The 57,326-nt window shown below is 68.2% G+C and carries 50 protein-coding genes and 3 pseudogenes (1 of these 53 running past the window's edge); 29 read left to right on the forward strand and 24 right to left on the reverse strand.

Features of this window, described 5'->3' with window-relative positions; all coding sequences use genetic code 11:
* Positions 1-24: 24 nt before the first annotated feature.
* Genes AC5Y46_RS17960 through sdhC form a run of 4 tightly spaced genes read right to left on the reverse strand, consistent with a single transcriptional unit; the run spans position 25 to position 3,395 of the window.
* Positions 25-828, reverse strand: a complete 804-nt coding sequence (locus tag AC5Y46_RS17960) for a succinate dehydrogenase iron-sulfur subunit (RefSeq protein ID WP_499941658.1) — start codon at positions 826-828, stop codon at positions 25-27.
* The gene (sdhA, locus tag AC5Y46_RS17965) at positions 828-2,582 is read right to left on the reverse strand and encodes a succinate dehydrogenase flavoprotein subunit (RefSeq protein ID WP_499941659.1); all 1,755 of its coding nucleotides are present in this window, start codon (positions 2,580-2,582) and stop codon (positions 828-830) included. Before sdhA ends, AC5Y46_RS17960 begins: the two co-directional genes overlap by 1 nt.
* A gap of 10 nt (positions 2,583-2,592) precedes the next feature.
* Complete coding sequence (locus AC5Y46_RS17970) at positions 2,593-3,024, reverse strand: succinate dehydrogenase hydrophobic membrane anchor subunit (RefSeq protein ID WP_499941894.1); 432 nt, start codon at positions 3,022-3,024, stop codon at positions 2,593-2,595.
* 35 nt (positions 3,025-3,059) lie between these two features.
* Positions 3,060-3,395, reverse strand: a complete 336-nt coding sequence (gene sdhC, locus AC5Y46_RS17975; protein ID WP_499941896.1) for a succinate dehydrogenase, cytochrome b556 subunit — start codon at positions 3,393-3,395, stop codon at positions 3,060-3,062.
* 251 nt (positions 3,396-3,646) lie between these two features.
* Here sdhC and AC5Y46_RS17980 point away from each other — a divergent pair, with 251 nt between their 5' ends.
* From AC5Y46_RS17980 to AC5Y46_RS18005, 6 genes are all read left to right on the forward strand, one after another.
* Positions 3,647-4,048 carry a cytidine deaminase gene (locus tag AC5Y46_RS17980; RefSeq protein WP_499941661.1) on the forward strand — a complete coding sequence of 134 codons (402 nt, stop codon included), beginning with the start codon at positions 3,647-3,649 and terminating at the stop codon, positions 4,046-4,048.
* Positions 4,045-5,331: a thymidine phosphorylase gene (locus AC5Y46_RS17985; RefSeq protein ID WP_499941663.1), complete on the forward strand. Its 1,287-nt coding sequence runs from the start codon at positions 4,045-4,047 to the stop codon at positions 5,329-5,331. Before AC5Y46_RS17980 ends, AC5Y46_RS17985 begins: the two co-directional genes overlap by 4 nt.
* Entirely contained in the window at positions 5,328-6,407 is a 1,080-nt protein-coding gene (locus AC5Y46_RS17990; RefSeq protein WP_499941665.1) for an adenosine deaminase, read from the forward strand. The genes AC5Y46_RS17985 and AC5Y46_RS17990 overlap by 4 nt, the downstream gene beginning before the upstream one ends.
* 157 nt (positions 6,408-6,564) lie before the next feature.
* Positions 6,565-6,705: a hypothetical protein gene (locus AC5Y46_RS17995; RefSeq protein WP_499941667.1), complete on the forward strand. Its 141-nt coding sequence runs from the start codon at positions 6,565-6,567 to the stop codon at positions 6,703-6,705.
* Positions 6,706-6,853: 148 nt separating this feature from the next.
* Positions 6,854-7,405 (forward strand): PE family protein, encoded by a 552-nt coding sequence (locus AC5Y46_RS18000; protein WP_499941668.1) that lies wholly within the window; start codon positions 6,854-6,856, stop codon positions 7,403-7,405.
* A gap of 48 nt (positions 7,406-7,453) precedes the next feature.
* Positions 7,454-8,341, forward strand: coding sequence for an alpha/beta fold hydrolase (locus AC5Y46_RS18005; protein WP_499941898.1), 888 nt, complete (start codon positions 7,454-7,456; stop codon positions 8,339-8,341).
* Positions 8,342-8,408: 67 nt separating this feature from the next.
* Here AC5Y46_RS18005 and satS read toward each other — a convergent pair whose 3' ends face one another.
* Both satS and AC5Y46_RS18015 read right to left on the reverse strand, forming a co-directional pair.
* Positions 8,409-9,731: a protein export chaperone SatS gene (gene satS, locus AC5Y46_RS18010; RefSeq protein WP_499941670.1), complete on the reverse strand. Its 1,323-nt coding sequence runs from the start codon at positions 9,729-9,731 to the stop codon at positions 8,409-8,411.
* A gap of 33 nt (positions 9,732-9,764) precedes the next feature.
* Positions 9,765-10,634, reverse strand: a complete 870-nt coding sequence (locus AC5Y46_RS18015; protein ID WP_499941672.1) for an alkaline phosphatase family protein — start codon at positions 10,632-10,634, stop codon at positions 9,765-9,767.
* A gap of 82 nt (positions 10,635-10,716) precedes the next feature.
* Between AC5Y46_RS18015 and upp the strand changes: the two genes are divergently transcribed.
* On the forward strand, positions 10,717-11,340 hold the full coding sequence (upp, locus tag AC5Y46_RS18020; RefSeq protein ID WP_499941674.1) for a uracil phosphoribosyltransferase: 624 nt from the start codon (positions 10,717-10,719) through the stop codon (positions 11,338-11,340).
* Position 11,341: 1 nt separating this feature from the next.
* Here upp and AC5Y46_RS18025 read toward each other — a convergent pair whose 3' ends face one another.
* Positions 11,342-12,886: a phospho-sugar mutase gene (locus AC5Y46_RS18025; RefSeq protein ID WP_499941676.1), complete on the reverse strand. Its 1,545-nt coding sequence runs from the start codon at positions 12,884-12,886 to the stop codon at positions 11,342-11,344.
* Positions 12,887-12,893: 7 nt separating this feature from the next.
* Positions 12,894-13,691, reverse strand: coding sequence for a purine-nucleoside phosphorylase (locus AC5Y46_RS18030; protein ID WP_499941900.1), 798 nt, complete (start codon positions 13,689-13,691; stop codon positions 12,894-12,896).
* Positions 13,692-13,737: 46 nt separating this feature from the next.
* Between AC5Y46_RS18030 and AC5Y46_RS18035 the strand changes: the two genes are divergently transcribed.
* Positions 13,738-14,913, forward strand: a complete 1,176-nt coding sequence (locus tag AC5Y46_RS18035) for a M20 family metallopeptidase (protein WP_499941678.1) — start codon at positions 13,738-13,740, stop codon at positions 14,911-14,913.
* On the forward strand, positions 14,910-16,079 hold the full coding sequence (locus AC5Y46_RS18040; protein ID WP_499941679.1) for a M20 family metallopeptidase: 1,170 nt from the start codon (positions 14,910-14,912) through the stop codon (positions 16,077-16,079). Before AC5Y46_RS18035 ends, AC5Y46_RS18040 begins: the two co-directional genes overlap by 4 nt.
* A gap of 295 nt (positions 16,080-16,374) precedes the next feature.
* On the opposite strand, the gene AC5Y46_RS18045 is transcribed toward AC5Y46_RS18040, so the two are convergent.
* Positions 16,375-16,854, reverse strand: a complete 480-nt coding sequence (locus AC5Y46_RS18045; protein WP_499941681.1) for a gamma-glutamylcyclotransferase family protein — start codon at positions 16,852-16,854, stop codon at positions 16,375-16,377.
* Positions 16,855-16,885: 31 nt separating this feature from the next.
* Between AC5Y46_RS18045 and AC5Y46_RS18050 the strand changes: the two are divergent.
* From AC5Y46_RS18050 to AC5Y46_RS18060, 3 genes and pseudogenes are all read left to right on the forward strand, one after another.
* Positions 16,886-18,360 (forward strand): annotated as a pseudogene (locus AC5Y46_RS18050) (NAD(P)H-quinone dehydrogenase); the annotation flags it as partial.
* Between the two features lie 18 nt (positions 18,361-18,378).
* Positions 18,379-20,121, forward strand: coding sequence for a glycerol-3-phosphate dehydrogenase/oxidase (locus AC5Y46_RS18055; RefSeq protein WP_499941902.1), 1,743 nt, complete (start codon positions 18,379-18,381; stop codon positions 20,119-20,121).
* Complete coding sequence (locus AC5Y46_RS18060) at positions 20,118-20,990, forward strand: pseudouridine synthase (protein ID WP_499941683.1); 873 nt, start codon at positions 20,118-20,120, stop codon at positions 20,988-20,990. Before AC5Y46_RS18055 ends, AC5Y46_RS18060 begins: the two co-directional genes overlap by 4 nt.
* 18 nt (positions 20,991-21,008) lie before the next feature.
* Here the strand turns inward: AC5Y46_RS18060 and AC5Y46_RS18065 are convergent, their stop codons facing one another.
* Positions 21,009-21,332 carry a DUF732 domain-containing protein gene (locus tag AC5Y46_RS18065; protein WP_499941685.1) on the reverse strand — a complete coding sequence of 108 codons (324 nt, stop codon included), beginning with the start codon at positions 21,330-21,332 and terminating at the stop codon, positions 21,009-21,011.
* A 267-nt stretch (positions 21,333-21,599) separates the two neighbouring features.
* Here AC5Y46_RS18065 and pstS point away from each other — a divergent pair, with 267 nt between their 5' ends.
* The 3 genes from pstS (at position 21,600) to AC5Y46_RS18080 (ending at position 24,984) form a co-directional block, all read left to right on the forward strand.
* Positions 21,600-22,688 carry a phosphate ABC transporter substrate-binding protein PstS gene (gene pstS / locus AC5Y46_RS18070; protein ID WP_499941687.1) on the forward strand — a complete coding sequence of 363 codons (1,089 nt, stop codon included), beginning with the start codon at positions 21,600-21,602 and terminating at the stop codon, positions 22,686-22,688.
* A gap of 124 nt (positions 22,689-22,812) precedes the next feature.
* On the forward strand, positions 22,813-24,012 hold the full coding sequence (locus AC5Y46_RS18075; protein WP_499941689.1) for a PPE family protein: 1,200 nt from the start codon (positions 22,813-22,815) through the stop codon (positions 24,010-24,012).
* A gap of 54 nt (positions 24,013-24,066) precedes the next feature.
* On the forward strand, positions 24,067-24,984 hold the full coding sequence (locus tag AC5Y46_RS18080; protein WP_499941691.1) for a CE1 family esterase: 918 nt from the start codon (positions 24,067-24,069) through the stop codon (positions 24,982-24,984).
* A gap of 1 nt (position 24,985) precedes the next feature.
* On the opposite strand, the gene nei2 is transcribed toward AC5Y46_RS18080, so the two are convergent.
* The 3 genes from nei2 to AC5Y46_RS18095 are packed head-to-tail and all read right to left on the reverse strand — an operon-like array spanning position 24,986 to position 31,034.
* Positions 24,986-25,753 (reverse strand): endonuclease VIII Nei2, encoded by a 768-nt coding sequence (nei2, locus tag AC5Y46_RS18085; RefSeq protein WP_499941693.1) that lies wholly within the window; start codon positions 25,751-25,753, stop codon positions 24,986-24,988.
* A gap of 3 nt (positions 25,754-25,756) precedes the next feature.
* Complete coding sequence (locus tag AC5Y46_RS18090; protein ID WP_499941695.1) at positions 25,757-30,322, reverse strand: ATP-dependent helicase; 4,566 nt, start codon at positions 30,320-30,322, stop codon at positions 25,757-25,759.
* Between the two features lie 34 nt (positions 30,323-30,356).
* Positions 30,357-31,034: a TetR/AcrR family transcriptional regulator gene (locus AC5Y46_RS18095; protein ID WP_499941697.1), complete on the reverse strand. Its 678-nt coding sequence runs from the start codon at positions 31,032-31,034 to the stop codon at positions 30,357-30,359.
* A gap of 222 nt (positions 31,035-31,256) precedes the next feature.
* Between AC5Y46_RS18095 and AC5Y46_RS18100 the strand changes: the two are divergent.
* The 4 genes and pseudogenes from AC5Y46_RS18100 to AC5Y46_RS18115 all read left to right on the forward strand — a co-directional run.
* Positions 31,257-31,639: pseudogene (locus tag AC5Y46_RS18100) on the forward strand (hypothetical protein); the annotation flags it as partial.
* Positions 31,640-31,723: 84 nt separating this feature from the next.
* Positions 31,724-32,035, forward strand: a complete 312-nt coding sequence (gene usfY / locus AC5Y46_RS18105; protein ID WP_499941701.1) for a protein UsfY — start codon at positions 31,724-31,726, stop codon at positions 32,033-32,035.
* Between the two features lie 448 nt (positions 32,036-32,483).
* Positions 32,484-32,921 carry an anti-sigma factor gene (locus AC5Y46_RS18110; RefSeq protein ID WP_499941703.1) on the forward strand — a complete coding sequence of 146 codons (438 nt, stop codon included), beginning with the start codon at positions 32,484-32,486 and terminating at the stop codon, positions 32,919-32,921.
* A 7-nt stretch (positions 32,922-32,928) separates the two neighbouring features.
* Positions 32,929-33,717, forward strand: coding sequence for an RNA polymerase sigma factor SigF (locus AC5Y46_RS18115; protein ID WP_499941704.1), 789 nt, complete (start codon positions 32,929-32,931; stop codon positions 33,715-33,717).
* 95 nt (positions 33,718-33,812) lie between these two features.
* Here AC5Y46_RS18115 and AC5Y46_RS18120 read toward each other — a convergent pair whose 3' ends face one another.
* The 6 genes and pseudogenes from AC5Y46_RS18120 to AC5Y46_RS18145 form a co-directional block, all read right to left on the reverse strand.
* Entirely contained in the window at positions 33,813-35,606 is a 1,794-nt protein-coding gene (locus tag AC5Y46_RS18120) for an acetyl/propionyl/methylcrotonyl-CoA carboxylase subunit alpha (RefSeq protein WP_499941706.1), read from the reverse strand.
* A 107-nt stretch (positions 35,607-35,713) separates the two neighbouring features.
* Complete coding sequence (locus AC5Y46_RS18125) at positions 35,714-36,133, reverse strand: SufE family protein (RefSeq protein ID WP_499941708.1); 420 nt, start codon at positions 36,131-36,133, stop codon at positions 35,714-35,716.
* On the reverse strand, positions 36,130-37,023 hold the full coding sequence (locus tag AC5Y46_RS18130; RefSeq protein WP_499941710.1) for a sulfurtransferase: 894 nt from the start codon (positions 37,021-37,023) through the stop codon (positions 36,130-36,132). The genes AC5Y46_RS18125 and AC5Y46_RS18130 overlap by 4 nt, the downstream gene beginning before the upstream one ends.
* A gap of 420 nt (positions 37,024-37,443) precedes the next feature.
* Entirely contained in the window at positions 37,444-38,097 is a 654-nt protein-coding gene (locus AC5Y46_RS18135; protein ID WP_499941711.1) for a Maf family protein, read from the reverse strand.
* A pseudogene (locus AC5Y46_RS18140) lies at positions 38,094-38,459 on the reverse strand (acyl-CoA carboxylase subunit epsilon); the annotation flags it as partial. The gene AC5Y46_RS18135 and the pseudogene AC5Y46_RS18140, both read right to left, overlap by 4 nt.
* Positions 38,449-40,089: an acyl-CoA carboxylase subunit beta gene (locus AC5Y46_RS18145; RefSeq protein ID WP_499941713.1), complete on the reverse strand. Its 1,641-nt coding sequence runs from the start codon at positions 40,087-40,089 to the stop codon at positions 38,449-38,451. The pseudogene AC5Y46_RS18140 and the gene AC5Y46_RS18145, both read right to left, overlap by 11 nt.
* A 63-nt stretch (positions 40,090-40,152) precedes the next feature.
* Between AC5Y46_RS18145 and AC5Y46_RS18150 the strand changes: the two genes are divergently transcribed.
* The 3 genes from AC5Y46_RS18150 to AC5Y46_RS18160 all read left to right on the forward strand — a co-directional run bounded on the left by AC5Y46_RS18150 (position 40,153) and on the right by AC5Y46_RS18160 (position 43,186).
* On the forward strand, positions 40,153-41,709 hold the full coding sequence (locus AC5Y46_RS18150) for an FAD-binding protein (protein WP_499941715.1): 1,557 nt from the start codon (positions 40,153-40,155) through the stop codon (positions 41,707-41,709).
* 145 nt (positions 41,710-41,854) lie between these two features.
* Entirely contained in the window at positions 41,855-42,658 is an 804-nt protein-coding gene (locus AC5Y46_RS18155) for a biotin--[acetyl-CoA-carboxylase] ligase (RefSeq protein WP_499941717.1), read from the forward strand.
* Positions 42,659-42,667: 9 nt separating this feature from the next.
* Positions 42,668-43,186, forward strand: coding sequence for a PH domain-containing protein (locus AC5Y46_RS18160; RefSeq protein ID WP_499941718.1), 519 nt, complete (start codon positions 42,668-42,670; stop codon positions 43,184-43,186).
* Here AC5Y46_RS18160 and AC5Y46_RS18165 read toward each other — a convergent pair.
* Positions 43,141-43,797 carry a GtrA family protein gene (locus AC5Y46_RS18165; RefSeq protein ID WP_499941720.1) on the reverse strand — a complete coding sequence of 219 codons (657 nt, stop codon included), beginning with the start codon at positions 43,795-43,797 and terminating at the stop codon, positions 43,141-43,143. The genes AC5Y46_RS18160 and AC5Y46_RS18165 overlap by 46 nt on opposite strands.
* A 110-nt stretch (positions 43,798-43,907) precedes the next feature.
* Between AC5Y46_RS18165 and AC5Y46_RS18170 the strand changes: the two genes are divergently transcribed.
* The 6 genes from AC5Y46_RS18170 (at position 43,908) to AC5Y46_RS18195 (ending at position 50,375) form a co-directional block, all read left to right on the forward strand.
* Entirely contained in the window at positions 43,908-45,128 is a 1,221-nt protein-coding gene (locus tag AC5Y46_RS18170; protein WP_499941721.1) for a 5-(carboxyamino)imidazole ribonucleotide synthase, read from the forward strand.
* On the forward strand, positions 45,121-45,645 hold the full coding sequence (purE, locus tag AC5Y46_RS18175; RefSeq protein ID WP_499941723.1) for a 5-(carboxyamino)imidazole ribonucleotide mutase: 525 nt from the start codon (positions 45,121-45,123) through the stop codon (positions 45,643-45,645). Before AC5Y46_RS18170 ends, purE begins: the two co-directional genes overlap by 8 nt.
* A 14-nt stretch (positions 45,646-45,659) precedes the next feature.
* Complete coding sequence (locus AC5Y46_RS18180; protein WP_499941724.1) at positions 45,660-46,829, forward strand: acyl-CoA dehydrogenase; 1,170 nt, start codon at positions 45,660-45,662, stop codon at positions 46,827-46,829.
* A 312-nt stretch (positions 46,830-47,141) separates the two neighbouring features.
* Entirely contained in the window at positions 47,142-48,287 is a 1,146-nt protein-coding gene (locus tag AC5Y46_RS18185) for a PP2C family protein-serine/threonine phosphatase (protein WP_499941903.1), read from the forward strand.
* Between the two features lie 82 nt (positions 48,288-48,369).
* Entirely contained in the window at positions 48,370-49,938 is a 1,569-nt protein-coding gene (locus tag AC5Y46_RS18190) for a sensor histidine kinase (protein WP_499941905.1), read from the forward strand.
* The gene (locus tag AC5Y46_RS18195; RefSeq protein WP_499941726.1) at positions 49,935-50,375 is read left to right on the forward strand and encodes a response regulator; all 441 of its coding nucleotides are present in this window, start codon (positions 49,935-49,937) and stop codon (positions 50,373-50,375) included. The genes AC5Y46_RS18190 and AC5Y46_RS18195 overlap by 4 nt, the downstream gene beginning before the upstream one ends.
* Here AC5Y46_RS18195 and AC5Y46_RS18200 read toward each other — a convergent pair.
* Both AC5Y46_RS18200 and AC5Y46_RS18205 read right to left on the reverse strand, forming a co-directional pair.
* A complete protein-coding gene (locus AC5Y46_RS18200) occupies positions 50,372-52,624 on the reverse strand; it encodes a SulP family inorganic anion transporter (protein ID WP_499941728.1) in 2,253 nt (750 codons plus the stop codon). The genes AC5Y46_RS18195 and AC5Y46_RS18200 overlap by 4 nt on opposite strands.
* A 266-nt stretch (positions 52,625-52,890) precedes the next feature.
* The gene (locus AC5Y46_RS18205; protein WP_499941729.1) at positions 52,891-54,078 is read right to left on the reverse strand and encodes a CoA transferase; all 1,188 of its coding nucleotides are present in this window, start codon (positions 54,076-54,078) and stop codon (positions 52,891-52,893) included.
* Positions 54,079-54,209: 131 nt separating this feature from the next.
* Between AC5Y46_RS18205 and AC5Y46_RS18210 the strand changes: the two genes are divergently transcribed.
* On the forward strand, positions 54,210-54,875 hold the full coding sequence (locus AC5Y46_RS18210) for a cation efflux transmembrane domain-containing protein (RefSeq protein ID WP_499941906.1): 666 nt from the start codon (positions 54,210-54,212) through the stop codon (positions 54,873-54,875).
* A gap of 66 nt (positions 54,876-54,941) precedes the next feature.
* Here AC5Y46_RS18210 and ctpC read toward each other — a convergent pair whose 3' ends face one another.
* Entirely contained in the window at positions 54,942-57,038 is a 2,097-nt protein-coding gene (ctpC, locus tag AC5Y46_RS18215; protein WP_499941908.1) for a manganese-exporting P-type ATPase CtpC, read from the reverse strand.
* Positions 57,039-57,106: 68 nt separating this feature from the next.
* Positions 57,107-57,326: the 3' portion of a DUF1490 family protein gene (locus tag AC5Y46_RS18220; RefSeq protein WP_499941731.1), read on the reverse strand. It continues 62 nt past the right edge of the window; only the last 220 of its 282 coding nucleotides appear in the window; its start codon lies beyond the right edge, outside the window; the stop codon is at positions 57,107-57,109.

The raw sequence follows: 57,326 nt of genomic DNA on the forward strand, positions 1-57,326 counted from the left end.
GGCTTTTGCGTCTGCTCGCGCAAGCTAACGGGAGAACATCACCGCGCGCTTGACCTCCTGGATCGCCTTGGTGACCTCGATGCCGCGCGGGCAGCCCTCGGTGCAGTTGAACGTGGTGCGGCAGCGCCACACCCCGTCGACCTCGTTGAGGATGTCGAGCCGCTCGGCGGCGGCCTCGTCGCGGCTGTCGAAGATGAACCGGTGCGCGTTGACGATCGCCGCCGGCCCGAAATAGCTGCCCTCGTACCAGAAGACCGGGCAGCTGGTGGTGCAGCAGGCGCACAGGATGCACTTGGTGGTGTCGTCGTAGCGGGCGCGGTCGGTCGGACTCTGGATGCGTTCGCGGGTGGGCGGGTTGCCGGTGGTGATCAGGTACGGCTTGATTGCCCGGTAGGCGTCGAAGAACGGCTCCATGTCCACCACCAGGTCCTTCTCCACCGGCAGCCCGCGGATCGGTTCGACCGTGATGGTGAGTTTCTTGCCCGGCTTTTTTGGCAACAGGTCGCGCATCAACACCTTGCAGGCCAACCGATTTACGCCGTTGATGCGCATCGCGTCCGAGCCGCAGACGCCGTGCGCGCAGGAACGCCGGAACGTCAGCGTCCCGTCCAGGTAGCCCTTGATGTAGAGCAGCAGGTTGAGCAGTCGGTCGCTGGGCAGACACGGCACCCGGAAGCTCTGCCAGCCCCCGGTGGCGGCGAACTTGTCGGGGTCGTCGGGATTGAACCGGGCGATCTTGAGGGTCACCATTACCGCGCCGTCCGGGACCGGCGGCAATGGAGGTTCCAGCGGGTCGGGGTTCGCGACCTCTTTCTCGAGGCTTGTCATCAGTACTTCCGCTCCTTGGGCTCGTAGCGGGTCTGCACCACGGGTTTGAAGTCCAGCTTGATGTCACTGAGCAGGTGGGTGCCGTCTTTGTATGCCATGGTGTGGCGCATGAAGTTGACGTCGTCGCGGTTGGGATAGTCCTCACGGGCGTGACCGCCGCGGGACTCCTTGCGATTCAAAGCACCGACCACCGTGACTTCGGCGAGCTCCAGCAGGAAGCCCAGCTCGATGGCCTCCAGGAGATCACTGTTGAACCGTTTTCCTTTGTCCTGCACGGTGATTCGTGAATAGCGCTCCTTCAACGCGTGGATGTCGGTGAGCGCCTGTTTGAGCGTCTCCTCGGTGCGGAACACCGCGGCGTTGTTGTCCATCGTCTGCTGCAGGGCGCCGCGGATGTCGGCGACGCGCTCGTTGCCGTGCTCAGAGAGGATGTCGGCCACCCAGCCGACCACCATCGATTCCGGATTCGGTGGCATGTCGGCGAAATCGTGACTCCGAGCGTATCGCGCGGCGGCGATGCCGGCGCGCCGGCCGAACACGTTGATGTCCAGCAGCGAGTTGGTGCCCAACCGGTTGGCGCCGTGCACCGAGACGCAGGCACACTCGCCGGCCGCGAACAATCCCGGCACGGTGTTGGTGTTGTCGCGCAACACCTGACCGGTCACCGTGGTGGGGATGCCGCCCATCACGTAGTGGCAGGTCGGGTAGACGGGGACCAGTTCGTGTACCGGGTCCACGCCGAGGTAGGTGCGGGCGAACTCGGTGATGTCGGGCAGCTTGGCCTCCAGCACCTCCTCGCCGAGGTGACGGACGTCGATGTAGACGTAGTCCTTGTTGGGGCCCGCCCCGCGTCCCTCCAGCACTTCCAGCACCATCGAGCGGGCGACGATGTCGCGCGGGGCCAGGTCGACGATGGTCGGGGCGTAGCGCTCCATGAAGCGTTCACCCTCGGCATTGAGCAACCGGCCGCCCTCGCCGCGCACCGCCTCGGAGATCAGGATGCCCAGTCCGGCCAGGCCGGTCGGGTGGAATTGGTGAAATTCCATGTCCTCCAACGGAAGTCCCTTGCGGAACACGATGCCGATGCCGTCGCCGGTCAGGGTGTGCGCGTTGGAGGTGGTCTTGTACATCCGCCCGGATCCGCCGGTTGCCAGCACGATGGCCTTGGCGTGGAAGACGTGGATGTTGCCCGTCGCCAGCTCGTAGGCGACCACCCCGGTGGCCACCGGACCGGTCGGGGTTTGGGTGAGCACCAAGTCGAGTGCGTAGAACTCGTTGAAGAACTGCACGTCGTGCTTGACGCAGTTCTGGTACAGCGTCTGCAGGATCATGTGGCCGGTGCGGTCGGCCGCGTAGCAGGCCCGGCGGACCGGGGCCTTGCCGTGGTCGCGGGTGTGCCCGCCGAACCGGCGCTGGTCGATGCGGCCCTGCGGGGTGCGGTTGAACGGCATCCCCATCTTCTCCAGGTCCAGCACGGCGTCGATGGCCTCTTTGCACATGATCTCCACCGCGTCCTGGTCGGCGAGGTAGTCGCCGCCCTTGACGGTGTCGAACGTGTGCCACTCCCAGTTGTCCTCTTCCACGTTGGCCAGCGCGGCGCACATGCCGCCCTGGGCGGCGCCGGTGTGGCTACGGGTGGGGTACAGCTTGGTCAGCACTGCGGTACGAACGCGCGGACCCGCTTCCACCGCGGCCCGCATCCCGGCCCCGCCGGCGCCGACGATCACCACGTCGTATCGGTGTTGCTCGATCACCGCGCACCTTTCACGAGATGTTGGGGTTGAACGTCATCAGCACATAGGTCCCGAGCATCAGCGTGAACACCATCGACACCGTCAGCAGCGCGTTCAGCCAGAACCGGGTGATGTTCTTGCGGCTGTAGTCGTCGATGATGGTGCGAATGCCGTTGCCGCCGTGCAATTGCGCCAGCCATAGCAACAACAGGTCCCACACCTGCCAGAACGGCGACGCCCAGCGTTGCGCGACGAAATTGAAATCGAGGCGGTAAACACCGTCGTCCCACACCAGCATGATGAACATGTGCCCGACCACGAGCAGTACCAGCGCGATGCCGGAGAACCGCATGAACAGCCAGGCGAACTTCTCGAAGTTGGGGATGCCGGCCCGACGGCGCGGTGAGCGCGGATTGTCCAGGCTGGCCGGACGGTAATGGCTGCGTTGCCGAACCGGCGCCAGTTGATCGGGGCCGCGCTGCAGATTCGGAGTGCTCGTCACAGGTGCTCCCAGGCATGGATGCCGATCACCACGCCGGCCATCACGAACGGCACCAGGAAGGCGACCGCGACGATCCACAGCATCCTGCGTTGATGGCGCGGGCCCTCGGACCAGAAGTCGATCAGGATGATGCGGATCCCGTTGAGGGCGTGGAACAGGACCGCGGCCACCAGGCCGAATTCCATCAGCCCGACGATCGGTGTCTTGTAGGTCGACAACACCTCGTCGTAGGCCTGCGGACTCACCCGCAGCACCGCCGCGTCCAGCACGTGGACGAACAGGAAGAAGAAGATCGTGGCCCCGCTGATGCGGTGCAGCACCCAGGCCCACATGCCGGGGTCGCCCCGGTACAGCGTCCGTGGTGGCCGTCGTTTGCGTGAGGATCCCAGAGGCGCCGGATCCGCCGTCGTCGTCGTTTGAATCACCCGCCTTGAATGCGACCTGAAATTGCCCGGAAAACCGCTATCAAACATAACGCCGTCAGATAGCCGCTGGTCCTGAATGATCCGATAAAAATCGCATGTCGTTTCCGCGTTAGGCTGGCGGCACTGGAAGTCCGTCCTCGGCCGAGCGGGGTAACGAGATGCCTGGCATTGATTGGAATATGCTGCGCGACAAGGCTTTTCGCGCGACTTCTGCCGCTTACGCACCTTATTCGGGCTTTCCGGTGGGCGCTGCCGCGCTGGTTGACGACGGTCGCGTGGTCACCGGGTGCAATGTGGAGAATGTCTCATATGGTCTTGGTCTCTGTGCGGAATGCGCTGTGGTGTGTGCCCTGTACACGTCCGGCGGGGGCCGACTGCTCGCGCTTTCCTGCGTCGACGGCACCGGTTCGGCGTTGATGCCGTGCGGCCGATGCCGCCAGGTGTTGCTCGAACACGGCGGTCCGGAAATGCTGGTCGACCACCCGGCCGGCCCCAAGCGGCTCGGCGAGCTGCTCCCAGACGCATTCGGCCCCGACGACCTCGCCCGGGAATCCCGTTGACGGACTTGCCATTCGACGCGCCGACGGTCATCCGCGTCAAGCGCGACGGCGGGCGGCTTTCCGATGCCGCGATCGACTGGGTGATCGCGGCCTACACGTCCGGGCAGGTCGCGCCCGAACAGATGTCGGCGTTGTTGATGGCGATCTTCCTGCGCGGCATGGACGGTGGCGAGATCGCCCGCTGGACCGCGGCGATGCTGGCGTCGGGACCGCGGCTGGACTTCACCGACCTGGGCCTGGCCACGGTGGACAAACACTCCACCGGCGGGGTCGGCGACAAGATCACGCTGCCGCTGGTGCCCGTGGTCGCAGCATGCGGTGGGGCGCTTCCGCAGGCGGCTGGACGCGGGCTGGGCCACACCGGCGGCACGCTGGACAAATTGGAATCGATCGCCGGGTTCACCGCTGACCTGTCCAGCCGGCGTGTGCGCGCACAACTGGTCGAGGTCGGGGCCGCGATCTTCGCCGCGGGCGAGCTGGCGCCGGCCGATGCCAAGCTCTACGCGCTGCGCGATGTCACCGGGACCGTCGAGTCGCTGCCGCTGATCGCCAGCTCGATCATGAGCAAGAAGCTGGCCGAGGGAGCGGGCGCGCTGGTGCTCGACGTGAAGGTCGGCTCGGGCGCGTTCCTGAAATGCGAGCGGGAATCCCGCGATCTGGCCCGCACCATGGTCGAACTCGGCGCCGAGCACGGAGTGCCCACCACCGCGCTGCTCACCGACATGAACTGTCCGCTGGGCGCGACCGTCGGCAACGCGCTGGAGGTCGAAGAGTCGCTGGAGGTGCTGGGCGGTGGCGGGCCGCCCGACGTGGTGCAGCTGACGGTCCGGTTGGCCGAGGAGATGCTGGAGTTGGCCGGGCTCGACGGCCGCGACCCGGCGCAGACGTTGCGCGACGGCACTGCCATGGACCGGTTCCGCCGGTTGATCGCCGCTCAGGGCGGAGATTTGGCGAAACCGTTGCCCATTGGTGGGCATTCGGAAACCGTGACCGCCGCCCGAAGCGGCACAATGGGCGACATCGACGCGATGGCAGTGGGGCTGGCGGCTTGGCGGCTCGGCGCGGGCAGATCCCGCCCCGGGGCGCAGGTCCAGCACGGCGCCGGTGTGCGGATCCATCGGCGCCCGGGCGATCCGGTGGCCGCGGGTGAGGCGTTGTTCACGCTCTACACCGAGACCCCGGAGCGCTTCGGTCCCGCGATGGTCGAGTTGGAAGGCGCGTTCAGCGTGGCGGATTGTCCGCCCGCGCCGCGGCCCCTGATTATCGATCGGATCACGCGATGAGCCTGAGTCTGGAGCAGATCCGCAAGGCGCCCAAAGCGCTGTTGCACGACCACCTCGACGGGGGGCTGCGGCCGTCGACCGTGCTCGAGATCGCCGAGCAGGTCGGGTACGACGGATTGCCGGCCGACGACGTCGAGGCGCTGGCGAGGTGGTTCCGCACCCGGTCGCACAGCGGCTCGCTGGAGCGCTACCTGGAACCTTTCTCGCACACCGTGGCGGTGATGCAGACCCCGGACGCGTTGTACCGGGTGGCCTACGAGTGCGTGGAAGACCTGGCTGCGGACTCCGTGGTGTACGCCGAGGTCCGGTTCGCACCCGAGTTGCATATCAATCGCGGGTTGTCGTTCGACGAGGTCGTCGACGCGGTGCTGGCCGGTTTCGCCGCGGGCGAGAAGGCAAGTGCCGCCGACGGTAACGGCATCAAGGTGCGCTGTCTGGTCACCGCGATGCGGCACGCCGCGATGTCACGCGAGATCGCCGAGTTGGCAATCCGGTTCCGGGACAAGGGCGTCGTCGGATTCGACATCGCCGGTGCCGAAGCCGGGCACCCACCGACCCGGCACTTGGACGCTTTCGAGCACATGCGGGACCACAACGCGCGCTTCACCATTCACGCCGGTGAGGCGTTCGGGCTACCGTCCATCCACGAGGCGATCGCGTTCTGCGGTGCCGACCGGCTGGGCCACGGGGTACGCATCGTCGACGACATCGACGTCTCGTCCGACGGGGTCCGGTTGGGCAGGCTGGCATCTATCTTGCGGGACAAGCGAATTCCGCTGGAGCTGTGTCCCAGCTCCAACGTGCAGACGGGCGCCGTCAACAGCATCGCCGACCATCCGTTCGATCTGTTGGCGCGGGCGCGTTTCCGCGTGACCGTCAACACCGACAACCGGTTGATGAGCGATACCACGATGAGTGAAGAGATGCAGCGACTGGTGGAGGCGTTCGGCTACGGCTGGACCGACCTGCAACGGTTCACGATCAATGCGATGAAGTCGGCGTTCATCCCGTTCGACGAGCGGCTGGCGATCATCGACGACGTGATCAAGCCGCGGTATGCGGTGCTGATCGGGTAGCAGGACTGCGCGAAAACACGTACGGGCGCCGGGCGCCCGGCGCGAACCTACGACCCCGTCGGCGCAGAAATACGCGTTCCTACCGATGGCTGTGGCCGCGAGAAATAGGACAGTCGAGTTGTCCGGAATTCCCCGGCTACTCCCCAAGGAGACTGACATGAAGCACTTGCCCCGTACCGCGACCTTCGGCCGCAAAGCCACCCCGTCCGAGCGGCGCAACCGCCCGCGGGCGAACGACTCCAAGCGTTACGTGTACCTCGAAGATGCTGCCATGTCCCGCGCCATGTACCGCCTCTAGCGGGTCGATGCGGTGGCAACGCATCCGGTGGCCATCCTGCTACGCGCCGGCAGCTCCGGACGGGCCCATAGCGCACTGAGAAGTCGAGTACCCGGCTACTCAATTCGCGAGTGAGCAGCCGTGGGACGGTAGCGCGAGGATCAGAGCTTTGCTGGAGGGCGACATGTCGCAGGTAATGGTGGCGCCGGACCTGGTAGAGGCGGCGGCAACGGATTTGGCGGCCATCGGTTCGGCACTCGAGGCGGCGCACCTCGATGCGGCGGCTCCGACGCTGGCGATCGCTCCCGCGGCGGCCGATGAGGTGTCGGAGGGCATCGCGCAGATGTTCTCGCAGCAGGGCGCGGACTATCAGAAAGTGGCCGGGGCGGCGGCGGCGTATCACGAACAGTTCGTGCAGCATTTGACCGAAAGTGCCGGCGCGTACGCGACCGCCGAGGCCGCTGGCGCGGCGGGGCTGCTGTCGCCGATCGCAGCGGTGTTCGGCCAGCTTGCCGGAGCCTTCTGGACTCAATCAATACAAATATTCGGCGAGTTTGCCAGCTGGCTATATGTGGTCAATCCGGCTTTGGTCGCATTCCTCGGGGGCGTGGCCCTACTCTCCATCATCGCGCTACTTTTGTTATTCGTTTTCACGGCCAACTTTATTTTTCCGGCTATCCCGCAGCCGTTGCTCACTTTATTCTCTGTGCTATTCGGTTAGTCACGTCGTCTGCGCGGTCGGCCAGTGAATAACATCGCTGATGTGCAGCTGCCAGAACATATCCGGTCCGACGAAGCCACCGTGTTCCCGTTGCCCGACGGACGCACGCTGGCCTACCTGGAGTGCGGCGACCCCGTCGGCTACCCCGTGTTCTATTTCCACGGCACCCCGAGTTGTCGGCTGGAAGGTGTCCTTGCCGATGGCGCCGCGCAGCGGCACGGCTTCCGGCTGATCGCGGTCGACCGTCCCGGGTTCGGACGGTCGACCTTCCAGCGTGGTCGCACCTTCCTGGACTGGCCGGCCGATGTGTGCGCGCTGGCCGACGGCCTCGGCGTGGACGATTTCGGTGTTATCGGGCATTCCGGCGCTGGACCGCACCTGTTCGCCTGCGGCGCGCTGATCCCGCAGGAACGGCTGAAATTCATTGGTGCGCTTGGACCTTGGGGTCCGCTGGCGACACGGGAGATCAGACGAAGTCTCAATTCGACTGACCGTCTCAATGCGCGCCTGGCGCGGTACGGACCACGGCCCTTTGCTGCCGCTTACGCTCCGCTCGGCTGGTGCGCCAGATACCGCCCGGGGCTGTTCACCCGGTTGGTCACGTCGTCGCTGCCCGACACCGACCACGAACACACGCGCGCTGAACTGTTCCTACGGCACTTCCGTGCCATCTTGCAGGAGGCGTTCCGTCAGGGTGGGCGCGGCCCCGCGTATGAGACGTTCCTCTTGTACCGCCCGTGGGGCTTCGGGGTGGACGAAGTGGCGGTTCCGACCCACATTTGGCAGGGCGATCGCGACACGTTCATCCCGGGCGCCATCGCTGAGTATCTTGAGCGCACGATTCCTGCCGCCGACTTGCACTGGTCGCCGGGCAAAGGCCATTTCAACATCGAGGACTGGGACGCGGTTCTCGCCGCGTGTGCCAGCGATATCTAAATAGCGAACAGGAAATCCCGCAAGCGCAAATGGCAGGTGGATCGAAGGTGGGATTGCGCGGCCGCCGCTATTCGCGCCGCAGTCGCGAGTCCACGAACGACTCCAACTTCTCCCACGCCCGCACCGCCGAGGCATACGGCCCCGCGGGTTTGCCGACCGAGTCCGGCTCCAGCACGTAGGCGATAAGCTTGCCCAGCGGCTTGCCCGGCTCCAGCGCCTTGTTGACGGTGCTCTCCTCGGAATAGTCACCGACGTCGCGCAGCAGTTCGACGGCCAGGTCGAGTTGCTCACGGTCCACCGCTTCCGGGCCGTCGGCGAAGTCGTCGGCCAGGCCGCTGAGCACGTAGACGTTCTCGTCGGTGATGTCGACCTTCAAGGAGCCGTCGGTGGCGGCGGTGCGGATGTCGTCGTAGGTGGCCAGGTCCGACAGGTCGTGGTCGTGCTCGTCGGCCAGATAACGGGCCAGCGCACGCTCGGAGGTGAACACGCTGATCCGGCCATTGCGGCCCAGGAAGATGGGCTGCTCGTCGAGGTAGCAGCGCAACGTGTAGAAGGTCCCGGAACTGGTCATGATCCGGATCGGGTCGATGCCGACCTCGGCCCAGAAATCGTCGGCGCCGCCCAGGATGACGGTGTCGCCTTCGGCGCGGCCTTCGTCCTCGTCGTCCTCGTCGTCCTGGTCGGATTCGGACTCGTCGGATTCGGTTTTGTCGGACTCGGATGACTCGGACTCGGACTCGGGCTCGGGCTCCGCCTCAGCCTCGGCCTCTTCGGCCGACTCTTCCTCTTCGATTTCCTCTTCGAGCTCGTCGGCGGCCTTGGCCGACAGCTTCTCGTCGACCTCGGGTGTGCTGACGACGTCGTCGAGGGCCTTGAGCACGTCGTCCCAGCTGCGCGCGATCACCTCGCCGATCGTGTTCCAGCGCTTCTGGCCGGCCTTGCCGGTGAAGTGCCCGATACCGCCGGACACCGTGCCCAGGCTCGGGTTGCCGTTGAAGAACTTCGAGATCGCCGGCAATTCGCACACCGATCCGATGGACGACACGATCGCCAGCGCGCCCGCCAGTGCCTGCACCGACTCCTCGGTCGGCTTCTCGGCCACCAGCTCCTCGACGGCAACCAGGTCGAACCGCTTGTCCTCAGCCGGCTCCAGCTTCTGCGCGTGGGCCTCGGTGACGCCTTTCCACGCCGGGTGATCGACCAGGTCGTTGTCGGTGTCGCTGCGCACGAAGGCAACCAGGTCGGCAACGTCGTCGAAAACGTAGAGGTCCTCGTCCTTGCCCAGGAACGCCTCCCACTCGTCCCCGGAGTCGCGCCAGCGGGGCGCCCACAGCGTGTAATGGTCACCTTCGGACAGGCTCAGGCGGATGGGCACGAGGTCAGCAGCCATGCGGCACACAATAGCGACCCGGCCCGTTGCCGCTTACCCGCCCCAAATAGTTGCGATGACGGGAGCATTGGCCGCGTAACCCGTTTTGGGCAGCCCGTACATCTCCTCGAGGGTGGACAGCACGTTGTAGTGGCTGATCGTTTCGTTGTAGGTGCCGGGGCGGACGTGTGCGCCGTAGAACACCGTCGGGATCTGATTGCGGGGACCGCCGTCGTCCTCGTCCCACGTCACGATCAGCAGGCTGTTGTTGGCCTTGGCCCAGTTCGCGTAGGCGGCCAGGTGAGTGTTCAGCCAGGCGTCGCCCTGGGCGATCGACCCGTCGTGCATGTTGTTGTCGTTGTTCGGGATGACGAACGACACCGTGGGCAGACTCGCGTAGTTGCCGGGTTGCGGGAACGCCGAGAACGGCACCGACACCGTCGGCGGCACGTTGCTGAAGTTCACCCACGGCACGTGCTTGCGCCCGTACTTGCCGGCTCCGCAGACCGTCGAACCCACGGCGGGCAAATCCTCGGAGTAGCCGCCGAAAGTGCGTCCCGCGGCCAGCAACCCGGTCGCCAGGTTCGGTTGGGCGCCGACTTCGACCGGACAACTGTCCTTGGTCAACCCGAACGTGCTGCCGGCGAACATCGCCAGGTAGTTCGGTTCGCTGGGATGGGTCTCGGCGAACGACTGGGCCATCATCGCGCCATTGGCGGCGAGTGCGTTGATGAACGGCGCCGTCTTGTTGCCGATGATGTTGGCCTGCGAGCGGTTCTCCTCCACCACGATCACCACGTGGGCGAAGCTCGGCAGGGTCGCCGCGGTGAGGGCTATGCGGGTCCCGGGGCTGGCCAACACCATCGCCGCCAACGCCGCCAGGACACAGAAAACCCTGGTCAGGCGCTGTCTGGACGCTCGCATGCCCGGAGTATATGGGCGGGCCAGACCCCCCTCGGCGACGAAATCGCCCGCTGAACCGGATCGTTATATATGGTCACCGTTCGTGGACGTGCACGTCGTCGATCACCCGTTGGCCGCGGCCCGGCTCACCACGTTGCGGGACGAACGCACCGACAACGTCGCGTTTCGCGCCGCCCTGCGTGAACTGACCTTGGCCTTGATCTACGAGGCCACCCGGGACGCGCCGACTGAACCGGTACCGATCCGCACGCCGCTGGCCGAGACGACGGGGATGCGGTTGGCCCGGTCGCCGTTGCTGGTGCCGGTGCTGCGCGCCGGTCTGGGCATGGTCACCGAGGCGCATGCGATGTTGCCGGAAGCGCACGTCGGGTTCGTCGGTGTCGCTCGGGACGAGCAGACCGCCCGTCCGGTGCCCTACCTCGCGTCGCTGCCCGACGACCTGTCCGAGCTACCGGTCATGGTGCTCGACCCGATGCTGGCCACCGGGGGATCCCTGGTGCACACCGTGGGTCTGCTGCAAGAGCGCGGTGCTCACGACATCACCGTGCTCTGTGTGGTCGCCGCTCCGGAAGGCATTGCGGCACTGGCGGAAGCGGCGCCGAACGCGCGGCTGTTCACCGCGGCCGTCGACGACGGGCTCAACGAGATCGCTTATATCGTGCCGGGATTGGGCGACGCGGGCGACCGCCAGTTCGGGCCTCGCTGAGTCACCACTTTTCGACGTCTGCCACGAGTCGGTCCCGCAGCGCCCGCGCGCGGGCACGGGCCACGTCCAGGTCTGCCGTCGGTGCGCAGCGAATCTCTAGATAGCACTTCAGTTTTGGTTCGGTGCCCGACGGTCGCACCACGACCCGGGTTCTCGCGTCGGCCTCACCGCGGGTGAAGATCAGGGCATCGGTGATGTCGGTCATGTCGAAACCCGCCGGCGGTGACTCGCGCAGTCGGCGCATCAGGGCCGCGGCCTCGTCGGTATTGGCGACCCGGCGCGGCACCGCGGCCACCTCGTGCACGCCGTGGCGGCGGGCGAGGTCGTCCAGCGCGTCGGCCACCGTGCGGTCTCCCAACGCCGCGACCAGGTCGCAGAACAGCACCGCGGCGCTGATGCCGTCCTTGTCGCGCACGGCGTCCGGGTCGACGCAGTGCCCGATCGCTTCTTCGTAGGCATAGACCAGGCTTCCTGGGCGGTCGGCGTCGGCGCGGGCCAGCCACTTGAACCCGGTCAAGGTTTCGACGTGGCGCGCGCCGTGGTGCGCGGCGATCGCGGCCAGCATGCGGGAGGACACCACGGTGCTGGCCACGGTGCGCGGCTGCGCGGCGGGTTGCGAAAGGATGTAATCGCCGAGCAGCCAACCGGTTTCGTCGCCGGAGAGCATCCGCCAGCCGGACGGCCCCGTTATTCCCACGGCGCAGCGGTCGGCGTCGGGATCCAGCGCGATCGCGACGTCGGCGTCGACGTCGGCGGCCAGCGCAAGCAGGGCATCGGTCGCCCCCGGCTCCTCCGGGTTGGGGAAGGCGACGGTGGGGAAGTCGGGATCGGGCGCGAATTGCGTTGCCACGGTGTGGATATCGTCGAAACCGGCGCGCCGCAACGTTTCGATGGCCAGCGCCCCGCCCACCCCGTGCATCGGCGTCAACGCCACCCGCACGCCGCCGCTGCCGCGACGCACGGCAGCGGCGCGCTGGATGTAGCGCTCTCGAAGATCGGTGTCCGCGGGTGCGACGGGGGTGCGGGCGATCTGGTCGGCCGGCGGCGCGGCGGTCATCGCCGCCTCGATCCGCCGATCGGTAGGGGAGACGATCTGCACCCCGCCGTCGAGATACACCTTGTACCCGTTGTCGGTGGCGGGATTGTGCGAGGCGGTGATCTGGACCCCGGCGACCGCGCCGGTTGCGCGTACCGCGAAGGCGACCAGCGGCGTCGGCACCGGTTCGGGGAACATCAGCACCGAAAATCCTTGCGCGGCAATGGCTTCTGCCGCGGCGTTGGCAAACGCCGCCGATCCGTGCCGGGCATCGCGGCCCACCACCATCGTTCCGGTGCCCTCGCTCGTCTGCGCCAGTGCCCAGCTGGCACGCAACACCACGGCGACATTCATCGCGTCCGGCCCGCCGCGCACCGGTCCGCGCAGCCCGGCGGTGCCGAAGGTCAGCGGGCGGGCGAACCGCGCCGCCAGCTCGTCGGGATCACAGGCGGCCAGTTCGGCGGCCGTCTGCGGGTCGGGATCGTGGGCGATCCAGGCATCGGGATTCAAGGGGGATTCACTGGAACCTGTTGATCACCTCGGCCAGCAGCGAACCCATCCGGGCCGCCGACGCTGCACCGGTGGCCAGCACCTCGGCGTGGCTCAGCGGCGCACCGGTGATGCCGGCCGCCGAATTCGTCACCAGCGAGAGCCCCAGCACCTCGGCCCCGGCCGCCCGCGCCGCGATGGTCTCGTGCACGGTCGACATGCCCACCAGGTCCGCGCCCAGCACCCGCAGCATCCGGATCTCGGCCGGTGTCTCGTAATGCGGACCCGGCAGCGCGGCATACACACCCTCGGCCAGCTCCGCGTCACATTCGCGGGCCAGCGCCCGCAGTCGCGGCGCGTAGGCGTCGGTCAGGTCGACGAACTGGGCGCCGACCAGCGGTGAGCGGGCGGTGAGGTTCAGGTGGTCACTGATCAGCACCGGCTGCCCGACGCGAAGGTCTGATCGCAAAGCCCCGGCGGCGTTGGTCAGCACCACGATCCGTGCCCCTGCCGCGCACGCCGCCCGGACCGGGTGCACCACGTGCTGCAGGTCGTGGCCCTCGTAGGCGTGGATCCGGCCGGCCAGCACCAGCACCCGGTGCGCGCCGACGGGCACCGACAACAACTCGCCGGCATGCCCTGCCGCGCGCGGCGGCGCGAATCCGGGCACCTCGGCCTGGGGCAGCGCGGCCGTCGGGGAACCCAGTGCCGCGATCGCCGGCGCCCATCCCGACCCCAGCACCACGGCGACGCCATGCTCGGCGATCCCGGTGCGTTCGGCGATAACCAGCGCGGCCCGCGCAGCGATGTCGTCGGGATCGGGCATCAGGCTGGTCACACTCGGCGAGCTTAGGCGATGAGATACTGCCAAGATGCCCGCACGCAACCCACTGGACAGCGTCGAGGCGTCGGTGCGGCAGCGGAGTTCCGACCTGGTCGAGTTGTCGCACGCCATCCACGCCGAACCGGAGCTGGCGTTCGGCGAGCACCGCAGCTGCGCCAAGGCCAAAGAGCTGGTTGCCCAGCGCGGCTTCGAGATCAGCGCGGTCGCCGGGCTGGACACCGCGTTTCGCGCCGACTTCGGCAGCGGACCGCTGGTCGTCGGGGTTTGCGCGGAGTACGACGCGCTGCCCGACATCGGCCATGCGTGCGGTCACAACATCATCGCTGCCTCGGGTGTGGGCACCGCGTTGGCGCTGGCCGAGGTTGCCGACGAGCTCGGCCTGACGGTGGCGTTGCTGGGCACTCCGGCCGAGGAGTCCGGCGGCGGCAAGGAGCTGATGCTGCGGGCCGGGGCGTTCGACGACGTCGCGGTGGCCGTCATGGTGCACCCCGGTCCCACCGACATCGCCGGAGCGCGGTCGCTGGCCCTTTCCGAAGTCACCGTGCGGTACCGGGGCAAGGAGTCGCACGCCGCCGTCGCGCCGCACCTCGGGGTCAACGCCGCCGACGCGGCGACCGTCGCACAGGTGGCGATCGGGCTACTGCGTCAGCAGCTGGCCCCCGGGCAACTCGTGCACGGCATCGTCACCGACGGCGGGCAGGCGGTCAACGTCATCCCGGGACAGGCGACGTTGCGGTATGCCATGCGCGCGGTCGAATCGGACTCGCTGCGCGAACTGGAGGGCAGGGCGTACTCCTGCTTTGCCGCGGGCGCACTGGCCGCCGGCTGTGAATACGACATCGACGAGGCCGGCCCGGCCTACGCGGAATTGAAGCCCGACGAGTGGCTGGCCGACGTGTGCCGCAGCGAGATGCTGCGCCTGGGCCGCGACCCGGTGCCGGCCTCCGTCGAAGCCGGGTTGCCGTTGGGCAGCACCGACATGGGCAACGTGACGCAGGTGATGCCGGGTATTCATCCGATCATCGGGGTCGATGCCGGCGGGGCCACCGTCCACCAACGTGCCTTCACCGCCGCGGCCGCGGGTCCCAGCGCCGACCGGGCAGTGGTCGACGGCGCAATCATGTTGGCGCGCACGGTGGTTGCGTTGGCCGCGGATCCCGCCCAGCGCGACCGGGTACTGGCCGCACAGGAGCGCAGGGCATGAGCCTGGTCGACAGCGCCGAATCCTGGTTGGCCGCACACTACGACGACCTGGTCGCCTGGCGGCGACACATCCACCGCTACCCGGAACTGGGTCGTCAGGAGTTCGCCACCACGCAGTTCGTCGCCGAGCGGCTGGCCGACGCCGGTCTGAATCCGAAGGTGCTTCCCGGTGGGACCGGCCTGACCTGCGATTTCGGTCCTGAGCATCAGCCCCGGATCGCTTTGCGCGCCGATATGGACGCGCTGCCGATGACCGAGCGGACCGGTGCGCCGTACGCCTCGACGATGCAGAATGTCGCACACGCCTGCGGTCATGACGCGCACACCTCGATCCTGCTCGGCACCGCGCTGGCGCTGGCGTCGGTGCCCGAGCTGCCGGTCGGGGTGCGGCTGATCTTCCAGGCGGCCGAGGAACTGATGCCCGGTGGAGCGATCGATGCGATCGCCGCCGGCGCGCTGACCGGGGTGTCGCGGATCTTCGCGCTGCATTGTGATCCGCGGCTGGAAGTCGGCAAGGTCGCCGTCCGGCTCGGACCCATCACGTCGGCGGCCGACCAGATCGAGATCACGCTGTATTCGCCGGGTGGGCACACCTCGCGTCCGCACCTGACCGCCGACCTCGTCTACGGGCTGGGCACGGTGATCACCGGGCTGCCGGGGGTGCTGTCGCGGCGCATCGACCCGCGCAACAGCACCGTGCTGGTGTGGGGAGCGGTCAATGCGGGCAACGCGCCCAACGCCATTCCGCAGTCCGGCGTGCTGGCGGGCACGGTGCGCACGGCCAGCCGGCAGACCTGGGTCGACCTCGAAGCGATCATCCGCGAGGCCGTCGCGGGTCTGCTGTCGCCGCTGGCCATCGAGCACACGCTGCAGTACCGCCGCGGTGTGCCGCCGGTGGTCAACGAGGACGTCTCGACGCGCATCCTGATGCACGCCATCGAAGCCGTCGGCCCCGACGTGCTGGCCGACACCCGGCAGTCCGGCGGCGGCGAGGACTTCTCCTGGTACCTCGAAGAGATTCCCGGCGCGATGGCGCGGCTGGGGGTGTGGTCGGGGGAGGGTCCGCAGTTGGACCTGCATCAGCCGAACTTCGACCTCGACGAGCGGGCGCTGGCGATCGGGGTGCGGTTGATGGTGAACATCATCGAGCAGTCGGCTATCTGCTGATCGGGCGAGCGCGCCCATATGCACGCCAGAGCGTCGTATTTCTGACATTTTGAGGACCCTCGGCAGGTGAATTGTCGGGTCGCTTCTAGTTGCCGACGATAAGCCGCGTGCATCCCGAGCTCTGTCACCTGCTCAACGCACAAGGCGGCGTCGTCAGGTGTCACCCCGCCCGACTCGTCCAACGCCTCAACGCGCGACTTTGTCGAGCCGCTTAGGGCGCCGAGCGTCCCCAAAATGCCGGGAATTGCGGCATTTGCCGTACATATGAGGACGCTCGGGCGCAAAAGGCAACCAGCTAAGTAGGTGTCCCCGGGCCGATATTGCGGGCCGGGCGGGTGCGCAGGTCGTGCACGTAATCCGCGGGCGCCCCGGCGATTTCGGCAGCGTCGGCCATCACGCCCAGATAGCGCGCCGACGGCAACCCGCCTTCCCAGGCGTCCAGCACATATAGCCACGCCAGCACCGGGTCGATGTCGGTGTCCGACGACTCCCGCTGCACGCGGCAACGGATCTTCTTGTGCACGCCGAACTCGGAACCTTCCCAGCGGTCCAGGTTCATCTCGTCGGCCGGCGTCATGTCGTAGAGCACGACGAACACCCGCGAACCGGGATCCTCGACCACCGTGGCCAAAGCTCCCTCCCAGCCGATGTCCTCCCCGCCGAACGTCAGCCGCCATCCCGGCAACCAGCCGGTTCCGGCCATCGGCGAATGGGGTGCGCGCTTGAGCATCTGCTCGGGATGCATGTTCGACCCGTAGGCGGCGTAGAGCGGCACGGGGAAAGCTTAAACGCTAGGTTTGGTGGCTGTGGCGACCCGCATCGTGATCCTCGGTGGAGGCCCGGCCGGATACGAAGCGGCCCTGGTGGCCGCCAATGCCCGCCCCGACGTCGACGTCACCATCATCGACTCCGACGGCATCGGCGGCGCGGCCGTGCTGGACGACTGTGTGCCGTCCAAGACGTTCATCGCGTCCACCTGGCTGCGCACCGAGCTGCGCCAGGCGCCGCGGCTGGGCTTCGACATCGACATCGACGACGCCAGGATCCTGTTGCCCCAGATCCACGCCCGCGTCAAGAACCTGGCCGCCGACCAGTCCGCCGACATCGCCGCGCAACTGCGCAGCGTGGGCGTGCACCTCATCGCCGGGCGCGGGGAGCTGATCGACCCGACGCCCGGGTTGGCCCGGCACCGTCTGCAAGCCACCGCGGCGGACGGCACCGTCACCGAGCACGAAGCCGACGTGGTGCTGATCGCCACCGGTGCCAGCCCCCGGATCCTGCCGTCGGCCAAGCCGGACGGCGAACGCATCCTGACCTGGCGGCAGCTCTACGACCTCGATGAGCTCCCCGAACACCTGATCGTGGTGGGCTCCGGAGTCACCGGCGCCGAGTTCGTGCACGCCTACACCGAGCTGGGTGTGCCGGTGACGGTGGCCGCCAGCCGCGACCGGGTGCTGCCCTACGAGGACGCCGACGCCGCCGCAGTGCTGGAGGAGTCGTTCGCCGAACGCGGGGTGCGGCTGTTCAAGAACGCCCGCGCCGAGTCGGTCAAGCGGACCGGAAACGGCGTCCTGGTCACCATGACCGACGGCCGCACCGTCGAGGGCAGCCACGCCCTGATGACCATCGGCTCGATCCCCAACACCAGCCACCTCGGCCTCGAGCGGGTCGGCATCGAGCTCGGCCCCGGCGACTATCTGAAAGTGGACCGGGTCTCGCGTACCTCGGTCCCGGGCATTTACGCCGCCGGCGACTGCACCGGCCTGCTGCTGCTGGCTTCGGTGGCGGCGATGCAGGGCCGCATCGCGATGTATCACGCGCTGGGCGAGGGCGTCAGCCCGATCCGGTTGCGCACGGTCGCCGCGACGGTTTTCACCCGGCCCGAGATCGCCGCCGTCGGCGTCCCACAGTCGGCGATCGACGCCGGTGAGTTCAGCGCCCGCACGATCATGCTGCCGCTGCACACCAACGCCCGCGCCAAGATGTCGGGGATACGGCAGGGTTTCGTCAAGATCTTCTGCCGCAAATCCACCGGCGTGGTGATCGGTGGCGTGGTGGTCGCGCCGATCGCCTCGGAGCTGATCCTGCCCATCGCGGTCGCGGTCACCAACCGGATCACCGTCAACGAGCTGGCCCAGACACTGGCCGTCTACCCGTCGTTGTCCGGTTCGATCACCGAGGCCGCCCGGCGCCTGATGGCCCACGACGATCTGGACTGAAGGACGACTCGCCGACCTCCGAGCAACTAGCCTGGGTTGAGCATCGCCTACTGACGAGTAACCGACAGGAGTCTGTTGTCGTGAGCAACCCGATCGAGAACGAACCCGCCCCGTCGACTCTCGGACCCGAACAGCGCGCGACGGCGTGGGAGCGACTCGGTACCGAGCAGTTCGACGTGGTCGTCATCGGCGGTGGCGTGGTGGGCTCCGGCTGCGCGCTGGACGCGGCCACCCGCGGGCTGAAGGTGGCGCTGGTCGAGGCCCGCGACTTCGCCTCCGGCACGTCGAGTCGCTCGTCGAAGATGTTCCACGGCGGTCTGCGCTATCTGGAACAGCTTGAGTTCGGTCTGGTGCGCGAAGCTTTGTTCGAGCGCGAACTCTCCCTGACCACGCTGGCACCGCACCTGGTCAAGCCGCTGCCGTTCCTGTTCCCGTTGACCAAGCGGTTGTGGGAACGCCCCTACATGGCCGCCGGCATCTTCCTCTACGACAGCCTGGGCGGCGCGAAATCCGTTCCCGCGCAAAAGCATTGCACACGAGCCGGAGCCCTGCGATTGAGCCCGGGACTGAAGCGCAGCTCGCTGATCGGCGGCATCCGCTACTACGACACCGTCGTCGACGACGCCCGGCACACCATGACCGTGGCGCGCACCGCGGCGCATTACGGCGCGGTGGTGCGATCCTCCACCCAGGTGGTGGCGTTGCTGCGCGAGGGCGACCGGGTCACCGGCGTGCGGGTGCGCGACTCCGAGGACGGCGAGGTCACCGAGGTCCGCGGTCACGTGGTGATCAACGCGACCGGCGTCTGGACCGACGAGATCCAGGCCCTTTCCAAGCAGCGCGGCCGGTTCAAGGTGCGTGCCTCCAAGGGAGTACACGTGGTGGTGCCGCGCGACCGCATCGTCAGCGACGTCGCGATCATCCTGCGCACCGAGAAGTCGGTGATGTTCGTCATCCCGTGGGGCAGCCACTGGATCATCGGGACCACCGACACCGACTGGAACCTCGACCTGGCGCACCCGGCGGCCACCAAGGCCGACATCGACTACATCCTCGGCACGGTCAACGAGGTGCTGGCCACCCCGCTGACCCACGCCGACATCGACGGCGTCTACGCCGGGCTGCGGCCGTTGCTGGCCGGGGAGAGCGAGGAGACCTCCAAGCTGTCCCGGGAGCACGCCGTCGCGGTGCCCGCGCCCGGCCTGGTCGCGATCGCGGGCGGCAAGTACACCACCTACCGGGTGATGGCGGCCGACGCGGTGGACGCCGCGGCCGAGTTCATCCCGGCCCGGGTGGCGCCGTCGATCACCCAGAAGGTGCCGCTGATGGGCGCCGACGGCTACTTCGCGCTGATCAACCAGACCGAGAACGTCGGCGCGATGCGAGGCCTGCACCCCTACCGGGTGCGTCACCTGCTGGACCGCTACGGCTCGCTGATCGACGAGGTACTGGCGTTGGCCGCCAAAGATCCCAGCCTGCTGGCGCCGCTGAAAGAGGCGCCGGGGTATTTGAAGGTGGAGGCGCTCTACGCGGTCGCGGCCGAGGGCGCGCTGCACCTCGAGGACATCCTGGCCCGCCGGATGCGGATCTCCATCGAGTACTCCCATCGCGGTGTCGACTGCGCGCGCGAGGTGGCGGAACTGGTCGCACCGGTGCTGGGGTGGTCGGCCGAGCAGACCGACCGCGAGGTGGCCAACTACACCGCGCGGGTGGAGGCCGAGATCCTGTCCCAGGCCCAGCCCGACGACGTCTCCGCCGACGAGTTGCGGGCCAGCGCACCCGAGGCGCGTGCCGAGATCCTCGAGCCCGTCCCGCTCAATTGAGACCTGCGCCCCTGCCGGTCCGCGACGGGTTGGGACCCGCGCGGGTACGGCTGCACGGCGGGCCGGTGCTCGCCGAGCTCACCACACGGTTCGGGGCGGCGGCCGGCGCGAAAGTCCGCGCCGGCGAAGTCGTGGACGCCGACGGCGCGGTGATCGGCCCCGCAACGACGCTGCCCGCCGGCGCGCACGTCTACCTGTATCGCGATCTACCGGACGAGGTTCCGGTACCGTTCGAGATCCCGGTGCTCTACCGGGACGACGACATCGTCGTCGCCGACAAACCGCACTTCCTGTCCACCATGCCGCGGGGACGGCACGTCGCCCAGACCGCGCTGGTGCGGCTGCGACGCGAGCTGGACCTGCCCGAACTCAGCCCCGCCCACCGGCTGGACCGGCTGACCGCCGGAGTGCTGCTGTTCACCACCCGCCGTGAGCTGAGGGGTTGCTATCAAACACTTTTCGCCCAGGGCCAGGTGCGCAAGGTCTACCTGGCCCGCGCGGCGGTCGACGTGTCCGGAACGTTGCCGCGGGTGCTGCGCAGCCGCATCGTCAAGCGCCGCGGCCACCTGCAAGCGGTGACGGAACCCGGTCCGCCCAACGCCGAAACGTTGGTCGAGGTGGTGGGCCCGGGGTGGTACCGATTGACGCCGCGAACCGGCCGCACCCACCAACTGCGGGTGCACATGGCCGGTCTGGGGTTGCCGATCATCGGAGACCCGCTGTATCCCAACGTGATCGACGTCGAACCGGACGATTTCAGCGCGCCACTGCAGCTGCTGGCGCAGCGCATCGAGTTCGACGACCCACGCACCGGGACACGACGCGAGTTCGTCAGCCGACGATCCCTGGGCGCCAACACGTTTGGGTAGGCCGGCGCGAACCGGCGGTCACGACGTGGCGTGATGCCGGGGACAGTAGGCCGCGATGCTCAGCCCGACGAAGAAGCCGGCGCGGAACCCGTCCAGGTTGCCGTTGCTGCTCAGCGCGTTGGCGACATCGCCTTTCGGCCTGCCCAGGTCGAGCTCGTCACACACGTGATGGCCGGCCATGACCGCCGCCTGCGGCGTCGTGAAGTTGATCCCCTTGGTCTGCAGGGCATTCAGGAATTGGCCGTCCACCCCGTCGGCGTGCGCGGCCGGGGCCGCCACCAATGCGGCCAAGCCGAACAGCATGGCGCCGGGTAGCAACGAGCGCAACCGGCTGGTGATCATCGCTCGAACCTCCCCTGCTGGGTGTGACGTAACACAATGCTTACATTTGCGATCATCGCACGAACCGCTGCAGCGAGCGGACGGCTTTCTCTGCGTGACGGTGATTGTGCGAAATGTCGGGATCGTGAATCCGCCGCGAACGGCTGTTGAAATCGTCGAATCCGGATGCCACCGGCGGTCGCCGAGCGTGAATGGCGGCCCGGTTGGTTGTTACCATCTGGCTGAGCCGAACCGCTCCGGGTAAGTATCAGTCGAGGAAATGAATTGATGCCCTTTCGATTTGGGGCCGTGTTGGCTGTGCTGGTCGCCGGTGCGGCGATGGTGTCGGCGTGCGGCGCGCGGAACCAGTCCGCGAACGGGGGCGCGTCGGCCAGGTGCGGCGGCAAGCCGGCGCTGACGGCCAGCGGTTCCACCGCGCAGGAGAACGCCATCACCCGTTTCGCCAAAGCTTTCGAAACGGCCTGCCCGGGCCAGTCGCTGCACTACACCGCCAACGGATCCGGCGTCGGGATCGGCGAATTCCTCAGCAGTAAAACAGATTTCGCCGGGTCGGACTCGCCGCTGAACAACGACGAGTACGCCAGGGCGCAGGACCGCTGCGGCTCACCCGCGTGGAATCTGCCCGTCGTGTTCGGTCCGATCGCCATCGCCTTCCGCGTCGACGGTCTGGCGGCGCTGAACCTGGACGGGCCGACCGCGGCCAAGATCTTCAATGGGCAGATCACCACTTGGAACGACCCCGCACTCGGCGCACTCAACCCCGGAGTCGCCCTGCCCGCCACGCCGATCCACGTCGTCTTCCGCAGCGACGAGTCAGGCACCTCCGACAACTTTCAGCGCTATCTGGACACCGCGGCCAATGGTGCGTGGGGCAAGGGTGCCGGCAAGACATTCCGCGGTGGTGTCGGAGAGGGCGTCAGGGGTAGCGACGGCGTCGCGGCGACCGTCAAAGACGTCGACGGGTCGATCGGCTACGTCGAATGGTCCTTCGCCCAAGCCCGGAAACTGGGCATGGCCAGTGTCGTCACCTCGGCCGGACCCGAACCGGTGGCGATCAGCGCGGACGCGGTGGGCAAGACGATCTCGGCGGCCTGGTTCCTGCGTGAGGGCAACGATCTCGCCTTCGACACCATCTCGTTCTACCGGCCGAACCAGCCCGGCTCCTATCCGATCGTGCTGGCGACGTACGAGATCGTGTGCTCGAAGTATCCCGATGCCCAGGTTGGAGCGGCGGTGCGGGCATTTTTGCGCAGCGCGATTGCTACTGGCCAGGACGGTTTGGTGGACCACGGCTACATTCCGGTTCCCGACGAGTTCAGGCCGCGTATGACCACGGCTGTCGATGCCATCGCGTGACCGGTGATTTCGGGCCGAAGTTAGCCCATGGCGCACCTGGCGACCCGCAATGTTCTAGGGTTTGTCCCGGCCTGTTTAACGGAATGTTCCCAAAATTCTCCGACGATTGTCATTGTGAAGTGCTATGGAGTTCATTGCTTTGCCGCCGGAGGTCAGCTCGGCGCTGATCCACTCGGGGCCGGGGGCGCAATCGTTGATCGAGGCGTCGCTGGTGTGGCACCGACTCGGCACCGAGCTCGAAGAGAACGCGGCCGGCTACACCGCTGTGCTGTCGGCACTGGCCGCGGAATGGCATGGCTTGTCGTTGACGACGATGGTCGACGCCGCCGGACCCTACCTCGCCTGGCTGCGCGGCACCGCGCAGCAGTGCCTGCAGTTGGGTTCTTCGGCGCAGGTCGCCGCGGGCGCTTTCACTGCCGCGCTGTCGTCGGTCGTTCACCCGTCCGTGGTGCGCGCGAACCGGCTGCACTTGGCTGAATTGCTGGCCACCAATGGTTTCGGCAGGAACGTCGCGGCCATCGCTGAGACCGAGGCGCAGTACGACCGGATGTGGCTGAACAATGCCGTGGCGATGTACCGCTACCAGGCGGCGTCGGCTCAGGCTCTCGCGCTGCCGCTGTTCTCGTCTCCGCCCGTGATCACCACGCCCGAAGGAACGGCGGCTCAGGCCGATGCCGTGCAGGCAGCCTCCGCTTCCGCGGCCCCGGCACCAGCCGCAGCCGTCGCGGCCCTGGCCGCACCCGCCGACGCCGTCGCACCGCCGGTGTCCCCGCTCGACGCGGTTCTGCAGGCGGTCGGCGTCACCTTTGACCCCAACGAGGGCTGGTTCGGATTGACGAACACCTACCTGAATCAGTTCGTCTCGTCGGGGTTCCCCATCAACATGCTCAGCTACTTCGCGCAGTTCACCTCCGCGCAGGCGCTGGCGGGGCTGTCTCCGGATGTCGCCGAGGGTCTGTCGGAAGGGGAAGCCGCCCTGGGCGGGGCGGTGGCCGGATTGTCCGACGCGGCCGACGCCGTGGCCGCAGCGGAGCCGACGGCGGCGATGGGCGCCGCGGTGTCGATGGGCGGCCTGTCCGCCCCGCCCGCCGCAACCGCGGTGCTCACCGGCGCGCATCTGCCGGTGCAACTCGCCTCCGCGGCCACCCCGCTTGCCGCCGGCGAGGTCGCAGACGCCGGGTTCCCCATGTTGCCGCCGCTGGTGGCGCCGCCGATCGCGGCGGGCAGCGGCTGGCGCAAACGGAAGGAAACCAAGTACGAAGACCTGGCCATGGGTCTGGAGGTGAAGGGGATGTTCATCCCGCGCTCGCCGTCGGCGGGCTGAGTGTCCATCCCGCCGCCGTGCCGACGCGCCCGCTGTGATCGGTAGCTTTAACCCATGCCGTGGGCGCGATTGCTCTCATCGGCCGTTCTCCTGATCAGCCTGGTCGGCTGCAGCGAACGGCAAGTTCACGCTGCCGGGGCCCGCGATCAGGCCGGAATGCTCCGCTACGGCGCGCTGAACCGGACCTACCTGGTGCATGTGCCCCCTGGCCCGCCCGTCGGCCTGGTGCTCAACCTGCACGGTGGCGGCGGTACCGGTGCCGGACAGCGGGGGTTGACCAACTTCGACTCCGTCGCCGACTCCAACGGCCTGGTGGTGGTCTATCCCGATGGCTACGACAAGAGCTGGGCCGACGGGCGGGGCGCGTCGCCGGCCGACCGTCGCCGGCTCGACGACGTCGGATTCCTGGTCACGCTGGTGACCAAATTGCGCGACGAATACAACGTGCCCACCGGGCATGTCTTCGCCACCGGCATGTCCAACGGCGGTTTCATGTCCAACCGGCTGGCGTGCGAGCGTGCCGACTTGTTCGCCGCGATCGCGCCCATCTCGGGCACGTTGGGTGTGGGCGTGGCGTGCAATCCGTCGCGTCCGGTCTCGGTGCTGGATGCGCACGGCACCGCCGACGCGGTGGTGCCCTACAACGGCGGTGACGTCCGCGGTCGCGGCGGGTTGAGCCATGCCATCTCGGTCGCCGACATGGTCGACCGGTGGCGTGCCGTGGACCGGTGCCCGGCCAATCCCCGGGTCGAGGAACTCCCCAGCGTCGGCGACGGAACCGTGGTGCGCCGCTTCGATTCCCGGGGCTGCGCCGACGACACCGAGGTGATCCACTATCAGATCGATAAGGGCGGGCACACCTGGCCGGGCGGCAAACAGTACCTGCCGAAGGCCGTGATCGGGTCCACCACCCGTGCGTTCGACGGTTCTCAGGTGATCGCTGAGTTCTTCATGAGCCACGGCCGGGACTGACTCAGCGCTGACAGACCGGGCACCAGTACCGCACCCGTTCGGCGCTGCCGTCCGGTGGATCTTGCTGCGAGATGGGGGTTCCGCAGCGCCGGCAACCCTGCCCCGCCCGCCCGTACACCCACATCAGCCGTCCGCCCCGGGTGTCGCCGGTGGTGCAGCGGTTCCATCGAAAACGGTTGGCCCACAACATGTCTCGTGCACGCGAAACGAGCCTTAAGGGGTCGGCGACGGCGCTGACGGGCGCGGTCGGCAGATGGCCGCTGATGAAGCACAGTTCGTTGGCGTAGACGTTGCCGACCCCGGCCATCACCCGCTGGTCCAGCAGCGCCTCGGCCAGCGGACGGTCCGGGTCGGCGGTCAGGTTTGCGGCGGCGCGCCGCGGATCCCAGTCCTCACCCAACAGGTCCGGTCCCAGATGGGCGACGGCCTCGGCGTCGTGGTCGCGTGCCAGGATCTGCAGCACGCCGAGGTCGACGCCGACGGCCCGAATGTCGCCGGCTTCCAGGATGATCCGTGCCCGGTAATCCACCCGCAACCGCTTGTCCCCGACCCGCCAGGCGCCGTCCATCTTCATGTGCGAGTGAATGCTGGCCGCACCGACCCTGATGAAAAGGTGCTTGCCCCGGCTGAGCACCTCGTCCACCACCTGCCCGGTGAGATCCACGGTGGCAAAGCGGGGCACCCGGATATCGCAGCGCGTCAACGTTTTTCCCAGCAGCTGCCGGCGCAGCGTGTCGGCGGTGTGAAAGACCGTGTCTCCCTCCGGCATCGTCTACCTCAGCCGCAGACCGCGTGGGGTGCGCGCGAATCCCGCTTCGGCCAGCGCCGCCACCACTGCGTCCGGGCCGTCGGGCGCGAGCACCGACACCCCGTCGACCCGCTCGACCAGAATCGACGCCACCCGCCGGGAGGCCACCAGGTCGGCCAGCCCCACCGCCGCCGCATGGCAGGCGCCGGGGTCGTCGGTGAAGGTCAGCAGGGACCGTCCGCCCCGCTCGAGGAACCAGACCAATTCGCCGTCCACCAACACCACCAGGGCGCCGGCCTTGCGGCCCGGCCGGGCTCCGTCGCTCAACGCACTCGGCCACGGCAACGCCGCACCGTAGGGGTTGGCGGGGTCGGCGGCGGCCAAGACGACCGCCCGGTACTCGGGCCGTTGTGGATCGACCCCGTCGAGGTAACTGCGCAACCGGTCGACGGTGGAGGCGACGGCGAACTGTGCACCGCCCAACGACTCGACGAAATAACCCCGCTGGCACCGGCCGGCGTCCTCGAATGCGCGCAACACCTTGTACAGCGTGCCGAAACCGCCCGGCACCCCCTCGGCGGCAACCCCGCCCTTGGTCAGCACACCGTGCCGGTTCAGCAGCAGCTCGGCCTGGAAATGCGCGCGCAGCGTGGAGTCGGGTTCGGGGGCCGGCAACGCCGACCACCGACCCGCCACCGTCGGGTCGGAGGGCCGGGTCTGAGCGTGCGCGACGCTGTACCGGCTCAGCCGCGGCGCGCGCGGGGTGCGGTGCGCCGGTGCCGAGCGCTTGCGGGCGCCGACGCTGCCGCCGAGGAGTGCCCGCACCGGCGCGAAGGTGTCGCCGGTGACCCGGCCGGCCCAGATCAATTCCCACAGCGCGGATTTGAGCTCGGCCTCGCCGTGCCCGCCCTGCGCGAGCTGACGGAAGAAGTAGGCGCCCCCGCCGGACAGGGCGTCCAGGATCGCCCGGTGCACGTCGGTGAGTTCGATCTCGGCCGGCGGGGCCAAGGTCAGGGCAGCAGAGTCCGCCACGTGCAACGCGATCCAGCCGTCGCTGCCCGAGATCGACCCGGCGCCCGACCAGGTGACCTCGCCGGTGGCGAGCAACTCGTCGAGCAGCGCGGGGGAGTAGTCCCGCACCCGCGGAGCCAGCACCAGCGGTTCCAGCGCCGAAGCCGGAATCCGGGTGCCGGCCAGCTGCTCCACGACGGCCGCCAGGCCGTCCAATCCGGCATGTCCCGACGACCGGTCACCGACGTGGTGCCAGGCCGGCAGGAACCGGCCATAGGCTGCGGTGCTGACCGGCTCGACCTGGGCGCGCAGCGCCGCCAGCGAACGCCGCCGCAGAATGCGCAGCACGTCGGCGTCACACCACTGCTCGGCGCCGGGGCCACCGGTGCTGTCGACGAACTCCCCGCGCACCAGCCGGCCGTCGCCGGCCAACCGGCCCAGCACGTCGGCGGTCACCCGCAGCCCCAGGCCGAAGCGGGCGGCGGCCTGCGCGGTCGTGAACGGGGTGTGCGTGCGCGCGTAGCGGCCCAGCAGGTCGCCCAGCGGGTCGGCGACCTGCTCGGTGAACGCCGCGGGCAGGCCCACCGGTACCGCCGCCCCGACGCCGTCACGCAGCCGGCCGATGTCCTCCACCGCGACCCACCAATTGCGCCCGGCGAACGACACGGCCAACGCGCGCCGGGCGCTGAGCAGTCCTTCCAGCCATCCGTTGAGCGCCGCGCGGTCGGTCACCGCGGCCCGCGCGAGGATCTCGTCGTCGGTCAGCGGGCCCAGCAGCCGCAACAGGTCGGCGACCCCTTCGGCATCGCGCGCGGCCCGGTCCTCGGACAGGTGCTGAAGCTGGCGGCCGGTGCCGGCGATGACCTCCGGGTCGAGCAACTCGCGCAGCTCGACCCGGCCGAGCAACTCGGCCAGCAGCGTGCTGTCCAACGACAGCGCCGCGGCGCGGCGTTCGGCCAGCGGCACGTCGCCCTCGTACATGAACGCGCCGACGTACCCGAACAGCAGCGACGCGGCGAACGGCGAGGGCTTGCTGGTTTCGGCCTCCAGCACCCGCAGCCTGCGCTGGGCGATCTGCGCCATCAGCTGAGTCAGCGTCGGCACGTCGTAGACGTCCTGCAGGCACTCGCGGACGGTTTCCAGCACGATCGGGAAGTCCGGATACTTGCGCGCGACCTCCAGCAGTTGGGCCGCGCGCTGGCGTTGCTGCCACAACGGCGACCGTTTGCCCGGATGCCGCCGCGGCAGCAGCAGCGCGCGCGCCGCCGACTCGCGGAACCGGGAGGCGAACAGCGCCGATTCGCCCACTTCGGTGGTCACGATCGGGTCGATCTCGTCGGGGTCGAAGACGAACAGCTCGGCCCCGGGCGGGGTGTCGTCACCGGAGAAGGTGGTGTCGGGCAGTCGCACCACGATGCCGTCGTCGGAGGCGGTCAGCTTCTCGTCGAGACCATAACGTTCGCGCAACCGCCGCCCCACCGCCAGCGCGAGGGGACCGTGCACCTGCAGCCCGTACGGCGAGTGCAGGATCACCCGCCAGTCGCCCAGCTCGTCGCGGAACCGTTCGATCAACAGGGTGCTGTCGGTGGGCACCACGCCGGTCGCGGTGCGCTGCTCGTCCAGCAACCGCCACAGATTGTCGGTGGCGTAGTCGTCGAAACCCCAACTCGCGCAACGCTTCCCGAAGGCATCCCGGTCCAGGCTGGCCAGCTCCCCGGTGAGCGCGCCCAGCGCGGCGCCCAGCTCGGCCGGCCGGCCCACGTCGTCACCGCGCCAGAACGGCAACCGGGCGGGCTGCCCTGGGGCGGGAACCACCAGCACCCGGTCGTGGGTGATCTCGACGATGCGCCAGCTGGTGGCACCCAACGCGATCACGTCGCCGGGACGGGACTCGTAGACCATCTCCTCGTCCAGCTCGCCCACCCGCGACGACTTCTCGGAGTCGCTGGCGAGGTAGACGGTGAACAGCCCGCGGTCGGGGATGGCGCCGCCGGAGGTGACGGCCAGCCGCTGCGCGCCGGGCCGCGCGGTCAGCGTGCCGTGATCGCGGTCGTAGACCAGCCGCGGCCGCAGTTCGGCGAACTCGGTGGAGGGGTACTTGCCGGACAACAGGTCCAGGGTGGCCTCGAAAACGCTGCGCGGCAGCGTGGCGAACGGCGCGCTGCGGCGCACGGTGTCGAACCAGCGGTCGGCGTCGATCGGCTCGAGAGCCGCCGCGGCCACGGTGTGCTGGGCCAGGATGTCCAGCGGATTGGCGGGCACCCGCATGGTCTCGATCTGGCCGGTGAGCATGCGTTGCACGCTGACCGCGCAACCGAGCAGGTCGGTGCGGTGTTTGGGGAACAGCACCCCGCGCGACACCTCGCCGACCTGGTGACCGGCCCGGCCGATGCGTTGCAGGCCGCTGGCGACCGACGGCGGCGCCTCCACTTGGATCACCAGATCGACCGCGCCCATGTCGATGCCGAGTTCCAGGCTGGACGTGGCTACCACCGCCTTGAGCTGCCCGCTCTTGAGGTCCTCCTCGACCAGGGCGCGCTGCTCCTTGCTGACCGAGCCGTGATGCGCGCGGGCCAGCAGCGTGGGGGCGCCGAACGTCTGTCCGCTGCCCATGACATAGGCCGGTGCGCCGCCGGCCACCTTGGGATTCCCCTCCGGGGGTCCCGCGATACCCAGTCGCTCGGCGTGGATCTCGTTGAGCCGCGCGGTCAGTCGCTCCGCCAGCCGGCGCGAGTTGGCGAACACGATCGTCGAGTTGTGCGTCTCGATCAGGTCCACCAGCCGCGCCTCGACGTCGGGCCAGATGGAGTTGTCGGCCAGGTTGGCCATGTCGGGGACCGGAACCTGGACGGAGAGCTCGACGGTCTTGGCCGACGGCGGGGACACGATGGTGGTGGGGGCATGTCCGGACAGGAACCGGGCCAGCTCCTCGGGTGGACGCACGGTGGCCGACAACCCGATGCGCTGGGCGGGGCGCCCGTCGGAGAGTTCGTCGAGCCGCTCCAGGGACAGCGCCAGGTGTGCGCCGCGTTTGGTGGCCGCGATGGCGTGGATCTCGTCGACGATGACCGTCTGCACCCCGGCCAGGGTTTCGCGCGCCGCGGAGGTCAGCATCAGAAACAGCGACTCCGGGGTGGTGATCAACACGTCGGGCGGACGGGTGATGAGCTGGCGTCGGACCGTGGGCGGGGTGTCACCGGACCGGACGCCCGCGCTGATGTCGGGCGGGGGCTGGCCTTGTGCCTGCGCCAGGCGGGTCAACCCCGCCAGCGGGGTGCGCAGGTTGCGTTCGACGTCGACCGCGAGGGCCTTGAGCGGCGACACGTACAGCACCCGGGTGCCGGCCGGCCTCTCGGGCGTGCGGGCCAGGTTGTCCAGCGCCCACAGGAAAGCGGCCAGCGTCTTGCCGGAGCCGGTCGGCGCGATGACCAGGGTGTTGTCCCCGTCGGCGATCGCGTTCCACGCGGCGGCCTGCGCGTCGGTGGGCGCGGGAAAGGTGCTGACGAACCAGTCGCGGGTGACGGGGCTGAACCGTGCCAGCGCGTCAGGCGGCGGGCCCGAAGAAGACGCAGTGCTCACCACACCATGGTGCCAACAGGCACCGACAAGTGCCTCAGACCTGCGGTTTGAAGCGCGCGGTCGACATCGCCTCGGCCAGCTCGCCGGGGATCTCCGGCACCCGGGCTATCGCCTCGAGCAGGGTGTGCGCGCACGCGTCGGCCAGCCGGTCGGCTTCCAGCGTCATGTCCATGATCCGTTGCCGGCAGATCTCGAACGTGAACGCCAGCCAGCCGTGGATGATGACCCGCAGGTCGCGCTCGACCTCGGCTTCCAGCGCCGCCGTGCCCGGCATGCCGCTGACCACTTCGCCGATCCGCGTCATGATGTGTTCCATCTGGCGGTTCTTGGCTTCGTCGTCGATGCCGAGCAGGACCGGGTCGGACCGGCCGAGGCCGACGTAAGCCGCCCACGCCGCCTCCGGGTTCTGCTCGTGGTAGGCCATATAGGCCAGCACGCCGGTCCGGATCTCCTCGAACATCGTCATGCCCGGCGCCGGCTGGATGTTGGTCGCCGAGTACAGCCGGTCCGCCTCGTCCTTGACGACCGCGGCGAAGAACGCCCGCTTGTCGGGGAAGTAGTGGTACATCAGCGCGCGTGACACTCCGGCGCGCTCGGCGATCTCGTCGATCCGCACCTCGTCATAGGGTCGCTTCCCGAAGACTTCCGCCCCCAGGGCGAGCAACTCAGCGCGTCGATCCTCGGGCGATAACCGCCTCCTGGCTGTCGCCATAAGCAGTGATACTACTCACGCCGGATAAGGGCTTCGCTACGGCGGATCCTCAGTCGGCCGCGCCGGCCGCCCCTTCGTCGCCGTAGCAGCGTTTCGTGAAGTGGCCTTCCGGGATCGCGACCGCAGGCCTCCGCGGCCGCCCGGAAACCCGTTTTTGTCCAATACCCAGCGACAACGGTGGGCAAACCGGTTGGGTGTAGCCGCCAGATTCGAGGTGCTCCGATGCGTACCGCAGACGAGAGAGTGCGTGGTGACCGGTTGGGTCACGACGACAGGGAAGTCCATGCCGCCATCAAGTTCGCGGTGCTGGCGAGCGCGGCCGGAGTCGGCTTCGTGGTGATGGCCGCCCTCTTGGGTCAGCACCTGCGGCGGCGGAAGCATCGACACGGTGGCCTGTGGCCCCGCCGGAGCGGACGATGCTGGCGTTCGGCGGTCCCCTGATCTTGTTGCTCGCCGGAGTGTGGGCGTTCTTCCGCACCTACCGGGTGTGGCGCGACAACGGCGTCTGGTGGGGATGGCACGGCGCTGGCTGGTTCCTGCTGACACTGATGGTGATCGCGCTGTCGATGGGTGTCCCGCCCATCGCCGGTCCGGTGTTGGCCCCCCCAATCGGGTTTGCCGAGTTCTACCGTGGAGTTAGTTGCCCACACGGGCACTCACGCAGAAATCGCATCCGATAGGAGGCTGCCATGGGGGACACCTATCGTGACCCCGTCGACCACTTGCGGACGACGCGGCCACTTGCCGGCGAATCGCTGATCGATGTGCTGCACTGGCCGGGCTACCTGATGGTGGTGGCCGGGTTGATTGCCGGCGTCGGATCTCTTGCCGGGTTCGGTACCCAGCACTATTCGCAAGGCATGACCTTCGGCGTGTTGGCGGGCGTACTCACGGTGATCGGACTGGTCTGGCTGGCTTTCGAGCACCGCCGGATCCGTCGCATCGCCGACCGCTGGTACACCGAGCATCCAGAAGTCCAGCGCCAGCGCCTGGCCAGCTGACGGCTGGTCGATACTTCATCGAGCGCCCCCCGGTAACCGGGCGATCGGTGGTGTGCGGCCGCCCGGTAAGGTCGGCTCAGACGCGGCGCAGCACCCGGCCGGAAACGACGGGTTTCGTAGTTTTACCCCCGCCGGTGACTGGGTATCAGGAGAGCACCATGATGAGTACCGGCAATTGTCCAATAGCGTGGATACCCCATCATGGGGGACCGAATCACGAGAGCACCTACGCTCAGCACCTTCATCACCCCGGCTATCACCGCGACGTGCTGCAGTCGGCGCGCGCCGGTGGGGTCGGAGACGTCTGTCTCGCCGACAACTGGTTGAATATCCGGTGGCGATCATGACCAACCGGCTCGACCCCTTGGTACACGGCGAGCCGCAACCCGGCGCCGCAGCCCGTGACCAAGCCAGGAGTAATGTCGGTCGAACTATGCCGGGAGGCCACATGACCGATGCGGATCTGCGCGCTGACGGGCGCCAACGCGGTTACCGCGCCGTCGAACTGAACGTCGCGGCCCGCTTGGAGAACCTGGCAATGCTGCGCACCCTGGTCGGTACCATCGGCACGTTCGAAGACCTGGATTTCGACGCCGTCGCGGATCTGCGGCTGGCCGTTGACGAGGTGTGCACCCGGCTGATCCGCTCGGCGACTCCCGGCGCCACGCTGACCCTGGTGGTGGACCCGCGCGACGAGGAACTCGTCGTGGAGGCGTCCGCCGCGTGCGACACCCACGACGTAGTGGCCCCCGGCAGTTTCAGTTGGCATGTACTCACCTCGCTGGCCGATGACGTCCAGACGTTCCACGACGGTCGCGAGCCCGACGCAACGGGCAGTGTCTTCGGAATTTCGTTGACAGCGCGACGGGCGGCCACTAGTAAGTGACGGCCAGTTGACAGAGCAAACTGCCGGCGGTTCCCAATCTCGACCTAACGAATACGCCGATGTTCCGGACATGTTCCGCGAGCTGGCCACCTTTGCTGCCGGCTCGGCGGAGTTCCAGCGCAACCAGGACAAGATCGTGGAACGCTGCCTGCCGCTGGCTGACCACATCGCCCGGCGATTCGAGGGCCGCGGCGAACCACGCGACGACCTGATCCAGGTCGCGCGGGTCGGACTGGTCAACGCGGTGGTGCGCTTCGACGTCGAAACCGGTTCGGACTTCGTCTCTTTCGCCGTCCCGACCATCATGGGCGAGGTCCGGCGGCACTTCCGTGACAACAGCTGGTCGGTCAAGGTGCCGCGCCGGCTCAAGGAGCTGCACCTGCGGTTGGGCACCGCGACCGCCGAGTTGTCGCAGCGGCTGGGAAGAGCCCCCACCGCAACCGAACTCGCCGTCGAACTGGGTATGGACCGCGCCGAAGTCGTCGAAGGTCTGGTCGCGGGAAGCTCCTACAACACGTTGTCCATCGACAGCGGCGGCGGCAACGAGGACGACGACGCGCGTGCCATCGCCGACACCCTGGGCGATGTGGACCAGGGCCTGGACCGGATCGAGAACCGCGAGGCGCTGCGCCCGCTGCTCGAAGCGCTGCCGGAACGCGAGCGAATGGTGTTGGTACTGCGCTTCTTCGAGTCGATGACGCAGACGCAGATCGCCGAGCGGGTCGGGATCTCGCAGATGCACGTCTCCCGGCTGCTGGCCAAATCGCTGGCGCGGCTGCGCGACCAGTTGGAGTGAGTTTTTCGCGAGTGTGCAGCCTGCCGCGCATTCGGCGCCGAGTGCGCGGGTAGCCGCACACACTCGACGCTCGAAGCGCTGGAAGCGCCGAAGCGCTACTTGATCTCGGCGAGCACCGTGCCCTGAGTGATGGCCGCGCCCGGCTCCACCGCCAGCCCGGTGATCACCCCGTCCTTGTGGGCGGTGACCGGGTTCTCCATCTTCATCGCCTCCAGCACCACCACCAGGTCGCCGGCGGATACCTGTTGGCCCTCCTCGACGGCGACCTTGACGACGGTGCCCTGCATGGGAGCCGTCACCGCGTCACCGGAGGCCGCCGCACCGCCGTGCCCGCCTCGCTTGCGCGCCTTGGGCTTACGGCGTACCACACCGACGGCGTCGGGAGCGCCGCTGGACAGCGCCAGGTCGCCGGGCAGGGAGACCTCGACGCGGCGGCCGTCGACCTCGACGATGACCTTCTGCCGCGGCCGGGACTCCTCTTCGTCCAGCGGTTCGCCGCCGGTGAAGGGCTCGATGGTGTTGTCCCACTCGGTCTCGATCCAGCGGGTGTGAACGGTGAAGCCGTTCTCATCGCCGATGAACGCCGGGTCGGACACCACGGCGCGGTGGAACGGGATGACGGTCGCCAGCCCCTCGACGTGGAACTCGTCCAGCGCACGTCGGGAACGTGCAAGCGCCTCCTCGCGGGTGGCGCCGTAGACGATCAGCTTGGCCAGCATCGAGTCGAACTGGCCGCCGATCACCGAACCGGCCACCACACCGGAGTCCAGCCGGACGCCGGGACCGCTGGGGGTGTCGTAGCGGGTCACCGGGCCGGGCGCGGGCAGGAAGCCGCGACCGGCGTCCTCGCCGTTGATCCGGAACTCGATGGCGTGCCCGCGCGGCGTCGGGTCCTCGGAGATGTCGAGCTTCTCGCCGTTGGCGATCTTGAACTGCTGCAGCACCAGGTCGATCCCGGCGGTCTCCTCGGTGACCGGGTGCTCCACCTGAAGGCGGGTGTTGACCTCCAGGAACGAGATCAGCCCGTCCTGGCCGACGAGGTACTCGACGGTGCCGGCGCCGTAGTAGTGAGCTTCCTTGCAGATCCGCTTGGCGGACTCGTGGATCTCCTTGCGCTGGGCGTCGGTGAGGAACGGCGCCGGCGCCTCCTCGACCAGCTTCTGGAACCGACGCTGCAGCGAGCAGTCCCGGGTGCCGGCGACGATGACGTTGCCGTGCTGGTCGGCGATCACCTGTGCCTCGACGTGGCGGGGTTTGTCCAGATAGCGCTCCACGAAGCACTCACCACGGCCGAACGCGGCGACGGCCTCCCGGGTGGCCGACTCGAACAGCTCGGGGATCTCCTCGATGGAACGGGCCACCTTCATGCCGCGGCCGCCGCCACCGAACGCGGCCTTGATCGCGATCGGCACGCCGTACTCCTTGGCGAACGCGACCACCTCGTCGGCGTCCTTGACCGGGTCGGGGGTGCCGGGCACCAGCGGAGCCTGCGCGCGGGCAGCGATGTGGCGCGCGGTGACCTTGTCGCCGAGGTCGCGGATCGACTGCGGGCTGGGCCCGATCCAGATCAGGCCGGCGTCGATCACCGCCTGAGCGAAGTCGGCGTTCTCCGACAGGAAGCCGTAGCCGGGGTGCACGGCGTTGGCGCCGGACTTGGCGGCCGCGTCGAGCAACTTGCCGAAGTCCAGGTAGGACTCCGCGGAGGTTTGGCCGCCCAGCGCGAAGGCCTCGTCGGCCAGGGCGACGTGCGGAGCCTCGGCGTCGGGCTCGGCGTACACCGCCACGCTGGCGAGTCCGGCATCCCGGGCTGCCCGGATCACCCGGACGGCGATCTCGCCGCGGTTGGCGACGAGAACTTTGGAGATCCGCGAACTGGCGTGACTGGGCACTGCGCCTCCTGGTTTGGACGTCTTTTCGTCTTTAAGAGAATTTCTTACAAGCCTTGTCGGGGAAGTTTATGCGGCGCCCCGTCGGCCCGGTCACGCGGTTCCCCGATTCAGGCGGATTCGCGAAGCCGGCGCTTGATTCGCGCCAGCATCGCCGACATTCCGCGCAGCCGCAGCGGGCTGATCAGCTCGGCCAGACCGAGATCGGTGTAGAAGTCCTCGGGCACCGCGAGGATGTCGGCGGCGGGTTGCTCGTCGAGGCCGGCGGCCAGGATCGACGCGAATCCGCGGGTGGTCGGCGCCTCGGCCGGCGCGCTGAAATGCAGCCGCACCCGGTCGCGGTCGCGGGCGTCGACGTGCAGGAACAGCGGTGACTGGCATTCGGGGACCGGCTCCATCGCGGATTCGGCCAAATGTGCCGGCAGGGCTGGGAGTTCACCGGCGAACTCCAGCAGCAGCTGCAGCTTGTCCTGGCCCTGGACTTCGGCGAAGTCGGACACCACCTCGGCCAGCGGCGCGGGCATCGTCATGTGGCCGGTGCTGGTCCTGGTTCGGGGCCGGCGGTGATCGGCACGCGCACGGTGTTACCCCACTCGGTCCACGACCCGTCGTAGTTGCGCACGCCGGATCTGCCCAGCAGATGGGTCAGCACGAACCAGGTGTGGCTGGACCGTTCGCCGATGCGGCAATAGACGATGGTCCGGTCGTCGGGGTTCAGAAAGCCGTAGAGCTCTTCGAGTTCCTCGCGGCTGCGGAAGCGGCCGTTCTCGTCGGCGGCCTTGCCCCACGGGATGGACCGTGCGGTGGGGATGTGGCCGGCGCGCAGCGCGCCCTCTTCGGGGTAGTCGGGCATGTGGGTGCGCTTGCCGGTGTATTCGTCGGGGGAGCGCACGTCGATCAGCGGCTGACTGCCCAGCGCCTCGAGCACGTCTTCTTTGAAAGCCCGGATCGGCGCGTCGTTGCGCTGCACGACGGGATAGCCGGCCGAGGTCTTGGTCGGGACCTCAAGGGTGGTGTCGCGGCGTTCGGCGAGCCAGAGGTCGCGTCCGCCGTTGAGCAGGCGCACATCGGGGTGACCGAACAGGGTGAACACCCACAACGCGTAGGCCGCCCACCAGTTGCTCTTGTCGCCGTAGATCACCACCGTGTCGTCGCGGGCGATGCCCTTGCTGTCCATCAGCGCGGCGAACTGGTCACCGGTGATGTAGTCGCGCACCCGTGGGTCGTTGAGGTCGGTGTGCCAGTCGATCTTGACGGCTCCGGGAATGTGGCCGACGTCGTAGAGCAGCACATCCTCGTCGGATTCGACGATTGCCAGGCCGGGAGAGCCGATGTGGGCGGACAGCCAGTCGGCCGTGACGAGCCGTTCGGGGTTGGCGTAGCCCGACAGGGTGGGGCTGGGATCTGGGGGAAGTGGCACGTCACCGAGCCTACTAAAGCGAGTCGAACAGCTCGGTTGAGTGTTGGGCGCAGTGCTTCTCGGGCGTCTGCAGGGTTGGTTCTCGGCTGCGGATTAAGGCTTCGCCGACCGCATCGTTTCGACCTTCAGACCGCGCCGCGGTGCGGTGCGCCGGGCTTTTGGTGTGAAACCTGGGCGTTGCGCGTGAAGCCTGGGCGTTGCGCGTGAAACCTGGGCGTTGCGCGTGAAATCTGGGCGTTGGGGGTGAAACCTGGGCGGGATCCTGCCGATTTTCCCGCCCAGACTGCACGCCGAAAGCCGTCACTTCACACTCAAAGCCAAGGCTTCACAACCGTGCTTGAGCCGGCAATGCGGCGGAAATCGTCACCGACACCGCTCAGTCGCTCACCCCCGATCAACTGCAAGTCGAGCGTTTAGCTGTTACTCCGATTCCGGCGTCGGATTGGCGGCCCACAACGACGCGACCGACACCCCGACCCGTCCCAACAGCGAGCGCAACAGCGGCAGGCTCACGCCGATCACGGTCGACGGGTCGCCGTCCACCCCGTCGACGAACCAGCCGCCCAAGCCGTCCAGGGTGAACCCGCCCGCCACCTTCAGCGGTTCGCCGCTGGCCAGGTACGCCTCCAGGTCGTCGCGGGACGGGGTCCCGAATTGCACTGTGGTGACCGATGTTTCGGCCTCGGTTCGCACGACGGTGTGGTCGCGTATCCGAACCAGGCAATGCCCGGTGTGCAGGTGTCCGCGGCGTCCGGCCATCGACTCCCACTGCCGGCGCGCGTCCTCGACCGACGCGGGTTTGCCGCACAACCGGCCGTCGAGGTAGAGCATCGAATCACAGCCGAGCACAACGCAATCCGCCGTGACCGCACGGTCGGGCAGCACCGACGTCACGTGTTCGGCCTTCGCGGTGGCCAGCGCCCGCACCACCTCGCCGGGCGCGGCGGTCGGACCCAGCGCGGCGATCAGTCCGTCCTCGTCGACGCCGGAGACCAGCACCAGCGGGTCGACACCCGCCTGGCGCAGCACCGTGAGCCGTCCCGATGAGGCCGACCCGAGCACCAGGCGGATCATCGACGCATGTGCGTCATTTCCTGCAGGGTGATGCGCTGCCAACTGAAGACCGGGTAGCGCAACTTGTCCACCGGCAGACCCCACCGGGCCGGTTCGGGTTCCGGTGGGGGCGTCCCACCGCCGATGCAGCCCAACACGGCGATCAGCGCCGCCAGCTCCTGGTCGCTCGGGTGGCCCTTGACGACCTTGAGGTGCGGTTCGTGCGCGTGCGGCGCCTCCTCGGCCGGCTGCGTCTCCTCGGTCACCTCAGTCATCTCACTCCCGTCGCTGGTGAAGTTGGGCGAGCAGACGCAAAAGTCCCCATTTCGTGCCGAAATGGGGTGCTTTTGCGTCTGCTCGGCACTAGTTGCCTCACAGGGGGATGTTCCCGTGCTTCTTCGGCGGCAACTGCGCGATCTTGCGTTCCAGCAGCCGCAGCGCGGTGCCGACGTAACCGCGGGTGTGCGACGGCGGGATCACCGCGTCGACGTAGCCGCGCTCGGCGGCGATGTAGGGGTTGACCAGGGTGTCCTCGTACTCCTGCTGCAACTGCAGCCGCAGCCCGTCGACGTCCTCGCCGGCCTCCGCGGCCTCCTTCAGCTTCTGCCGGTACACGAACCCGACCGCGCCGGAGGCGCCCATCACCGCGATCTGGGCCGTCGGCCACGCCAGGTTGACGTCGCAACCCATGTCCTTCGAACCCATCACGCAGTAAGCGCCGCCGTAGGCCTTGCGGGTGATCACGGTGATCTTCGGGACGGTCGCCTCGCCGTAGGCGTAGAGCAGCTTGGCGCCGCGCCGGATGATGCCGTTGTATTCCTGGCCGGTGCCCGGCAGGAACCCCGGCACGTCCACCAGCATCACGATCGGGATGTTGAAGCAGTCGCAGGTCCGCACGAACCGGGCGGCCTTCTCCGAGGCGTTGATGTCCAGGCAGCCGGCGAACTGGGTGGGCTGGTTGGCCACGATCCCGACCGGCCGGCCCTCGACGCGACCGAACCCGACGATGATGTTCTGCGCGTAGCCCGCCTGCACCTCGAGGAACTCGTCGTCGTCGAGGATGCGCACGATCACTTCGTGCATGTCGTAGGGCTGGTTGGGCGAGTCCGGGATCAGGGTGTCCAGTTCGAGGTCCTCGTCGGTCAGGTTGTCCTCGATCGGACCCACCGGCAGCGGCGCCGGCTCCCGCGGCGGGTCGGTGGCGTTGTTCGGCGGCAGGTAGCTGAGCAGGTCGCGCACGTACTCGAAGGCGTCCTGCTCCCCGGACGCGACGTAATGCAGCGTGCCCGACTTCGCCATGTGGGTGTGGGCGCCGCCGAGTTCCTCCATGGTGACGTCCTCGCCGGTGACGGTCTTGATCACGTCGGGTCCGGTGATGAACATCTGGCTGGTCTGGTCGACCATGATGACGAAGTCGGTCAGGGCGGGGGAGTACACGTGGCCGCCGGCCGCGGCGCCCATGATCAGCGAGATCTGCGGGACGACGCCGGACGCCAGGATGTTGTTGCGGAAGATCTTGCTGTACAGGCCCAGCGAGACGACGCCCTCCTGGATGCGGGCGCCGGCGCCGTCGTTGATGCCGATCAGCGGACGCCCGGTCTTGATCGCAAGCTCCTGCACCTTGACGATCTTCTCGCCGTACACCTCGCCCAGACTGCCGCCGAACACCGTGGCGTCCTGGCTGAAGATGCAGACGTCGCGGCCCTCGATGGTGCCGTAACCGGTGACGACGCCGTCGCCCACCGGACGGTTCTTCTCCAGCCCGAAGTTGGTGCTGCGGTGCTTGGCCAGCGCGTCCAGCTCGACGAACGAATCCTCGTCCAGCAGTGCGGTAATCCGTTCCCGCGCCGTCAGCTTGCCCTTGGCGTGCACCTTGTCGACGGCGGCCTCACCGACCGGATGCAGCGACTCCTCCCGACGCTTGTGCAGCTCCGCGAGCTTGCCCGCGGTGGTGTGGATGTCGATCGTGTGCTCGGCGGCGGGCTCTGCGGTGTGGTCGGCGACGCTTGTCATGGGAGTCGATGTTATCGGCAGACCCGGCCCGACCCTTAATGAGCCCTTAAGTAGTCTCCGGGCATGGACGGCCATCCGGAAATGCGCTGGGCAGAGGAGTGCGACGTGTTGGTCGCCGGATCCGGTGGCGGCGGCGTGACCGGCGCGTATACCGCCGCCCGCGAAGGCCTCAATGTGCTGCTCGTCGAGTCGACCGACAAGTTCGGCGGCACCACCGCCTACTCCGGCGGTGGCGGCGTGTGGTTTCCGTGCAATCCCGTCCTCAAGCGCACGGGCACCGACGACACCATCGAGGACGCGCTGACCTACTACCACGCGGTGGTGGGCGACCGGACCCCGCGGGAACTGCAGGAAACGTTCGTGCGCGGCGGCGCGCCCCTGATCGAATACCTCGAGCAGGATCCCGTCATCAAATTCGTGCCGCTGCCCTGGCCCGACTATTACGGCAAGGCGCCCAAAGCCCGACTGGACGGCCAGCGTCACATCGCCGCGAAGCCGCTGAAGGTGGCCGCCGCTCCGGAACTGCGCGACGAGATCCGCGGACCGCTGGACACCGACCGGCTCGGCGCCGAAACCCCGCCCGACTACTACGTCGGCGGCCGCGCGCTGATCGCGCGGTTCCTGACGGCGATCAAGCAGTACCCGAACGCCTCGCTGCGCCGGGACACCGCGCTGGTCGAGCTGGTGGTGTCCGACGGTCGGGTCGTGGGTGCCGTCGTGGACAACTGGGGCAAACGCACCGCGATCCGCACCCGGCGCGGAGTGCTGCTGGCCGCCGGCGGTTTCGAAGACAACGACGAGCTGCGCCGCCGCTACGGCGTGCCCGGTCACGCGCGCGACACCATGGGCGGGCCGGGCAGCCTCGGCCAGGCGCTGCAGGCCGGCATCGCCGTCGGCGCCGACACCGACCTGTTGGACCAGGCGTGGTGGTCGCCGGGCATGACGCATCCCGACGGCCGCTCGGCGTTCGCGCTGTGGTTCACCGGCGGCATCTTCGTCAACCAGGACGGCAACCGATTCGTCAACGAATCCCGGGCCTACGACCGCGCCGGCCGCGAGATCATCGGCAAGCTGCAGGACGAGTCGGTGACGTTGCCGTACTGGATGATTTACGACGACCGCGAAGGGGAGGTGCCGCCGGTCAAGGCGGCCAACGTCTCGATCGTGGAGACCGAAAAATACGTCGCGGCCGGGCTGTGGCACACCGCCGACACGCTGGAGGCGCTGGCCACCCAGATCGGGGTGCCGCCGGGCCAGTTGGCGACGACGGTGGCCCGGTTCAACCAGTTCGCCGCCGCCGGGGTGGACGAGGACTTCGGCCGCGGCGACGAGGCATTCGATCGGGCGTTCTCCGGCGGCGCCTCGCCGCTGGTGCCCATCGACCGGCCGCCGTATCACGCCGCCGCCTTCGGCATTTCCGACCTGGGCACCAAGGGTGGACTGCGCACCGACGCCGCCGCGCGGGTGCTGGACACCTCGGGCAATCCGATCCCCGGCCTGTACGCCGCCGGCAACACGATGGCCGCGCCCAGCGGGCTGGCCTATCCCGGCGGCGGCAACCCGATCGGCACCAGCATGCTGTTCAGCCATCTGGCGGTCAGGGACATGCTCGGACGCTGAGCCTTCGCTGGCCCCGCCGAGCGTGTAACCACTGTCAAAATTCGGGTCGATTTTCGCACTGGCGACACGCTCGGCGCGGACGAGTAGGCGGCTGAGCGTCGGCGCGCCGGGATGACCCGGCAAAGCGGGTCTTTAAGCTGATCGCGTGACCGACCGCGACCGGCTCGACGAGGCCGCCCTGCGCGCCGAGGTGATCGGCGACGACTCCTACTGGCGGCAACTCGACGTCGTCGAGCAAACCGGTTCCACCAACGCCGACCTGCTGACCCGGGCGTCGAACGGCGCCGACATCGACGGCGCGGTGCTGATCGCCGAACAACAGACCGCCGGCCGCGGACGGCATGGCCGGAACTGGACGGCGGCGCCGCGAGGGCAGATCACGATGTCGGTCGGGGTCCGAGTCGACGACGTCCCGACGGCCGGGTGGGGCTGGCTGTCGCTGGCTACCGGGCTGGCCGTCGTGGACGCGGTGGCCGCGGTGAGCCCGGTGGAAGCCGGGCTGAAGTGGCCCAACGACGTGCTCGCCGGGAGCGGCAAGCTGGCCGGCATCCTGGCCGAGGTGGCACAACCGTTCGCGGTGGTCGGCATCGGGCTCAACGTCAGCGACGCCCCACCCGACGTCGGTGCGACCTCGCTACTGAACGAGGGCGTCGCGCAGCTGGATCGCAACCTGCTGGTGCGTCGGTTGTTGCGCGAGCTGGGGGAGCGCATCGCCGCCTGGCGCGCCGTGCGGGGAGCCGACCCCCAGCTGGCCAACGACTACCGGGCCCGCAGCCTGACCCTCGGATCGCGGGTCCGGGCCGAACTCCCCGGCGACCGAGCCGTCGTCGGGATCGCGCGCGACATCGACGAGCAGGGCCGGTTGTGCCTGGAAACCTGGGACAGCGACGCCGACAAATCCGGGCAGAACGTCGTGGTTTCCGCCGGTGACGTGATCCATTTGCGTTAGCTTGGGGCGGTGGGCTATCCGGACAACGCACTGGCCAAGGGCGAGCAGGTGGTCCTGCACCGTCACCCGCACTGGAAACGTCTGATCCTGCCGGTCCTGGCGCTGATCGTGGCGACCGCGCTGGCCTCGCTCGGTTCCGGGTTCGTCGACTCCACCCCGTGGCAGCCGATGACGAAGAACATCATCTACGGCGTGATCTGGGGTATCTGGTTGATCATCGTCGGCTGGCTGACGGTGTGGCCGTTCCTGTCCTGGCTCACCACGCATTTCGTGGTGACCAACCGGCGGGTGATGTACCGCCACGGCGTGCTGACCCGCAGCGGCATCGACATCCCGCTGGCGCGGATCAACAGCGTGGAGTTCCGGGACAGAGTCTTCGAAAGGATCTTCCGCACCGGAACGCTGATCATCGAGTCGGCGTCACAGGATCCGTTGGAGTTTCACAACATTCCGCGGCTGCGCGATGTGCACGCGCTGCTGTATCACGAAGTCTTCGACACCCTGGGCTCGGAGGAATCTCCCAGCTGAGTCTTGCCGGCGCGGTTGCGCCAGGACCGCAGCAAGGTGACGTTGCCCTCTTCCAGCTCGTCCTCGAAGACCTCGGCGATACCGCCGGCGGTCAGCGCCGACTCCAGCGCCTTCTCCGGGTCGCGGGCGAACGCGTCCGGGAACACCCAGCGCCGGAAGGCCCAGAACCGGAACGCCATCTGCAGCAGGTTCCCGATGATGTAGGCCGACAGGAAGTCGGCCAGGTTCTCCACGGTCAACGACACATTGGGCACCCGCAGCTGCAGGACGTAGCTGGAGAAATACAGCGGCGCCATGCTCAGCAACACACCGACGCCGCTGAACGCGAAGAACAGCAACGCTTCGTGGTGGCGTTCGCGGCCGCCCCGGTTACGGAAGCTCCATTCGCGGTTCAGAATGTAGGACGCGATCACCGCGACGATCCCGGCGATGACTTTGGCCGTCACCGGTTTGGGTTCGAGAATGGTCAGCTTCAGCGTGTAGAAAATGGCCGAGTCGATGATGAATGTGGTGCCGCCGACGATGGCGAATTTGATCAGCTCGTGGTGGCGCATCGCAAAGGGCTGAACAGCCGCGGGGAGACGCGCGATCGTGGCATCGGCAAAGGACACAGCACGCCAGTCTACGGATGATCTCGAAATCGGCGCAAAATGGTACATAACGATTTGGCATTCTGAGCCGTTTAAGGCCACTAAACACGCCGGTCAGGTGCCGTGACAACATGAGGGCCGTGCCGAGTCCCCGAACTCCCCTGGTAGCCATGGTCGGCGGTGGTCAATTGGCCCGGATGACGCACCAGGCCGCTATCGCCCTCGGGCAGACCCTGCGTGTGCTGGCAAACTCGACCGACGACCCGGCCGCCCAGGTCAGCCCCGACGTGGTCATCGGTTCGCACACCGAGCTGGAGGACCTGCGCCGGGTGGCCGCCGGGGCCACCGCGCTGACGTTCGACCACGAACATGTGCCGTCCGAGCTGCTCGAGAAGCTGGTCGCCGAGGGCGTCAACGTGCTGCCGCCCCCGCCCGCCCTGGTGCACGCCCAGGACAAGCTGGTGATGCGGCGGCGGTTGGCGGCGCTGAACATGCCGGTGCCGCGCTACCTCGGCCTCGAGAGTCAGGACGACCTCGGTGAGCTGGCGGCGTTCGCCGACGGTCCCGTCGTCGTCAAGGCGGCCCGGGGCGGCTACGACGGCCGCGGTGTCGCGATGGCGCGTGATCTTGCGCACGCCCGCGAGATCGCGGGCGAATATCTGGCCGGCGGGGTGCCGGCACTCGTCGAGGAGCGGGTGGTGCTGCGCCGGGAGCTGTCCGCGCTGGTGGCCCGCTCGCCGTTCGGTCAGGGCGCGGCCTGGCCGGTGGTGGAGACCGTGCAGCGCGACGGCATCTGCGTGCAGGTGATCGCGCCTGCACCGGAGCTGTCCGAGGCGCTGGCCGTCGAAGCCCAGCAGCTGGCGCTGCGGCTGGCCGACGAACTGGGCGTGGTCGGGGTGCTGGCCGTGGAACTGTTCGAGACCACCGACGGGCGGTTGGTGGTGAACGAGCTGGCGATGCGGCCGCACAACTCGGGGCACTGGACCATGGACGGATCGCGGACCAGCCAGTTCGAGCAGCACCTGCGCGCGGTACTGGACTATCCGCTCGGCGATACCGCGGCCGTCGTGCCGTGGACCGTGATGGCCAACGTGCTGGGCGCGAAAGCGGACGAGACGCCGCAGATATCCATGGATGAGCGGCTGCATCACCTGTTCGCCCGGATGCCCGACGCCAGGGTGCACCTGTACGGCAAGGCCGAGCGGCCGGGGCGCAAGATCGGGCACATCAACTTCCTCGGCACCGACGACCCCGGCCCGGAAAGCCTGGCCACGCTGCGGGAACGGGCCGAGCTGGCGGCACACTGGTTGTCGCACGCGCAGTGGACGGACGGATGGGACGCGCATGAGTGACACCAGCCCGCAGCCCCGAGTCGGGGTCATCATGGGCAGCGACAGCGACTGGACGGTGATGCAGGACGCCGCCGCGGCCCTGGCCGAATTCGACGTCCCGCACGAGGTCCGCGTGGTCTCGGCGCATCGCACTCCGGCGGTCATGTTCGACTACGCGCGCGAGGCCGCCGACCGCGGTCTCGAGGTGATCATCGCCGGTGCCGGCGGGGCCGCGCACCTGCCGGGCATGGTCGCCTCGGCGACCCCGCTGCCGGTGATCGGTGTCCCGGTGCCGCTGGCGCGGCTGGACGGGCTGGATTCGCTGTTGTCGATCGTGCAGATGCCGGCCGGGGTGCCGGTGGCCACGGTGTCGATTGGTGGCGCCCGCAACGCGGGACTGCTGGCCGTGCGCATGCTGGGATCGTCGGACCCGCAACTGCGGGCGCGCATCGTCGAGTTCCAGGACCGGCTGGCGCAGACCGTCGCGGCCAAGGATGCGGCGTTGCAGCAGCTACAGGGTAAAGTTACCGACGAGTAGCAAGGAGGCTGGCGATGGCTGGATGGGCCGGAAATCCGTCGTTCGATCTGTTTCAACTGCCCGAGGAGCACCAGGAGTTGCGCTCGGCGATCCGTGCGCTGGCGGAAAAGGAGATCGCCCCGCACGCCGCCGACGTCGATGAGAACTCCCGGTTCCCGCAGGAAGCGCTGGACGCGCTGAACGCCTCGGGATTCAACGCCGTGCACGTCCCCGAGGAATTCGGCGGGCAGGGCGCGGACTCGGTGGCGGCCTGCATCGTCATCGAAGAGGTCGCCCGCGTCGACGCGTCGGCATCGCTGATTCCCGCGGTCAACAAGCTGGGCACCATGGGGTTGATCCTGCGCGGCTCCGACGAGCTGAAGAAGCAGGTGTTGCCGTCCATCGCCGACGGCACCGCGATGGCTTCCTACGCACTGAGCGAACGCGAGGCCGGATCGGACGCCGCGTCGATGCGCACCCGGGCCAAGGCCGACGGCGACGACTGGATCCTCAACGGCGCGAAGGCCTGGATCACCAACGGCGGCAAGTCATCCTGGTACACCGTGATGGCCGTGACCGATCCGGACAAGGGCGCCAACGGCATCTCGGCGTTCATCGTGCACATCGACGACGAGGGCTTCCAGATCGGCCCCAAGGAACGCAAGCTGGGCATCAAGGGGTCGCCCACCACCGAGTTGTACTTCGAGAACTGTCGGATCCCCGGCGACCGCATCATCGGCGAGCCCGGCACCGGATTCAAGACCGCGCTGGCGACGCTGGATCACACCCGTCCGACCATCGGGGCCCAGGCCGTCGGCATCGCGCAGGGCGCCCTGGACGCGGCGATCGCCTACACCAAGGACCGCAAGCAGTTCGCCCAGTCGATCAGCTCGTTCCAGGCCGTGCAGTTCATGCTCGCCGACATGGCCATGAAGGTGGAATCCGCCCGGCTGATGGTCTACACCGCCGCCGCCCGCGCCGAGCGCGGCGAAGGCAATCTGGGCTTCATCTCCGCGGCGTCGAAGTGCCTGGCTTCCGATGTGGCCATGGAAGTCACCACGGACGCGGTGCAGCTGTTCGGCGGCGCCGGCTATACCATCGACTTCCCGGTCGAGCGGATGATGCGCGACGCCAAGATCACCCAGATCTACGAAGGCACCAACCAGATTCAGCGAGTCGTGATGTCCCGGGCCCTGTTGCGCTGACGCCGGCGTAAGCAGCTCCGATGACATTTGCCAGAACGACAGGAAAACCCGCGTCCCACCGCCTAGTATCCAGCTGACGACCAAGTCCACGCGCGATTGAGAAGCCAGTCGAGGTGGCAAGATAACGCCCGGATCTTTTCGGACCTGCTTCGACGCACTTGCCGGATGCCGGCGCGTCGTCCCATGACCAGACGTGTTGCCACTGCCCAGGGGGCCGAATTTGGTGAAGAACGTGAGTTCGCGTGTGCGCCCGCGGGTGACAGGGACTTGACGGTGCAGGGTTTCGTGGCCCCCGCGGCCAGCTGGCGGGCGTTGTCGTTGCTGTTGGTCGAAGACGACCGGGCCGACGCCGTGCTGGTGGAAGAACTGATCGCCGACGCGGTCGCCGACATCGAGGTGGTGTGGGCGCAGTCGATGGCGCACGCCGAGCGCGAGCTGGCCTCGGCCCGCCCGGACTGTGTGCTGCTGGACCTGAATCTGCCCGACGCCAACGGAATCGACGCGCTGGACCGGATCCTGCGAAGCGATGCCACCGTGCCGATCGTGGTGCTCACCGGACTCAACGACGAATACTTCGGCGCCTCCGCCGTCGCCGCCGGAGCCCAGGACTATCTCGTCAAAGGCCGGGTCGAACCGGAGATGCTGCGCCGCGCGCTGTTGTACGCGATCGAACGCAAACGTGCCGAGCTGATCGCCGCGGACCTGCATGCCAGCCAGCTGCGCGCCCGGGAGAACGCGCTGCTCGAACGCGGCCTGTTGCCGTCCCCGCTGCTGCTGGAGGACCCGGGTCTCGAGATCGTTGCCCGGTACCGGCCCAGCCGGGAGAAGGCGTTGTTGTGCGGCGACTTCTACGACGTCGTGCAGACCCCCGACCGGGTCACCCATGTGCTCATCGGCGACGTCGCCGGTCACGGCCCGGACGAGGCGGCGTTGGGAGCTGCGCTTCGGATCGCCTGGCGCACACTGACATTCGCCGGCGTGCATGGGGTGGATCGGATGCGTCAGCTGGAACGGGTGCTGCACGCCGAACGCGCCGACAACGGCGTCTTCGCCACGGTGCTGAGCCTGGCGATACCGGGCGACGACGCTCCGATCACCGCGGTGCGCGCCGGGCATCCCGGGATGCTGGTGCACGGCCCGGGATCGGTGGAGTGGCTCGAGCCGCCCCATGGTCCGGCGTTGGGCCTGAATTGCGCCGACTGGCCGCAGACTGAGGTGCACCTGCCGGCCGGGCACGGTCTGTTGCTGCTGACCGACGGACTCTTCGAGGGTTACTCCGGAAGCGGCGGCCGGCGACTCGGCGAAGACGGATTGTTGGCTCTGGCGCGTGGGCACGCCGGGCTGGCCGGACCGGAGTTCGTCGACGCGCTGATCGACGGCGCAGAGGAACTCGCTCAGGGAATGGGCGGGTTGAGCGACGACATCGCCGTGGTCCGCGTGCAGCGGACCACCCGGTGACCCGGTGAGGAACGACGCCCGGGGCACGTTGCCCAAGCCGCAGCTCACCGTGCGGGGATGGCTGGCCTCCGTGCTGTCCGCGATGGGGCTGTTGGTGCTGCTGGGCTCCGTGGTGGGCGCGTTGCTGCTGGACCGCACCGACGAGGTGTCGCGGTCGCTGCGCGACGACGTCCAGCCCTCGCGTGTTTCGGCATCGCAATTGCAAGCGGCGTTGCGCGATCAGGAGACGGGGCTGCGCGGCTACCTGATCTCCGCCGATACGCAGTTCCTGACGCCCTACTACGACGGCGTCCGCGCCGAACAGGCTGCGTCGCAGGACATCCGGTCTCGGTTGGCCCGGCACGCCGATCTGTTGGCTGACCTGGACGCGATCGAGACGGCCGCCGCCAACTGGCGCAGAGACTACGCCGAGCCGCTGATTGCGCGCGTGACTCCGAACTCCCCGATGGTGGTGCCGAATGCCACGGCGGCGCTGGGCAAAGCCGACTTCGACTATCTGCGCGGACTTTTCGACACGCAGAATGCACACCTGAGCGCGGCCCGTGACATCGGTGCCGCGCGACTCGAGCGCATGAACGACTGGCGCGACAGGGTGCTGGGCGGCATGGTGCTGATCTTCATCGCCACCGCCGCACTGCTCGGTTTGCTGATCCAGCGCGCGGTCACCCGTCCGTTGGACAACCTGGCCGGGTCTTGCCGGGCAATCGCCGACGGTCATTTCGACGACCGCATCGCACTGCCGCGCCGGCCCGCGGACATCCGGGGGATGGCAGCCGACGTGGAGAACATGCGCCAGGTAATCGTGCAGGCGCTGGTCGAATCCCAGGAAACGCAAGCACAACTGGACGAGCAGGCCGCCGAGCTGCGGCGTTCGAACGCCGAGCTCGAGCAGTTCGCCTACGTCGCCTCGCACGACCTGCAGGAGCCGCTGCGCAAGGTGGCCTCGTTCTGTCAGTTGCTCGAGCGGCGCTACGCCGACAAGCTCGACGCCCGCGGTGTGGAGTACATCGGGTTCGCGGTGGACGGCGCCAAGCGCATGCAGGTGCTGATCAACGACCTGTTGAGCTTTTCCCGGGTGGGCCGGCTGAACACCAAGTACACCGAGGTGGAACTTGACACCGCGCTGGATTCGGCGGTGGCCAATCTGGCCGTCGCGATCGAGGAGTCCGGGGCCGAGATCGTCCGGCGCAACCCGCGCATGCCGCAGGTCTGCGGAGACCCGACCTTGCTGACCATGTTGTGGCAGAACTTGATCGGCAATGCGGTGAAATTCCGGCGGGAGGACCGCGCGCCCCGGGTCGTCATCGACTGCCAGCCGGGCACCGGTAAGCGCGAGGGCTACTGGTTGCTCAGCGTGGCCGACAACGGCATCGGCATCCAGCCGGAGTTCGTCGACAAGGTCTTCATCATCTTCCAGCGGCTGCATGGTCGCGACGCCTATGGTGGAACAGGTCTGGGTCTCGCGCTATGCAAGAAGATCGTCGAGCACCACGGGGGCACCGTGTGGGTCGACACCTCGTACACCGACGGGACACGGTTCGAGTTCACCCTTCCGGTCCCGGAGTCCAACGCTGAACCCATCGGGGGGGCCGGCGGAGGCGCGAAGGAAATCGCAAAAGGCTTGGTCACTGTAGAAGGAGCACACGAATGACACCATCCGGTCGGGCGATCGACATCCTGCTGGTCGAAGACGACCCGGGCGACGAGCTCATCACCCGAGAAGCCTTCGAGCACAACAAGCTCAAGAACCGGTTGCACGTCGCGCACGACGGCGAAGAGGGTCTGAACTACCTCTACAAGCGCGGCGCCTACGAGCACGCGCCCCGACCCGACCTGATCCTGCTGGACCTGAATCTGCCGAAATACGACGGGCGCCAACTACTGCAGAAGATCAAGTCCGACCCGGAGCTGTGCGGGATCCCGGTCGTGGTGCTGACCACGTCGTCGGCGGAGGAGGACATCCTGCGCAGCTACAAGCTGCACGCCAACGCCTACGTGACCAAGCCGGTGGACCTGGACCAGTTCATGAACGCCGTCCGGCAGATCGACGAGTTCTTCCTTCAGGTCGTGCGGCTGCCGCAGAGCTAACGGGCTTCGGCGGGTTCGGCGGTGTGCACGATCCCGTTCCGGTCCACCACATGCACGTGCACGGTGGCGAAGTCGAAGAAGATGCCGACCACCTGAATGGCGTCCGATGCCAACGCGGACGCCAACAGCGGGTGGCGGCTGAGCCGGTCGACCTGCAGCGCGACGTTCACGATGGCCAGTTGGTCGACCTCGCTGAAACGGAAGCCGTTGCGGGCGCTGCTTTCTCGCGCCGCATGGTTGTCCCGGTAGGCCGCCAGGCTTTCCCGGGCATGCCCCAGCCACTTGTTGATGGGGCTGCTCGTGTCGTCGGTGTCGTCGTCCAACAGTGCCTGCATCGCGCGGCAGGCCGAATGTCCGCACACCACCACCGAAGTCACGCCTAACTGGTTGACCGCGAAGTCCAGTGCGGCGTCCACCGAGTGCTCGGCGGGATCGGTGGGCACCAGGTTGCCGACGTTGCGGACGATGTAGAGATCACCGGGCCGGCTGGCGGTGATGGTGTCCGGCAGGATCCGGGAATCCGCGCAGGTGAGGAACAGCGTGTCCGGGTTCTGTGAATCGATCAGTTCGGGCACGTGGTGGTGCAGGTTGTTCACCCCGTGCCGGTGATAGTGCTCGACGCCGTCGAGGATCGAAGTATCGGTCCGGTCGCCGTTCTGGTCCCGCCGCGACGGCCAGGGCGCCTCGCGCAGCGAGCGGGAGGTGAAGTGCCGTGTGGGCGGTTTGTGTTGCGCGGTGGACAGATTGGCCGGGGATATCTCGTTGATGACGACCGAGCCGCCGCTGGCTTCGTGACTGACCTTCCAGTCCGAGATGGCTTCGGAGATGGAATGGTCGATGTAGTCGGCGTTGAGGTTGAGGGTGACGTCGGAGCCCTGCGGCAAGGTCGACAGCACCCCGGTCAGGCGCGGCATCAACAGGAAGCTCAGCGTGCCGTCGATGTCGACGCGCCACTGCTTGGTCTCCTCACCCACCGGTTTGGCCTCGATGGGTGCCCGTACCACGCGCACCAGCAGGAAGCCGATCGCGACGGCCAGCCCGATCGCCACACCTTCGAGCAGGTTCAGGAACACGACGCAGACGATGGTGATGCTGTAGATCGCGGCGTTGCCGGTGCGCCAAGCCAATTGAACGTGGGCCAGCTTGACCAGCTGCAGACCGATCACGATCAGCAGGCCGGCCAGCGCCGCTTTCGGGATGAGTTCCACCAGGTTGGTGAACAGCGAGGCGAACAGCAACACCCAGACCCCGTGCAGGATCGCCGACATCCGGGTGCGAGCGCCGGCGGCCACGTTGGCCGAACTGCGCACGATGACGCCGGTGACGGGCAGCCCACTGAGCGCACCGGAGAGCATGTTCGCGCTGCCCTGTCCGATCATCTCCCGGTTGAAGTTGGTGCGCGGGCCGTTGTGCAGCTTGTCGACGCCAACGGCGCACAGCAGCGACTCGACGCTGGCGATCAGCGCGATGGTCAGCACACCGAAGCCGATGGTGCTGATCTTCGCGCTCCACGGCTGGTCGTGCGGGGCGTGGTCGGGGAGCTTGGGGAAGCCGACGGCGTCGAAGAAGCCGCCCTTCAGATTGATGGTTTCGACGGCCATGTCGAACACATGGGCCAGCGCCGTCGCCACGATGATGGCCACCAGGGCACCGGGGATCATCCGCAGCTTGGGTGGCAGTTTCGACCACAGCAACAGGATGGCGATCACGGTGCAACCGACGATCACCTCGGGCAGTTCGTGATTCAGGACGCCGCCGGGGATCGCCGTCAGGTTCTGCCATGCCGAGCTGCGCGAATGGTCGCCGACCAGGACGTGGAACTGCTGCAGCACGATCGTGATGCCGATGCCCGCCAGCATGGCGTGCACCACCACCGGGGCGATGGCCAGCGCGGCGCGGGCCATGCGGCTGACGCCGAACAGAATCTGCAGCGCTCCCGCCCCGACGGTCATCAGGCACAGCATCTCGAAGCCGAGCTCCTCGATCAGCTCGGCGACCACCACGGTCAGGCCCGCGGCGGGCCCGCTCACCTGAACCGCCGAGCCGCCGAGCGAGCCGGCGACGATGCCGCCGACGACCGCGGCGATCAGGCCCGCGGCCAGCGGCGCGCCCGAGGCGATCGCGATCCCCAGCGACAGCGGCAGTGCCACCAGGAAGACCACCAGCGACGCCGGAAGGTCATGCCGCAGATTCGTCAGGATCGTTCGGTGCTCCGGCGCTTTGACGGAACCCTCAGCGGTGCTGCCCATAAGACTCCTCGAAACCGGTCGCCAACACGTCGCGGCCGTCGTCGACTGCGGGCAGGACCACCCTGCCGGATCTGGGTGAACGGGATCTGCCAGTTGCGTGTCCACCGAGCGTCGGACCAGCGGGAGACGTCCTATCTGAGTCCAGCAAACATGTGAATCCCACTACGGCCGGATGACCAAATCCTCCCCGTAGCCTCCGGTGAATCCCTTGCGGCCCGGCCGATTCATTCGCAATTCAAAGAAAGGCCATGTACTGGCCGACCTCGTTAGGAGCTTTCGGTGAGGTAAAGCGCGTTGTGTTGCCCGGCGGCCGGCGGCGGATCGGTCACCCGGGCGTCGAAGGCGGCGAAACGCGCGGGGGTGCGGATGACCGTCACCGCTTCGTCGCCTTCCCCGACGACGAGCGCGAGGTCGTTCTCGGCGAACAGCGGGGTGTCGACCACCTGTTTCCAGCTGTAGGCGAGGCAGGCCATCAAGCCGCCCTCTTGCAGCAGCTCGACCCATTCGGCAGCGGTCTTCGCCGCCAGCGCCGACTCGAGTTCGTCGGTCAGCTCGGGGTAGTTGATCGCCCGCAAGCGCTGCTCGGCGAACCGCTCGTCGTCGATCAGTTCGGGCCGGCCGATGATCTGGCACAGCTTCGTCCAGTGCTTGGGCACGTAGGCGCTGATGACCAGATAGCCGTCCGAGGCCCGAAAAGCGTCCGACGGCTGGGTGGCAAATCCGACGCCCTTGCGCTTCTTGACCGGAGCGTCGGATTTCGGGGCCGGCGGTGGCGCGCCGGTCTTGTTCAGGTGGATGGTCAGCTGGTTGGCCTGCAGTCCGACCGCGACGTCGTACATCGCGACTTCGACCAGATCGCCGACCCCGTGCCGTTCCCGGTTGAGCAGGGCGGCCAGCACCGCTTGCGCCAGCACGTGGCCGCTGGCGTTGTCGACCAGTTGGAACGGGATGATCTGCGGTTTCCCGCTGGGTGTCGGCATGCCGGTGCTCATGCCGGCCTCGGCGGCGACCATCAGGTCGACACCGGGACGCAAACCGTGCGGTCCGCGGCCGCCGTAGGCGCTCAGCCTGGCGTAGATCAGTTTCGGGTTGCGCGCCCGCAGTTGGTCGGGACCGAGACCGAGTCGCTCCATCACCCCGGGCCGGAAACCTTCGAGCACCACGTCGGCGGTGTCGGCCAGCCGCAGTATCTGCTGTTTGGCCGCGTCGTCGGTGAGATCGACGGTCACCGACTTCTTGCCGCGGTTGTTGGGCAGGAAGTAGGTGGGCAGCGGCGGGCGTCCGGGCAGCACCGAGGTCAGCCGCCGGGACTGCTCGCCGCCGGGTGCCTCGATCTTGACCACCTCGGCGCCCAGGTCGGCCAGCACCTGTCCGGCCAACGGCCCGGCGACGTTCTGGGTGAAATCGAGGACCCGAAATCCGTCCAGCGGTTTGGCGGGGGCGTTGTTCGGCATCTATCGGCCTTCCTGGTGCAATACGGCGGTGCGCGCCATTCGTGGTCTTTCTTCCGCCGCGAGCTATTGGTTAGACACAGTAACGAGGTCCCTGGGCAGATCTGCACCGCCGTTAGCATCATGGGATGGAGATGGCGACCGGGGCGCACGATCATGACGTCAGTGACCATGCGCGGACGCGGCCGGAGATCCGCGGCGCCGATTGGCAGCGCAACGCGCAATGGGCCCGCCGACTGGCCTGGGTCAGCCTGGCGGTGCTGCTCATCGAGGGCGGCGTGGGGTTGTGGCAGGGGTTGGCCGTCGGGTCGGTCGCGCTGACCGGATGGGCGCTGGGCGGCGGGTCCGAGGGCCTGGCCAGCGCGATGGTGGTCTGGCGGTTCAGTGGCGACCGCACGCTGTCCGCGACCGCCGAACGGCGTGCGCAGCGCGGTGTCGCGCTGTCGTTCTGGCTGGTGGCGCCCTACGTCGCCGCCGAATCCATCCGCCATCTGCTGATCCGTGAGCACGCCGAGACCTCGGTGATCGGGATCGGATTGACCGCGTTGGCACTGGTACTGATGCCGGCGCTGGGCTGGGCCAACCACCGCCTGGGGGCACGTCTGCATTCCGGGGCCACCACGGGGGAGGGCACCCAGAATTACCTGTGTGCGGTCCAGGCCGCCGGGGTGTTGGTCGGTCTGGCTGTCACCGCGGCCTGGCCGGGCGGTTGGTGGATCGACCCGGTGATCGGGCTCGCGGTCGCGGGCATCGCCGCGTGGCAGGGCGTGCGGGCCTGGCGCGGCGAGGACTGCTGTTAGCTGGGCGAGCAGACGCAAAAGCGCCCAATTTCGTCCCGAAATTGGTGCTTTTGCGTCTGCTCGCCACTACTCCAGGCGATAGCGGATCAGCCGGGAGCTGTTGGCCACCACAGCCACCGACGACGCGTTGTGCAGGATCGCGGCCAGCACCGGTGACAGCGCGCCACCCGCTCCGATCAGCAGCCCGGCGGCGTTGACGGCGATGGACATGCCGTAGTTCTGCTGGATCACGTCCACAGCGCGCGCGCCCAGGTCGCGCACGTCGAGCAGGCGGTGCAGGTTGTCGTTGGCCAGCGCCACGTCGGCGGTCTCCACCGCGACGTCGGTTCCGGCCAGACCCATCGCGATGCCGATGTCCGCGGCCGCCAGCGCGGGCGCGTCGTTGATGCCGTCGCCGACCATCCCGACCACGTAGCCCTCGGCCTGCAGTCCGCGCACCACTTCGAGCTTGTCCTCGGGCATCACCTCGGCGCGCCACTCGTCGATGCCCAGCTCGTCGGCGACCACCCGCGCGATGTCGGGGTGGTCCCCGGTGAGCATCACGATGCGGCGAATCCCGTTGGCGCGCAACCTGTTCAACACTTCGGTCGCCTCGGGCCGGACCTCGTCGCGCAGGCTGATCAACCCCACCAGCTTGCCGTCCACGGCCAGCAGCAGCGGCGTCTCGGCCTCGCCGCGCAACTTGTCCACCCACTCCTGTGCCTTCTTGGACACCCGGACCTTCTCGGCACGCAACAGACCCGGACTGCCCAGCAGCAGGGTGCGGCCGTCGGCCCAGGTCCGCATGCCCAGGCCGACCAGCACCTCGCACTCCTCGTGCGGGGGAATGCTGATGTGGCGTTCCTCGGTGGAGCGGATGACGGCTTCGGCCAACGGGTGCCGGGAGTGGATCTCCGAGCTGGCGGCATAGGCCAGCACCTGCTCGGGCTCCCAATCCTTGTGCAGCGAAACGATATTGGTGACGACGGGTCGCCCGACGGTGAGCGTGCCGGTCTTGTCGAAGACGATCGCGTCGACCCGGCCGGCCTGTTCGAGGTGCGACCCGCCCTTGATCAGGATGCCGCGGCGCGCGCCGTTGCCGATCGCGGCGCTGATGGCCGTCGGGGTGGACAGACCGACCGCGCACGGGCAGGCGATCAGCAGCATCGTCATCGCGCGCCGCACGTCACCGGTGACCAGCAGGGTCAGCGCCGAAACGACGAACGAGGTGGGCACGAATCGGCGGGAGAAGTTCTCGCCGACCGTCTGGATCGGGGCGCGGTCGTGTTGCGCCTCCTCGACGCGGGTGATGATGCGGCCGATCGTGGTCTGGTTGCCCACCGCTTGCGCGCGCACCACCAACCGGCCGCGCACCACCACCGAGCCGGCGTGCACGTGGGCTCCGGTGGTGACCGACACCGGCAGGTTCTCCCCGGTGATCGCGGACTGGTTGACCACGGCTTCGCCCGCCGTCACCTCGCCGTCGACCGGTATGGCGACGTGGTCGTGGACGATCACCTCGTCGCCGATTTCGACGCTGTCGATCGGAACCTGGACCTCGCTGCCGTCGGCCAGCCGGATCCAGGCCGTGTCCTGGTTGCCGCGCAGCAGCTCCGAGATGGCGCGGCGGGTCCGGCGCAGCGTCAGGTCCTGCAGGTATTCGCCGATGTTGAGCAGCCACAGCACGGTCAGCGCGACGACGTTCTCGCGCAGGATGAGGCTGGCCACGGTCGCCGCCGAGACCAGCGCGTCGGTGCCGGCCTTGCCCGAGCGCAGCGAGCGGACCGCCCCGCGCAGGAACGGATAGCCGGTGAAGATGGTGACGCCGGTGGCGACCAGCCGGCCGCTCGGGCCGAGTAGCGGAGGGCGCGCGAACACGTAACGGCGGATGCCGAGTAACGCCAGTGCCGCACCGCCGATGACCATCCGCACCACGTCGCTGTTGCGTATCTCCTCGGAGTGGGGTCGGCGCGCGGGGATCAGATTGGGGGCCACTGCGGCGGCTTGGCTGATCGCGGCCAGCACGGCCGTGCGGTCACAGCGCCTCGGGGAGTACCAGACGACCACCGAACCGGTGCGCGGGTAGGCGTGCACGACGCGCACACCGTCGCACTTGGCGACGGCCTCCTCCACGGCGACGGCGCGCCGCGAGTCGCAGCGCACCCAGGCGACCCGGACCCGCATGCGTCCGGCCGCGTCGGAGACGACGGGCAGGGTGGGGTCGGCGGGTTCGACGAGAGCGAGGGTCACGATCAGTGATCGTGGTCGTGGACGTCTCCGACCGCCGGGGTGGGCGCCTCCTCGCCGATGCGCTCGCGGGCCTCGGCCATCACGTCGGCGATCTTGAGGCGGGCGGACTCGGCGGCTTCCTCGGCCTTGCGGGTGCCGCGCAGACCCAGTTCGGCGCCCTTGACCGCGCCCTCATGCAACGGCGCCTTGGCGACGGCCTTCTTCAGCAGCTCATACGCGGTC

This window comes from Mycobacterium sp. NGS59 (assembly GCF_059812345.1).

Bases quoted from the DNA above. Each gene is read 5' to 3' on its own strand.
- AC5Y46_RS17960 (WP_499941658.1), bottom strand. From the start codon at position 828: ATGACAAGCCTCGAGAAAGAGGTCGCGAACCCCGACCCGCTGGAACCT.
- sdhC (WP_499941896.1), bottom strand. From the start codon at position 3,395: ATGTGGGCCTGGGTGCTGCACCGCATCAGCGGGGCCACGATCTTCTTC.
- AC5Y46_RS17980 (WP_499941661.1), top strand. From the start codon at position 3,647: ATGCCTGGCATTGATTGGAATATGCTGCGCGACAAGGCTTTTCGCGCG.
- AC5Y46_RS17990 (WP_499941665.1), top strand. From the start codon at position 5,328: ATGAGCCTGAGTCTGGAGCAGATCCGCAAGGCGCCCAAAGCGCTGTTG.
- AC5Y46_RS17995 (WP_499941667.1), top strand. From the start codon at position 6,565: ATGAAGCACTTGCCCCGTACCGCGACCTTCGGCCGCAAAGCCACCCCG.
- satS (WP_499941670.1), bottom strand. From the start codon at position 9,731: ATGGCTGCTGACCTCGTGCCCATCCGCCTGAGCCTGTCCGAAGGTGAC.
- AC5Y46_RS18015 (WP_499941672.1), bottom strand. From the start codon at position 10,634: ATGCGAGCGTCCAGACAGCGCCTGACCAGGGTTTTCTGTGTCCTGGCG.
- AC5Y46_RS18030 (WP_499941900.1), bottom strand. From the start codon at position 13,691: ATGCCCGATCCCGACGACATCGCTGCGCGGGCCGCGCTGGTTATCGCC.
- AC5Y46_RS18035 (WP_499941678.1), top strand. From the start codon at position 13,738: ATGCCCGCACGCAACCCACTGGACAGCGTCGAGGCGTCGGTGCGGCAG.
- AC5Y46_RS18040 (WP_499941679.1), top strand. From the start codon at position 14,910: ATGAGCCTGGTCGACAGCGCCGAATCCTGGTTGGCCGCACACTACGAC.
- AC5Y46_RS18065 (WP_499941685.1), bottom strand. From the start codon at position 21,332: ATGATCACCAGCCGGTTGCGCTCGTTGCTACCCGGCGCCATGCTGTTC.
- pstS (WP_499941687.1), top strand. From the start codon at position 21,600: ATGCCCTTTCGATTTGGGGCCGTGTTGGCTGTGCTGGTCGCCGGTGCG.
- AC5Y46_RS18075 (WP_499941689.1), top strand. From the start codon at position 22,813: ATGGAGTTCATTGCTTTGCCGCCGGAGGTCAGCTCGGCGCTGATCCAC.
- AC5Y46_RS18080 (WP_499941691.1), top strand. From the start codon at position 24,067: ATGCCGTGGGCGCGATTGCTCTCATCGGCCGTTCTCCTGATCAGCCTG.
- nei2 (WP_499941693.1), bottom strand. From the start codon at position 25,753: ATGCCGGAGGGAGACACGGTCTTTCACACCGCCGACACGCTGCGCCGG.
- AC5Y46_RS18095 (WP_499941697.1), bottom strand. From the start codon at position 31,034: ATGGCGACAGCCAGGAGGCGGTTATCGCCCGAGGATCGACGCGCTGAG.
- usfY (WP_499941701.1), top strand. From the start codon at position 31,724: ATGGGGGACACCTATCGTGACCCCGTCGACCACTTGCGGACGACGCGG.
- AC5Y46_RS18110 (WP_499941703.1), top strand. From the start codon at position 32,484: ATGACCGATGCGGATCTGCGCGCTGACGGGCGCCAACGCGGTTACCGC.
- AC5Y46_RS18125 (WP_499941708.1), bottom strand. From the start codon at position 36,133: ATGACGATGCCCGCGCCGCTGGCCGAGGTGGTGTCCGACTTCGCCGAA.
- AC5Y46_RS18135 (WP_499941711.1), bottom strand. From the start codon at position 38,097: ATGATCCGCCTGGTGCTCGGGTCGGCCTCATCGGGACGGCTCACGGTG.
- AC5Y46_RS18145 (WP_499941713.1), bottom strand. From the start codon at position 40,089: ATGACAAGCGTCGCCGACCACACCGCAGAGCCCGCCGCCGAGCACACG.
- AC5Y46_RS18150 (WP_499941715.1), top strand. From the start codon at position 40,153: ATGGACGGCCATCCGGAAATGCGCTGGGCAGAGGAGTGCGACGTGTTG.
- AC5Y46_RS18170 (WP_499941721.1), top strand. From the start codon at position 43,908: ATGAGGGCCGTGCCGAGTCCCCGAACTCCCCTGGTAGCCATGGTCGGC.
- purE (WP_499941723.1), top strand. From the start codon at position 45,121: ATGAGTGACACCAGCCCGCAGCCCCGAGTCGGGGTCATCATGGGCAGC.
- AC5Y46_RS18180 (WP_499941724.1), top strand. From the start codon at position 45,660: ATGGCTGGATGGGCCGGAAATCCGTCGTTCGATCTGTTTCAACTGCCC.
- AC5Y46_RS18190 (WP_499941905.1), top strand. From the start codon at position 48,370: ATGGGGCTGTTGGTGCTGCTGGGCTCCGTGGTGGGCGCGTTGCTGCTG.
- AC5Y46_RS18195 (WP_499941726.1), top strand. From the start codon at position 49,935: ATGACACCATCCGGTCGGGCGATCGACATCCTGCTGGTCGAAGACGAC.
- AC5Y46_RS18200 (WP_499941728.1), bottom strand. From the start codon at position 52,624: ATGGGCAGCACCGCTGAGGGTTCCGTCAAAGCGCCGGAGCACCGAACG.
- AC5Y46_RS18205 (WP_499941729.1), bottom strand. From the start codon at position 54,078: ATGCCGAACAACGCCCCCGCCAAACCGCTGGACGGATTTCGGGTCCTC.
- AC5Y46_RS18210 (WP_499941906.1), top strand. From the start codon at position 54,210: ATGGCGACCGGGGCGCACGATCATGACGTCAGTGACCATGCGCGGACG.
- ctpC (WP_499941908.1), bottom strand. From the start codon at position 57,038: ATGCGGGTCCGGGTCGCCTGGGTGCGCTGCGACTCGCGGCGCGCCGTC.